This window comes from Ruegeria sp. CH2 (genome assembly GCF_056537065.1).
This window is the reverse complement of the sequence record NZ_JBQFQV010000015.1, coordinates 1-57671: the sequence shown is the minus strand read 5'-3', so window position 1 is coordinate 57671 and position 57671 is coordinate 1. Positions and strand designations below refer to the sequence as shown.

The window sequence follows — 57671 nt, the reverse complement described above, 5'->3', positions numbered from 1 at the left end:
GGGAAATGCGAAACAGCTTGACCCAACCAGCCAGTACAACATGTACGGCCTTGGCCTCTTCCTCTTGCAGAAAGATCGTCTCGCCCCGGTCGTATTGCCGCCAGACGGCCTGACGCAGCAGAGTATCGACATGTTGCTCTGGCAGGCTTCGCAAGAGCAGTGACTGCCGCGCAATTATCTTTTGTGCCTCGTGTGACAAGAAGGCAGCCCCTTATTCGTCCGCTCCGGGAACACCCCCGGATGATCAACCCCGAGACATGCTATGCCAAAGCCAGCGCGGGGGTGCCACCCTTTTCTCGGTCTCCAACTTGACTATTGTCATGTAAGGGCGGGCGCCACTGGCATAGGTTCAACGAAATTTCAGTTATCCGGGGAGCACGCCAGATGGACTTCGAGCAATTTTTCAGCCAGAGCCTCGACACTTTGAAAGACGAAGGCAACTACCGGATTTTCATCGACCTGCAACGCCGTCGTGGCGCGTTTCCGAACGCGCGTCAAACCGACGGGCCGGTTCAGCGGGATGTGCGGATCTGGTGCTCAAATGACTATCTGGGCATGGGTCAGCACCCTTCGGTGATCTCTGCCATGCACGACGCACTGGATCGCTGCGGAGCAGGCGCTGGCGGCACGCGCAATATCTCGGGCACCACGCATGATCACGTTCTGCTTGAGGCTGAGCTGGCTGATCTGCATGGGAAAGAAGCCGCGTTGCTGTTCACCTCGGGATATGTGTCGAACTGGGCTGCTTTGGGGACATTGGCCGCGCGAATTCCCGGGCTGATCGTGTTTTCTGATGCACTCAACCACGCCTCGATGATCGAAGGTATCCGGCATTCGCGTGCCCAGAAGGTGATTTGGAAACATAACGACTTGGCGGATTTGGACGCCAAATTGGCCGCAGCGGATCCCGACGCACCCAAAATGATCGCATTTGAATCGGTTTACTCCATGGATGGCGATATCGCCCCCATCAAGGAAATCTGCGATCTGGCTGACAAATACGGCGCGATGACCTATCTGGACGAGGTTCATGCCGTCGGCCTTTACGGCCCGCGTGGTGGCGGGATTGCTGAACGCGATGGATTGATGGATCGCCTGACGGTCATCGAAGGTACATTGGGCAAAGCGTTCGGCGTGGTTGGTGGGTATATCGCGGCCTCAGCCGCGCTGTGTGATTTTGTCCGCAGCTTTGCCAGTGGCTTCATCTTCACGACTGCCCTACCCCCATCGATTGCAGCCGGCGCTGCCGCATCGATCCGGCATTTGAAGCATTCAAGTGCAGAGCGTGACTTGCAAAAGACCCGCGTGGCGCAGGTACGCGCCCGATTGGATGCCGAGGGCATTCCGCATTTGCCCAACCCCAGCCATATCATCCCGGTGATGGTTGGCGACCCTGTGAAGTGTAAATTCATTTCGGACACCCTGCTTGAGGAGTTTGGCATCTACATTCAGCCGATCAACTATCCCACGGTTCCAAAAGGAACCGAGCGCCTGCGGATCACGCCGTCACCCGTTCATACGGATGAGGATATCGATCATCTGGTGGGCGCCCTGTCGGCGCTGTGGCAGCGCTGTCAGATCGCGCGGATGCCAATGGCCGCACAATAACCTAAGCGTCCCTTTGCTTGGTAACCTGCCGTCCCTTTTAGGGGCGGCTTTTTTCAGATCAGGTAAAGTGCGAAGATCACAGCAGAGAAGCCCGTCAGAACCAAGGTGAAGCCACGCAGCCAGCCCGGGCTTTCAGCCAGGTCCAGATATCGGGCCAGAATCACACGGGTTTTGATCAGGGCAAGGAGCAGGATACCGCCTGCAATGAGTGCGTCAGGCGTTTTCATCAGGGTCAAAAGCGTTGAAGCCAGACTGAGCGCCAAAAGCGCCAGCCACGCGCCGGTGAGTGAGTTCGGACGCCTCCGGCGGGAGTATTTAGCAAAAGATGAAGTTGCCGGCATATTGTTTATCCCAGAAGATAAATCACGGGAAACAGCACGATCCAAACCAGATCGACCATGTGCCAGAACTGTGCGCCCGCCTCGATGTTACGAGGATCATCGCGCCACGCGACCAGCAACAGGATACACACCCCGGCCAGAACATGCGCCGCGTGAAATCCTGTCAGCAGGTAGTAGAACATGAAAAACGGGTGGGTTTCATAGGTAATGCCCTGCCCCGCCTTTCCAGCATATTCCACGCTTTTGACAACCAGGAATGCGATCCCAAGTACGGCCGCCCCTGTCAGGGCAAGTCTGGCCTTGAACCGGAATGCTGCGCGGCGCCAGTTCAGGGCCTGCGCGGCCAGGTAGCCAGATGTGACCAGTATTGCAGTGTTAAAGGCTGCACCTGTTCGATAAAGATGCGATTGCGCCTCGGCAAAGCCTGCAGGGTCGGTCAGGCGAACGCCCATGAACGCGATCAGCCCCGCACCAAAAACCAGCAGCTCACTAATAATCAGAACCCACATCAGCAATTCGCCCGGAAGCTCGTCGATGAAGGAGGTTTCGCTCATGCACCGACCAATTGGCGATATATTTGCGGCAACGCCATGGTCAGGCGATGCGGATCTGGGATAACAGCGAAACCGCCCTGTCCGAACATGCGGGGGAACCAGCTTTTGCCGGTTTTATCGATGGTGACGCCAAAAACCGATTGCCCGGCGCGGCGTGCCTCACGCACGGCCATGCAGGTGTCTTCAATACCGTGACGCCCTTCGTAATGGTCAAGGTCATTGGGTTTGCCATCGGTGATCACCAGCAACAGGCGGCGTTTGCGGGTCTGACTTGCCAGATCCTTTGAACAGTGGCGGATCGCGGCCCCAAGCCGCGTGTAGTGACCGGGTCGCAGTGACGCGATACGTTGTTCAACTTTGGCGTCCATCGGCTCATCAAACCGTTTGCATCGCTGGATATAGACGCGCTGACGTTTCAGCGAACTGAAGGCATGAATGGCGAAATCGTCACCGCAGGCGTTCAGGCCCCAGGCCAAAGCAGCCAGGGCTTCACGTTCAATGTCGATCACGGCGCGACCGGTTACGGCACTTTCAGTGGACCGGCTGACATCCAGCAGGATCGAGACTGCCAGATCGCGCGCCTCGGGGCGGGATTGTTGCCAAATGCGGTCGTTGCTTTCGCCACTGGCCATGCGGTCAGTTTCGGCGCGCACGGCGGCTTCGATATCCAACTGGTCACCGTCCAGATGGCCGCGTGTCATCACGCGTCCAGGGCGCAGCGCCTCGAACTGGCGTTTGACCGCGCGGATACGGCGGGCGGTGGCAGGGTCCTTGCCAAACGCGGCAGCATCGTCGCGGATATCCGCATCCGACAGCAGGACGTTGACGTGATCTGCTAGATATCGGCCCGAACGCACGTCCCATTCGGGATAAAGGATGCGACCGGACAGACGCTCCCGGTTCACATCCTCGGGTGCCAGATCAAGGTGCAGTTTCAGCCGCGTTGGCGGGGCTTTTGATATCTGACCCAGGCCAATCTCTTCCTGGTCATCGGCCGCTTTCTTGGCATTGTCGGGATCATCATCGTCGATGCGGCGGTTGATGTTCAGGAACTCGGCCCAGCTGAGGATGGCTTCGAACTTATGCAGAATGAAACTGTCGCTGCGCTCGGCCTGATCCGATTTGCGACGACGGGCGCGGTGGGTTTTCTCACCGGATTCCTCGGGTGGACCTTCAGTTTCGGGGTTTTCCACCTCGTTATGTTCGGAAAAGCCAACTGCGCGCAGTTCGGGCCACAGGGGAACCGGGCGCATAGGCTGATAGCCGCGAGGGGCGATCAGGTCCTCGTCCAGTGTCAGAAGCTGCTCGGCTTTCGCCGACAGCGGTTGAGGGTCACCCAACTTATGGCGGATCAGCTCTTCAACTGCGTCTTCAATCGGTGGCAGGTTGGGGATATCGCGCTGATGCAGCACGCCCTTGCAAAGTTCGGTGTAAAGCGGGCGCAGGCCGGGGGCGTCGTCCAGCGTCGTATCAACCATTCTCTGCGCAGCGATCAACGCGCGCAGGTCGGCGCGCAGCGGATCGTCTTCATCAATTCGCGTTCCCGCATGGGCAGCCGCAGCGGCCAGCCAGACATACAGCGCGCCATTGGCTTCGCGCGCAGGAAAAACCGCCAACCGGTCCGGCAAGCGCAAGACTTCGCCATCAAACGAAGCGCGCGGCATCAGCTCCACTTCGGTCGCCAGACGCCGACGCCAACTTAGGCGGTGATGTGAAACCTCGGGCGAGACCGGGCGCAATTCTACGCCCGGACCACCGCCCAGCCCTCGAAAGAGGACGGCCAGCCGCCCCGCGACCTCAGAGAGGTCGACCGCGGCTCCATCGTGCACCTGGGGTGCATCGAGGCGGCTGGCAAGGGTGTGCCACAGTTTCCCGATCGTTTCTTCGGGTTCCCATGGCTCAAAATCGATCTTGACCATCGGCCGGCCTCACCCAAAGACAGCCGTAACAAGATCGAGGAGCCCGCGTTTGATATCCTCGTCATCTGTCAGAGGTTCGATCATGGCGGCAAGGATGGCGCGGTCGGTGGACATTCCTTGTGCGATCAGTGTCGCGGCATAAACAACCAGTCGGGTGGAAACGCCTTCCTCAAGATCCTGACCCTTGAGCCCGCGCAGCTTACCCGCCAGCCGCACCAGCGGCTTGCAACGTTCCAGCGGCAGACCGCTTTCCTGTGCAACCACTTCGGCTTCCATCTGCGCGGACGGGAAATCAAACTCCAAAGAGATGAAGCGTTGCCGAGTCGAAGGTTTCAGGGTTTTCAGGATATTCTGGTAACCGGGGTTGTACGACGCCACCAGCATGAAGCCATGTGCGGCCTCAAGCTCTTCGCCGGTGCGGTCGATTGGCAGGATGCGCCGGTCATCGGTCAGCGGGTGCAGAACGACAGTCACATCCTTACGGGCCTCGACCACCTCGTCGAGGTAGCAGATCGCGCCTTCGCGCACTGCGCGGGTCAGGGGGCCATCGACCCAGACGGTTTCCCCGCCTTTCAGCAGATAACGGCCAATCAGGTCAGCAGCCGCCAGATCATCATGGCAGGCTACGGTATAAAGCGGGCGGCCAAGTTTTGCGGCCATGTGGGCCACAAAGCGGGTCTTGCCGCAGCCCGTCGGACCTTTCAGCAGAACTGGCAAGTCGTTGTTATAAGCCGCGGTGAACACATCGCATTCATCGCCTTGGGGCAGGTAGAAGGGGGCGTTTGCCGCCCCCTCATTCAGTTTTATGGAGCCATCCATATCCATCATCACTCCGCAGGGGTTTCGGCGGCGCCGGGTTCAATAACTTCTTTCCGGGGAACCCAGATCGAGTAGATGAACAGCAGCGCGCCAAGGACCACGACGATACCGGAACCCAGACGCATCCAGTAGAAGATTGCGATCTGGTCTTGTACGTCCATGAAGTAATCTCCGACCACACGTTGCATGTGCGTCTGCACGGTTCCGCCGAAGGTCAGCACGAAGGTCATAAAGACCATACCGCTGGTCATCAGCCAGAACGATCCCATGTTCAGCACCTGATTGTAAGGATCACGGTTCTTGAGGATCGGCATCGCATAGCTGAAGATCGCCAGGTTGAGGCAAACATAGGCTCCGTAGAAGGCCAGGTGACCGTGGGCCGCAGTGATCTGTGTGCCGTGGGTATAGTAGTTTACCCCGTGCAGCGTATGCAGGAAGCCCCAGACACCAGCACCGAAGAAGGCAAGCGTTGCGCAGCCCAGCGACCACAGCAAAGCGGCCTTGTTGGGATGGTCACGACGGCCTTTCCAGACCATGACGAAGGCAAAGGCCATCATCGCGAAGAACGGGATCACCTCGAGGCTTGAGAAGATCGACCCAATCCACTGCCAGTAACCGGGGGTGCCGATCCAATAGTAGTGGTGACCTGTTCCAAGAATTCCCGAGAACAGCGCAGCGGCCACGATGACATAAAGCCATTTTTCGACCACCTCACGGTCCACACCGGTCAGCTTCAGCATCAGGTAGGCCAGGATCGACGCCATGATCAGTTCCCACACACCTTCGACCCACAGGTGGACAACATACCACCAGTATTGCTTGTCCAGCGACAGGTTGCCCGGGTTGTAGAAGGCAAACAGGAACAGCAGCGCCAAACCCCACAGACCCAACAACAGGATGTTGGTGATGGCAGTCTTCTTGCCTTTCAGAACGGTCATCGACACGTTGTAAAGGAAGATCAGCGCGGCAACGACGATACCGGCCTTGACCCATTTGGGTTGCTCAAGGAACTCGCGCCCCTCTTTGCCCAGCAGCCAGTTGCCTTCGAACAGGTTGAAGACATAGGTCAAAACCACGCCCAACGTACCGACCACAAGAATGATCAGCTGCAAATAGGCCAGCTTGGGCGAATGGATTTCACGCTCGGCCTCTTCCGGGATCAGGAAATAGGCCGCCCCGAAGAAGCCCAGTATCAGCCAGACAATCAGCGAGTTGGTGTGCAGCATCCGCACGATATTGAACGGCAGAAGCTCGCTCAGGAAGTTAGGCGACACATAGATCAGACCGGCCAGCAGGCCGCCGATCACCTGGATCGCGAACAACGCCATGGCTACCGCAAAGTAGGCATAGGCGATTTTTTGGGATTCATATTTCATTGCTCCATTCCCCTTCTCAGCCAGCCTCGTTGGGCGGCCAGTCCTGAGCATCGATATTGTCCGTCCAGATCAGGAAGTTGGTCAGATCCCGGATCTCTTCGTCGCTGAGGTTGAATTGCGGCATCTGCCGACGACCGGGAATGCCGGTGGGTTGTGCCTCCATCCAGCCCTTGAGGGATTCAAAGGCCGATTCCGGGTCGTCCAACACGCCCCAACGTGTCATCACATTGCCGACTTCAGGGGCAAAGTACGCCCCTTCGCCAAGGATCGTGTGGCAGTTGATACAGGCGTGTTTTTCCCAAACATGTTTGCCCCGAACCACACTTTCGTCGAGCTTCGCGGCATTTTCGGAATTGACGATATACAGGTGTGAATGGGCTGATAGAGCCAGAAAGATGAGGATGAAGAACAGTGACCCGCCATAGAATATGTTGCGAGCCATGCTCTTTGTCATGACTTCTCGCATCGCGCTCTCCTTTGCGCAGATTAGCTAGTACAGGCAACATGACGTGCGGGTCACAGGGCTGCCTTAACGAAAGTCAAGACTTCTAAAGTATCCTCAGGAACGAGATCAGAGATCCGCAAACACCGAGAATAACGAAATGACCTTAGGGTCGCCTTGAAATCTGAGGCAATTGTGAACACTTTCGCGTCGACTTCTTGATATACCGGACGTAATCAACCACCTGAGAAAAGGTGAAAATTCCGCTTCAAAGATTGATGGGCAAAAATGGCGAACTATTCCTATATCGGTTATACACCCGGTGTCATCACGGTGAATACGATTGGGCCGGACACGGTTACGTTGGATGTCAATTTTGATCCCGACACGGATCGTCGTTTGTTCAGCGTGACTGACGCAGCCGGTGGTTTTATTCAAAACGGCGGCGGACCACCTATCCCCGATACAGGGGATGTTTTCAACGGTGACCGCTTTGACAACGAAGACGGTGATGACCTGACGCAGACCGGTACTATCACCACCCTCGATGGTTCGACCACCTTTCTAAGCGGCCCAATATACCTGGAAGAATCCTACGTTCTGTCCAAACCAGGCGGGGGCACAATTACTGTATATCGCGTCGAAGTTGACGGCGTATTGGGCGGCTATATTACCTCTGAACCTCTTGTGCCCGGTACGACCTACTCGATGAACATCGTGAACGTCACGCCGACCAATGCGCCCGACACAACTGACCCGGCTGCCATCATTGACGTGCCGTGCTTTACTGCCGGAACACTTATCATGACGCCAGAAGGTCCGATGCCCATCGAGGATCTGAAGGTGGGTGACATGGTCGTGACTGCCGACAATGGACCGCAACATATACGTTGGATCGGAAAGCGAAATCTATCGCATGAGGAGCTGGTGAAAAAACCCAAGCTGCTTCCAATCCTCATCAAAGCCGGGGCCTTGGGGTGTGACTTGCCAAAACGCGACCTGCTTGTTTCGCCACAGCACCGGATGCTGGTTCGATCCCGGATCGCCGTCAGAATGTTTGACGCAGAGGAAATCCTAGTCCCCGCGCGCATTCTTACTGCCAGCCCCGGTATCAGCGTTGCAGAAGACACTGTGTCAGTCACGTATTACCATCTTTTGTTCGACCGCCATGAAATCATCTTCGCAGAAGGTGCCCCGTCGGAAAGCCTTTTTGTCGGCGCACAGGCTCTGTCCAGCGTTCCCCCAGAAGCAAGGGCAGAAATCTTCGACCTGTTTCCGGAACTAGAGACCCCTTGGCACGTTCCTCAGTCTGTGCGGCACATACCTGAAAACGGAAGACGCGCTCGTGCGCTCGTGTCCCGCCACGTAAAGAACGAACGCCCCTTAATATTCTGAACTGCAATCCGCGCTTAAGGTTCCGTGTCAGCCGTGCTTTGCTGCGCGCGGACCCGTCAGCGCTGGCCACATGGAAAACAGATACAACCCGATTGCGGCAATCCATAACCCGTCAGCCGTCAGCATGGCGGTCATATATCCACCTGCTAGCCCGGACCCCAGCCAGCGGACCAAAGCCGCCGCCGCCATAAGCCCGTATCCGACCGCCATGGGCGACGGAGCAACAAGGGGCCGGCCACTGTGGCCAAGGGCGGCGCGGCTCATGACGGCAAGGGTCATGCCACCAACGCACCCGATCCCCAAAATGTGCAGCGCGCCGATCTCATTGCCATATCCGGTGACGGCAGACCCCCACAGCAACAACCCAAGGGCCAGCATCATCAGGCCCAGGTGCAAAGCAATCAGGATCGGCTGCCGCAACGCCCAACCCGCTCTCCACCGTGCCATGCGCATCAGCTGGGCGCCGCCCAGCAACAACGCGCAGATACCCGCCAAGAAAACACTGCCCAAGGTCAGAACCAACAACGGCAGCACAAGGGCAAGCGCCATCACGGCCTTTTCCAGCGCCGCGTTTGAAACCGGCCACAGGGCTTCGGGAACACCGTCGCGTTTCATTGCATTGCGCGTAAAGGCCGGAGTAATACGTCCCCCCAGTATCGCTATCATTGAACACAAGGTCAGCAGCCCTGCTCGCACGCCGGTATTCAACGTGTCTGCGGCGACACCTATCCATTCCAGATGAACCATCAGGTTGGCCACCCACACCAAACTCAGAAGATACAGAAATATCATGTTCTGTGGCTTGGGCCTTCGTACCAGCTGGCTGGCAATTTTCAGGACAAGAATCGGAACAAAGCTCAGGTCAACAATCGCGACGGTAATCGGAGAGAGCGATCCTGAAAACCACACCGCCAACCGCCCCGCCATCCAGATCAGCGCTACGATCGTGACAAAGCGCGCCCGCACTTCGGGCGTGCCGGTCCAGTTCGGAACCGCGGTCAGAAAGAACCCACCCAGTGCTGCCGTTGCATAACCAAAAATCATCTCATGGGCATGCCACATGACCGGGGGCATTCCATAACTTTGCTCGGCATAGGGTAAGAGCCCATCCAGTGAGGCCAGCCAAACACCCCAGGCGACACCAGCAAACACACCATAAAGACCGGCAGAAAGGAAAAATACCCGAAAGCCTTCGCTGAAAATGCGCGATATTGCAGATGACATGCCTGCTCTCCATGGCCCATCTCGTCCTTCAACAAGCAGTACTGTCCGACGGGATTCGGGCACTTAACCGAAATCAAGACGACAAAAACATGTGCGAAAAAAACAGGTTTTATTGCTGAAATCTGCGTCTGGTTTTTGCCCAAAGAACGAAGTTAGCGCCGCGCCCGTTGACTTTGGTCAAGGATGACAATCCCGTGATGGATCAGTCTCCGCATTGCCTCACCACGCAAATGGAGAGTGATCATGTCACTTGGAATCAGCTACAACAAGACCGGCCGCGCTTTTGGGGTCGGATTGGCAATGTTGTTGGGCAGCGTCGCTGCTCCAGCTTTTGCCGACGAGCCAACGCTTAGCGACGAAGCCTTTGAAGCTTCGAAACAACTGTACTTTGAACAATGTGCAGGCTGCCACGGGGTTTTGCGCAAAGGCGCTACCGGAAAAAACCTGGAACCACATTGGAAGAAGACCGCAGCCGACGGCACCGTAACCGAAGGCGGCACCCTGAAACTGGGTCAGGAACGCCTAGAGAAAATTATCGCCTGGGGAACTGAAGGCGGGATGAACAACTTCTCGGACATCATGTCCGAGCAGGAAATCAAGGATATGGCGACCTACATCATGATGGAGGCCCCAAAGCCGCCTGAAATGTCGCTGGAGCAGATGAAGGCAACCCGCAAGGTTTATGTCGAAGAAGCGGATTATCCGACCGAGCCGCTGCACGGCCGCAACTGGGAAAACTTCTTTGTCGTCATCGAACGCGATGTGGGCAAGGTTGCCGTCATCGACGGTGACACGAAAGAAGTGCTGACGCATATTCCGACCGGCTATGCCGTGCACGTCCTGAAGGCTTCGGAACATCACAACATCACCGAACCCGAAACACCTGGACGTTTCTGGTACACAATGGGCCGTGACGGCAAGATGACCAAGATCGACCTCTGGCAAACGCCGGACAAGATGCTGGTATCGGAAGTCAAGATCGCCTATGACGCGCGCGATGTCGCCGTGTCCGGTGACGGCAAATACGTCATCGGTGGTGGGTACTGGCCGCCTCACTTTGCGATCGTTGATGCGCAGACCATGGAGCCGGTCAAAGTCGTTTCGACCCGTGGCACAAACGTAGATGGTGAGTATGTGGAAGAAGCCCGTGTGGCCGCTATCTACACCACGCCGAACGAACCCACCTGGATCGTTGCCGTGAAAGAGCTGGGTCAGCTTTGGCAGGTTGACTACACCGACCTCGACAACTTGCGGATTGACAAGATCAACTCGGCCAAGTTCCTGCATGACGGGTTCTTCGACCCGACAGGCCGGTACTTCCAGATCGCGGCAAACGCATCGAACAAGATGGTCGTTGTCGATACCGAAACGCACAAGCTTGAGGCTATGATCGACACCGCTGCCCTGCCGCACCCCGGCCCGGGCGCGAACTGGATTGACCCGAACTGCGGACCTGTGGCGGGCACAACCCACCTGGGTGTCGGTACCGTGACAGTCTGGGGCAACGACCCAGAAGGCCACCCGGATCAGGCGTGGAAAACCTGTTACGAGGTGGAAACCGACGGCCCCGGCCTGTTTGTCCGCACCCACCCGAACTCGGATTACATCTGGGCTGATCAGACCAAACACCCCGAGCCGGAAATTCAACAATCGGTTCAGGTCATCTCGAAAGAGACAGGCGAGATCGTGAAAACCATTCAGATCACCGAAGACGAAGGCAGCGCCGCTGTTCACTTCGAATTCAACGCCGATGGTACCGAGGTTTGGGTTTCCAAGTGGAACCTGTCGGACTCGAAGGAACCCAACGGTCAGATTGTGATCTTCGACGCCAAGACATTGGAAGAGATCGGTCGGATTGACGGACTTTACGCGCCAACCGGCAAGTTCAATGTCCACAACCGGTCGAACCACGTCACCTGAGGGGTTCGCAACCTAAACCGGAAAGGGCGGGCCCCTCGCCCGCCCTTTCCTCGTTTGACAGATCCGCCAAACTCACCGGCCTGCCACCCAAGGCCAGACAAGACAGCCAAAACGGAGCCCGGATATGACTTCCGAACCGGATAAGAAAAAACCGATCTGGCGCCGGTATTTCCTGTGGGGAATGCCCGTGGCCGGCATTGCTGCGGCCTTTGCCGCCGGCATCATCTTCTGGGGTGGGTTCAACACCGCCATGGAAGCCACAAATACCAAGGAATTCTGTGTCTCGTGCCACGAGATGCGGGATTTTGTTTATGCGGAATACCAGGGCACGATCCACGACGTGAACCGTTCGGGCGTTGGTGCGGTCTGCTCGGACTGTCACGTACCCAAGGACTGGACCCACAAGATCATCCGCAAAATAAAAGCCTCGAAAGAGCTTTATGGAAAGGTGGTCGGTACCATCAACACCCGAGAGAAATTCGAAGCCAAGCGCATTCATCTTGCCATGAATGAGTGGGAGCGGATGAAATCAACGGACTCGCGTGAATGTCGAAACTGCCATGACTTTGAATCGATGATGCCTGAATTCCAGCGTCCGCGTGCACGTCAGCAGCACCTGAACGCAATGGAAACCGGTCAGACATGTATCGACTGCCACAAGGGCATTGCACACTCGAACATCCGAGACCGCGCATCCGACGAATATCTGGAAGAGCTTGAAGCGCCAAATCCGGCCTTCATTCGACCAATTCCGCCAGAATACCTTGCCAGCCTTGAACGGATCGAAGCCAAGGAAGCTGCCGAGGCCGAGGCTGAGAAAGCTGCAAAGAAAGCCCAGCAGGAGGCCGTTCAGGCCCAGATTGCGGCAGCAGTTGACGCCGCTGTCGCGGAAGAGCGGGCAGCGGCTGCAACCGATGGTTCGGCAACACCTGCCAGCAGTGAAAGCGGCGATGTCGGTGCCAACATCGACTGGAATGCGGTGGCCAGTGCGGACTTGAAACTGTTCTATCCAGGCCAGGCGTCGTTTGAATGGGTGCAGAACGGAAAAACCCATGGCGGGGCCCGTCCGCTGACCAAAGGTGGCGATCAATGTTCGACCTGTCATGCCAAGGAACTGGATGCGATTGGTAACAAGATCGTTGCCGGTGGCGAGTTGGAACCCACTCCGATCCCCGGCAAACGCGGTGTGATCGACGCAACCGTTCAGGCGGCACATGATGACGAAAACCTGTACATCCGTCTGCAATGGCCGGATGTGGGGCACAACCCTGCTCCGTTTGTCGATGGCGGCAAAATGGATCCTGAAAACCAGATCAAGGTCGCTATGATGATCACTGGAACCGGTATCGAACTGGGCGATCAGGTCGGGTGCTGGGCGTCGTGCCACGCCGACAACACCTATATGCCCTTTGCGCCTGAGGCCGATGCAATTGCCGCAATCGGGGATGTTTCCGGTCGCCTGACCGCTCAGGACACCGTGACCAAGTACCTCAGCGAAAGCCGCACCGAGATCGAGATCAAAGGTCGAGGCGGCAAGGCTTTGGGCGGTTGGGACAAGTTGCAGGCCGCCGAACAAATCGAGCAGTATCTGGCTGACGGTACCTATCTTGACCTGATGCGTGTCTACGCGGACGGCAGTGCCACAAATGGTTATCTGCTGGAACAGCGGGTGGTCAATGATGGTGAGATTGCAGCCTCGGCAAACCTGTCTGGTGGCATGTGGACGGTTGTTTTCACACGTCCGCTGAACTCAGGCGCACCCGGCGATGTTCCGCTGGAGGCCGGTCAAACCTATACGGTCGGTTTTGCCATCCATGATGACTTTGCCGCCGCACGGTTCCACCACGTAACGCTGGATACCAGCCTAGCGCTCGACGACGACAGCGCGTTTATCAACGTGGTCAAGCAATAACAGTTTGGGGCCGGTTCTCCCGGCCCCAATTACTTTGGAAAGGAGACATGGACCATGAAACCCCACCGCCTTCTTCCCGCGCTGCTGCTTCTTGCCGCGCCAGCCTGGTCAGATGAAACCGCCGAGATCTGCGCCGAAGCCGAAGAACGTTATGTCGAGCTGTTCGGCCACCCCTCGGCCTCGGTCGAGGACGCCAAAGTGGTTTTGATGTACAACTACAATTTCTGCCCGTTCGAACTGACCGTAAAGGCAGGTACAACTGTCCGATGGGTGAATGTCGACAAGCGCACCAGCCACAGTGTGTTGCTGAAAGATGGCAGCGAACCCGAAAGCGACCGGTTGTTCCCGGAAGAAACGGTTGAAATGACCTTCCTGACACCCGGCCCTCAGGATTATCTCTGCGGGCCCCATTGGGAGACACAGAACATGATCGGGGTGATCACTGTCGAGCCCTGATCCCGGGTGTTTTCATAGGCTGAACAGAGGGGCGCGGGCGCAAATCCCGCGCTCCTTAACTTATGTCAAGGAGGTTGGTTTTCGATTGCGCCAATCTGCCCTCATGACACGCCCGGCCTACCCAGCAACGTCCCGCAAAAGCATTGGATTCGCGCAGGAAACCCCGGGTTTCGAAGACATTCAGACCCAGCGAGTTTGAACATGAGCGGTAAGGTTTTTCTGATTGGTGCAGGCCCCGGCGACCCCGAACTGATGACGCTGCGTGCCCTGCGAATGCTGCAGGAAGCAGATGTGGTGGTCTATGACAGGCTGGTGTCTGCTGATATCCTGAATCTGCACGCCGAAGGCGCGCGGCTGATCCCTGTTGGGAAAGCGCCCAAATGCCACACCGTCCCACAGGACCGGATCAACGAAATCCTTCTGGAAGAGGCCAGCGCAGGTCACACGGTCGCCCGTCTGAAAGGTGGCGATCCGATGATCTTTGGCCGCGGCTCGGAAGAAGCCGCTTATCTGATGGCCCATGGCGTGGCAGTCGAATACGCACCGGGGATCACGGCGGCGCAGGGCGCGTCCTGCTCGACCGGCGTGCCACTGACCCATCGCGGTCTGGCCACCTCGGTTCAATATGTTACCGGACACCGGCAGGCAGACAAAGTGCTGGACCTGGACTGGAAACGCCTGGCCGACCCGGACACGACACTGGTGGTCTATATGGGTGTGGCCAATATCGGCCAGATCGCCATGGGGCTGATGACCGAAAACCTGCCAGGATCGACGCCGGTTCTGGCCATCGGAAATGCGACGACACCTGATGAACGCCGGCTGGTGTCACGGCTGGACCAATTGGCCAACGACGTGCGCACCTCCGGGTTGAAGGCACCAACGCTTTTCATCATCGGCAAAGTTGTCTCACTCTACGCCGAACAGCCCGTGGCGAACATTCTGGAACGGGCTCATGGCTAAGCTAGGGTGCAGAAATCGTGTGCCGTGTCCCGCGCCGAACAGAAATGTGCCCGGCCACAAGGGGTGGGTCGCCCGAACCTTTCTGACAACTGCGGTTCTGGCCGCAACGTCCGCCTTTGCTGCCGATGTCATTGATCCCAACGCACTGAAAAGACTTGTGCATCAGGATTGCGGCTCGTGCCACGGGTTATCGCTGAAAGGCGGCCTGGGGCCTGATCTGCGCTCGAAAACACTGGAGCATTATGACGCCGAGGTTTTGACCGGCGTCATCCTTGACGGCATCCCCGATACGGCGATGCCCCCGTGGCGGCCCCTGATCAGCGAAGAAGAGGCCGAATGGATTGCCCGATACCTGCTGGAACAGGAGGCACAATGAAACACCTTATCCTCAGCCTTGCGGCGACATTGATGATGACCACGGCCCAGGCCGAGCCGATGGCGACAGGAGACCTTGGGCTGGTGATCGAACGTGCCAGCGGATCGGTCCTGTTGGTGGACCAGTCCGACCGTGCAGCTCTGGCCCGGATAGAAGGATTGGGCGATCTGTCCCACGCCTCGTTGGTCTATTCACCGGATGAACGTTTTGCCTATGTCTTTGGCCGTGACGGAGGCCTGACCAAGGTTGACATTGTCACCCGCCAGATCGTGAACCGTGTTGTGCAGTCCGGAAACGCCATTGGCGGCGCAATCTCGGACGATGGCGCCCTTGTAGCGGTATCGAATTACGAACCCGGCGGTGTGCGCGTGTTTGATGCGCAAACGCTGGAGATGGTGGCTGACATTCCCACCGGCAGCAAAACGATTGGTCTGGTCGACGCGCCGGGTCGCCGTTTCGTTTTCACAATGTGGGACACGGGTGAGACATGGATCGCGGATTTCGCACAAGGCGCGCCCGAGATCACCAAGATCCCCGATATCGGCAAGAACCCTTATGACGCGCTGATCACTGCCAATGGCCGCACCTATATCACCGGCCTGTTTGGCGAGGATGGTCTGACCGCGCTTGATCTGTGGTCCGACAACCCGGAACCGATCCGCGTTCTACCCGGCTATGGCCGTGGTCAGGAGGAAATGCCGGTCTACAAGATGCCCCATCTGGAAGGTTGGGCGCTGACAGGGTCCGAATTTGCCTTGCCCGCCGTTGGCCACCACGAGGTTTTGTGGATCGACTCCACCACCCTGACCGAGACCGGACGCACGCAAACCTACGGACAGCCGGTCTTTGCCATGGCCCGCCCGGACGGGCGGCAGGTCTGGGTTAACTTTGCCCACCCGCTGAACGATACCATTCAGGTCATCGATACCGTCAGCAAACAGATCATCCACGAATTCAAGCCCGGCCCTGCCGTTTTGCACATGGAATTCACACCGCGCGGGCACGAGGTCTGGATCAGTGTGCGCGATGCGAACAAGGTCATGGTTTATGACACGCGTAGCTTCGAAAAACTACGTGAGATCGAGGCCGAAAGCCCGTCGGGTATCTTCTTTACTGCGCGTGCGCACAAAACGGGTCTGTAAGTTATGCAACACATTACAGACCCGATCGACCGCCGCTTGCTGGATGAATTTCAGCGTGATTTCCCGGTGACCGAACGCCCGTTTCAGGTTCTTGGAACCGCTCTTGAACTGGACGAAAGCGAAGTCATCCACCGCCTGACCAGAATGCGCACCACAGGCCGCATCACGCGGGTTGGCGCAACCATCACACCCGGCGTGGTGACGGCCAGTACGCTGGCAGCAGTGTCCGTCCCGGAGGAGCGGCTGGAAGAGGTTGCCGCCCTGATCGACGCCGAGCCGGGTGTAAACCACAATTATCAGCGCGAGGACGCTTGGAACCTCTGGTTCGTCGCTACCGGCCCGGATCGGGCGCATGTGGATGCTACCCTCGCACGGATCAGCCGGGTCACCGGGCTGCTGGTACTGGATTTGCGGCTGGTGCGCCCTTTCAACGTTGATCTTGGGTTCCGCATGATCGGAGGGATCAAAAATGTGCCCACAGCGCGTCAGGTGGATGCATCCGCCATGCGCGACGGCGATCGATGTCTACTGCAAACGCTCAGCTCGGGACTGTCTCTGGTCGCTGAACCCTATGCAGAATTGGCACATTCACTGAACCGGGACGTTGATGATGTGATGGCGCGAGTCATCGCGTTGCATTCGGCCGGTATCATCTCGCGGCTGGGCGTCATCGTACGTCACCGGGCGCTTGGCTGGTCGGCCAATGCGATGGTTGTCTGGGACCTGCCAGCGGAGCAGGTCGATACAGCCGGCCCCGCTTTGGCGGCTTTCCCCGGTGTGACCTTGTGTTACGAGCGCAACCCGGTGCCCGGTGTGTGGCCATATCGCCTGTATTCCATGATCCACGCGCGATCCCGCAGCGAGGCTTTGGACGTGCTGACCCGTGCGACGGCCCTGCCAGAACTGACGGGTGCACGGAACAAGGTTCTGTTCTCAACCCGCTGCTTCAAGCAGACCGGCGCGCTGATTCAAACCAAGGAGGTCGCCGCATGACGCTGGACCAAACTGACCGTGCGATCCTGAACCGGATGCAAGACGATCTGCCACTGGTTTCACATCCTTACGCAACAGTCGCCAAAGAACTTGGCCTGTCCGAGGCCGAATTGCTGGCGAGCCTGACGCGCATGAAAGAGACCCGCGTCATCACACGTTTTGGGCCGTTTTTCGATGCCGCGGCGATGGGCGGTGCTTTTTGCCTCTGTGCGATGGCCGTTCCGGTCGGGGAATTTGAAGCCGTCCTGACCAAAGTCAATACACACCCCGAGGTCGCCCATAATTATGAACGCACGCACCGGCTGAACATGTGGTTCGTACTGGCCACGGAAACGCCCGAAGGGATCGAGGCCGCGGCCGATGCAATCGAACGGGAAACGGGGATCGAGGTTCTTTGTTTCCCCAAACTTCAGGAATTTTATATCGGCTTTCGGGTGGCGGCATGATCGACGCAACAGACAGACAGATTATCCAAGCACTACAGGGCGGATTGCCTCTGGTTTCTGCCCCATATGCTCAGGTTGCTGATGATCTGGGGATGCAGGAAGCCGATCTGCTTGAGAGGCTGTCAGCCCTCAAAGCGCGTGGCGTAATCCGCCGCATCGCGGCCGCCCCCAACCACTACAAGCTGGGCATGACCTCGAACGGCATGACTGTCTGGGATGTCGAAGATGACCGCATCGCCGAATTGGGCGCTCAGATCGGTGCTCTACCCTTTGTCACCCATTGCTATGAACGCCCGCGCGCCCTGCCCGACTGGCCCTACAATCTGTTTGCCATGGTTCACGGATCGGATCGGGATGAAGTCGAGGAAAAACGCGCCCAGATCACTACGATCCTGGGTGACGCCTGCCGGGCCAAGGATATCCTCTATTCCACGCGCATTCTGAAAAAGACCGGGCTGCGCCTGAAAAAGAAAGGCTGAGACGATGTTCCGCCTGACCGAATACATGCACCAGCTGGTCAAACCGACCCCGGTGCGAAAACGCCGCCCCGGTCCTGTGAAACCGGTTGTAATCTGGAACCTAACGCGGCGCTGCAATCTGAAGTGCCGTCATTGCTACACCGTCTCGGCGGATGTTGCGTTCCCGGGCGAACTCAGCCACGAGCAAGCCATGGTAACCCTTGAGGATCTGGGCCAGTTTCGCGTCCCGGCCCTGATCCTCTCGGGCGGGGAACCGCTGGACCGATTTGATTTCTTCGACATTGCCAAACGTGCCCGCGACCTTGTGCCGATGCTGGCGCTGTCGACCAACGGGACACGCATTCATGATGAGACCGCCGACATGATTGCCGATGTCGGATTCAACTACGTTGGTATCTCGTTGGATGGGATCGGGGCCACGAATGACTGGTTCCGCGGCGTTGAAGGGGCTTTTGCCGACGCCCTGCGCGGTGTGCGCGAATGCAAGAGGCGCGGCATCAAGGTTGGCTTGCGGTTCTGCCTGACCGAAGGCACGCAGCATCACCTGCCGGACCTGCTTCAGCTATGCGATGACGAGGGCGTCGACAAGTTTTACCTGTCGCACCTGGTTTATGCCGGGCGCGGCGACAAGAACCGCGGCGAGGATGCTGAGCATCAGCGCACCCGCAAGGGAATGGATCTGCTGTTGGAGCGCGCGTGGGAGGCTGCCTCGGGCGGTCGCCCGCTGGATATCGTGACCGGCAACAATGATGCAGACGCGGGGTATTTTCTGAACTGGATTCGTGCGCATTTCGACGCTGACAAGGCTGCGCATGTCCGCGAGCATCTGGCCGCTTGGGGAGGAAATTCCAGCGGTTTGGGTGTGGCCAATATCGACAATCTGGGCCGGGTCCATCCTGACACCTACTGGTCCGATTATACAGTAGGCAACGTTAAGACTAATCCGTTTTCCGAGCTTTGGACCAGCGACGATCCGATGCTGGCCATGCTGCGCACGCGTCCGCGCCCGCTTAGGGGTCGATGTAGGGCCTGCGAGCTAAAGGACGTCTGCGGTGGCAACACCCGCATCCGGGCCCTGCAACTGACCGGTGATCCCTGGGCCGAAGATCCGGCCTGTTACCTGACAAACGAAGAAATCGGTGTTGACGACGCAGGCGAGCGTCTGCGGGTTACGCCGTTCCGGGGGAAAAGCCATGATCCGGCGCATCAATTCTTTTAATCCCGTCTGCTCTGAGCCTTCGACATGGGTGCCAGAGACACCCAAGGGAGCCTCCGGCGGGAGTATTTTTGAAAAGATGAAGCTCGTGGTGATGTGTTCCGTGCTGACCGCAGGTGCAGCCTGGGCAGACGCACCAACGGATTATGCTGAACATTGTGCGTCCTGCCACGGTGAAAACCGTCTGGGCGGCGTCGGCCCGGCCTTGATCCCAGAGACGCTCCAGCGCATGCGCGGGCCCCGCATCGCAGCGGTGATAGCCGAAGGGCGCGCGGCGACGCAGATGCCTGCTTTCTCGCACGAACTTGACGCTTTGCAGATTGAAGAGCTGGCTGGCTGGCTAAAATCACCGCTGGAAACCGACCCCGAATGGGGCGAGGCCCATATCATGGACAGCCGCACGCTGGATGACGGTTACATCCCCGTTGAGGCGCCAGTGTGGTCAAGTGACCCGATGAACATCACTCTGGTGGTCGAAACCGGGGACCATCACGTCAGTGTGCTGGATGGTGACACGTTTGAGGTTCTGGACAGGTTCGAGACACCTTTTGCGGTTCACGGCGGGCCGAAGTTCAGCCCGGATGGGCGTTTCGTTTTCATCATGTCCCGGGATGGCTGGGTTCAGAAATACGACATCTGGGCCCTGCAACAGGTGGGGCGCGTACGGGCGGGGCTTAACAGCCGTAACATCGCAATGTCCGGCGACGGCAAGTGGCTGGCTGTTGCGAATTATTTGCCCAACAGTCTGACCTTGCTGTCGACCGAAGACTTGTCGGTGGCAAAAGTCATTGCGATCAAAGGAAAAGCGGGAAAATCCAGCCGCGTATCCGCGGTGTATCAGGCCCCCCCGCGTGAGAGCTTTGTTCTGGCGCTCAAGGATGTTCCCGAGATCTGGGAGGTCTTCTACGGAGCCAACCCGCCGCAATCCGGGCTGGGTCACGACTTTCGCATCGAAGGGCAGTTCAAGAACCCCGATCCTTTCCCGGTGCGCAAGATCACAACGCCCGACTATCTGGACGATTTCTTTTTCGATCAGAGCTATGAATACGTCATGGGTGCCGCGCGCGATGGCAAGGGCGGACAGGTGATCGACCTTGTTATTGGGCACAAGGTGGCCGATCTGGACTTGCCGGGGATGCCGCATCTAGGCTCGGGGATTACGTGGAAACATGGCGATACGACCGTTATGGCCACGCCGCATCTGACTGACGGCACGGTGTCGGTGATCGACATGGGGACTTGGGAAACCGTCAAGCGGATCAAGACCGAAGGGCCGGGATTCTTCATGCGGAGCCACGAGAATTCGCCTTTCGTCTGGGCCGATGTCTTCTTTGGTCCCAACAAGGATGCCATGCATGTGATCGACAAGCAAAGCCTTGAAATCGTAAAGACTTTGCGCCCTGCCCCGGGCAAGACCGTGGCACATGTAGAGTTCACAAAGGATGGCCGCCACGCGCTTGTGTCGATCTGGGAAGATGACGGCGCGGTGATCGTTTATGACGCGCAGACGCTGGAAGAAGTGCGCCGCCTGCCGATGCGTAAACCATCTGGGAAGTACAATGTCTGGAACAAAATCACCTTCTCGGAAGGCACCAGCCACTGAGGGCAAATGGCCGGTCTGGAAACTGGCCATTCTGCTTTATCCAGCCACCATGTTGACCGTGGCCATCAACCTGTTTCTGGCCGGGCTGATCCTGCATAGCGCCGGTTTCGGGGTGATTGGACCGGTTCCGGCAATCCTTTGGTCAATACCTTTAGGCATACCCGCGTCCTGGTTGGCGGGGCGATGGGTGCGTGGGTTGATGGACGAAGCGGACGGCTGAAGGGAAATTCCAAAGGCCTGACGAAAGTCAAGTATCGGACAGGGAAAACCGCCTACGACTCGGGAAAGAATACCGAGTTGGATTCTCCATGCCTGCCTTTAACTCTTTCCACACCCTCCCTGTTCGCGCATTACGCGCGGCGTGTGGACTGGCAGGTATTTTCCTTCTGTTGTTGCAAATGCTTGGCCCGGTTCTGGCGAGTCCCGGTGAGAGCATGTGGGTGGAGATCTGCTCGGAGGCGGGCGCGGTCTGGGTTCAAGTTGACCTTGAAGAAGAAGGCGACAACGATCCAACCGCGCCCTGCCCGAAATGCGCGGACTGTGCGCTTTGTGCGGTGACGGTGTCAGCACCGATGCCGGGCGCTTTGCAGCCCGCAAGCGTCGTAAATGTTCAAAATGTACGCTTTGAACATGGGGGGCAGTGCATTTTGTACAGCCCCAAACACCTGTGGCCCGAAACCCGGGGGCCCCCGTTCACGACCCAAGAAGAATCTGAACGCGCCCCGCGCGCGTCCATGGCGTCTACCCAATTGATCGGAGGTGCGCCGTGGTTATAAGTCGCGCAATCCATTTCCTTCTGGCCCTCGTTCTGTCCTGCGGTGTTGCAATCAGTGCACGCGCCGACAGTCTTGCCAGCTTTCTTCCTGACATTGATCCGGCTGACCTGGCCCCGGGTGCCGACGCGTTTGGCCCGGTACGCAGCGACGTGAAGGTTGCCCCGGTCCTTCGGGGTGCCGAGACCATCGCGTGGGCTTTTCTGACTTCGGACTTTGTCGGAACGACCGGCTATTCCGGCAAACCCATTCACGTGGTTGCTGCCATCGACGCAGACGCTGTTCTGACCGGTGTTCAGCTGGTCAAGCATTCCGAACCCATCGTACTGATCGGTATTCCCAATTCCCGGATGGTGGAACTGACCGAAGGCTATGCGGGCCTTGACCTGAAACGAGAGGCCGAGACCGGGGGTGAGGGGCATGACCTAGACATTATCTCGGGTGCGACCGTGACGATCATGGTGATCGATGACAGCCTTGTGCGCGGAGGGATCAAAGTGGCCCGCGCGCTGGGGCTGGGCGGATTGTCTCCGGTACAGGCTGGCGGGCCGAAGCGCGAAGTCGATATGGCGCAGGATGCCATTTACGACTGGACCACATTGTCTGGAGACGGCTCGGTCCGGCGGATGACGCTGGATGTCGGGCAGGTCAATGCTGCCTTTGAAGCCACCGGGGATCAGCGCGCGATCAAGCGCCCCGAACCGGGCGAGCCGGATGACACCTTCATCGACATGCACATGGCGCTTGTTTCGGTCCCGTCCATCGGCAAGTCGCTGCTGGGTGAGGCCGAATATCAGAACCTGACCAACTGGCTGGACGAGGGCGAACAGGCCATTCTGGTACTGGGGCGCGGGGCCTATAGTTTCAAGGGCTCGGGCTATGTCCGGGGTGGGATCTTTGACCGGATTCAGCTGATCCAGGGCGACAGCTCGGTTCGGTTCTTCGACAGGCAGCAGCGCCGTCTGGGTGAGGTTGCCGCGCCAGATGCCCCCAGCTTTACCGAACTGGATATCTTCAAGATCCCCGCTGATGCCGAGTTTGACCCGGCCGAGCCGTTCCGCCTGCAATTGCTGGTGCAGCGTGCCGTCGGGGCGGTTGAAAAGACCTTTCTGACCTTCGATCTGGGATACAAACTGCCGGAACAGTACCTGTTGCCCGTCACCGCGCCATCGGTCGTAGATGATGCAACAGGCGAAGCGGCCGCCAAGGCGGCCCTGTGGCAGCGCATCTGGAAGGATCGCACTGTCGAGATCGCCGGGCTTGGTGTCATGCTGCTGGTGCTGACGGCGACGTTCTTCTTCCAGTTCCACGCCACGATGAATGCGCGCGTCTTCTACTGGTTCCGCATCGGGTACCTGACGATAACCCTGTTCTTCATCGGCTGGTATGCCAATGCACAGCTGAGCGTGGTGAACCTGATGGCGCTGGCGGGCAGTCTGCGAACCGGGTTCTCGTGGGATGCGTTCCTGCTGGACCCGCTGGTCTTCATCCAGTGGTTTGCCGTGGCCGCCGCCCTGTTGTTCTGGGGTCGTGGGGCCTATTGCGGCTGGCTGTGCCCGTTTGGCGCGCTTCAGGAGCTGACCAACAAGATCGCGCGGGCGCTGAAAGTGCCGCAATGGAGTTTGCCCTGGGGTCTGAACGAGCGTCTCTGGCCTGCGAAATACATGATCTTTCTGGGTCTTTTTGGCCTGAGTTTCGTGTCGATCCCGCTGGCCGAGCAATATGCCGAGATCGAACCGTTCAAGACCGCGATCATTCTGAAATTCATGCGCGACTGGCCGTTTGTGGTCTTTGCGCTGGTCCTGCTGGGGATCGGGCTGTTCGTTGAGCGGTTCTATTGCCGCTATCTTTGCCCGCTGGGCGGAGCGCTGGCGATCCCTGCCCGTATCCGCATGTTCGACTGGCTGCGCCGCTATAACGATTGTGGCACGCCCTGTCAGACCTGCGCCAATGAATGCCCCGTTCAGGCGATCCACCCCACCGGTGAGATCAATCCGAACGAGTGCGTCACCTGCCTGCATTGTCAGGTGCTCTATCAGTCCGAGGACAAATGTCCCGTCGTTATCCGCCAACTGAAACGGCGGGCCAAGACCGGGTCGGTCACACCTAAGACCCCCCTCGGGCAACCACCGGCGAACCATCCGAACGCCAAACCGAAAACCGTTTCCTAAAAAGGAGGAACGACCATGTCGGACCAAGAAAATAAACTGAACATCACGCGCCGCGGTATGCTGGGGGCCACTGCCACCGGTGCCGTCATCGCCGGGACCGGTCTGGGATCGACCCTGATGACCGCGAAAGAGGCCAGCGCTGCCGCCAAGCAGCATCTGGAGCCGGGCGAGCTGGACGAATATTACGGCTTCTGGTCGTCGGGCCAGACCGGCGAACTGCGCATTCTGGGCGTGCCGTCCATGCGCGAGCTGATGCGGGTGCCTGTGTTCAACCGCTGCTCGGCCACGGGCTGGGGCCAAACCAACGAGTCGCTGAAGGTTCTGACCGAGGGCCTGCTGCCTGAAACCAAGGAGTTCCTGGCTGCAAACGGCAAGGTCACCTATGACAACGGCGACCTGCACCACCCGCATATGTCGTTCACCGACGGCACCTATGATGGCCGTTATCTGTTCATGAACGACAAGGCCAACACCCGCGTGGCCCGTGTGCGCTGTGACGTGATGAAATGCGACAAGATCATCGAGATCCCGAACGCGCATGACATCCACGGCCTGCGTCCGCAGAAATTCCCGCGCACCGGCTATGTCTTTGCCAACGGTGAGCACGAGGCCCCGCTGGTCAATGACGGCCAGATCCTTGATGATCCGTCACAATATGTGAACATCTTTACTGCCATCGACGGCGACACCATGGAAGTTGCATGGCAGGTGATGGTGTCGGGTAACCTCGATAACACCGACTGCGACTATCAGGGCAAATACGCCTTCTCGACCTCGTATAACTCGGAAATGGGTATGAACCTGGCCGAGATGACCGAGAACGAGCTGGACCATGTGGTCGTGTTCAACCTCAAAGGTATCGAAGAGGCCGTAGCGGCCGGGAACTATCAGGAACTGAACGGCGTCAAGGTCGTGGACGGGCGTAAAGAGGCGGGTGGAAACCTGACCCGGTACATCCCGATCCCGAACTCGCCACACGGTGTGAACGCAGCGCCTGACAAGAAACACATCATGATCAACGGCAAGCTGTCGCCGACCGTGTCCGTGATCGATGTGGAAAAGGTCGATGCGCTGTTCAGCGAAAACGCCGATCCGCGTTCCGCTGTTGTCGCCGAGCCGCAGCTGGGCCTTGGCCCGCTTCACACGGCATTCGACGGCAAGGGCAACGCCTATACCACCCTGTTCCTGGACAGCCAGGTGGTGAAGTGGGACATCGCCAAGGCGATCGAGGCCTATGCGGGTGCCGATGTTGACCCGATCGTCGACAAGGTCGACGTGCATTACCAGCCGGGCCACAACTCGACCTCGATGGGTGAAACTGCCGAAGCTGATGGCAAGTGGCTGATTTCGATGAACAAGTTCTCGAAAGACCGCTTCCTGAACGTGGGTCCTCTGAAGCCCGAGAATGAGCAGCTGATCGATATTTCCGGCGACAAGATGAAGGTGGTCCATGACGGCCCGACCTTTGCCGAGCCGCATGACTCGATCATTGTTCACCGGTCCAAGGTGAACCCGGTCAATGTCTGGGACCGCAACGACCCGATGTGGGAAGAGGCGCGTGCGCAGGCTGCCGCTGACGGTGTCGATCTGGACGAAGGTGCCGAGGAACCGATCCGGGATGGCAACAAGGTGCGGGTCTACATGACCTCGACCGCGCCCGTGTTCAGCATGGAGAAGTTCACCGTCAAGCAGGGTGACGAGGTGACCGTTTATGTCACCAACCTGGACGACGTGGATGATGTGACCCACGGCTTCTGCCTGTCGAACTTCGGTATCGCGATGGAAGTTGCACCGCAGGCCACCGCCTCGGTCACGTTCATTGCAGACCGTCCGGGCGTGCACTGGTTCTATTGCCAGTGGTTCTGTCACGCGCTGCACATGGAGATGCGCGGCCGGATGTTTGTTGAGCCGCGGAGCGCATAAACATGCGTTGGCCCCTGCTCATACCGCTCCTGCTCGGCTCGCCCCTTTGGGCGGCGGACTGGGATGTGCCCAACCGGGCGGGGGCCATCAACGAGATACTGGCGCAGGCGGCGGATGGGGACACCCTTCGCCTGAGCCCCGGCGTTTACGTCGAGCAGTTGGTTCTGGACCGGCCCGTGACCCTCGACGGGCTGGGACAGGCCACCATCGACGGCCAAGGCCAAGGCAGCGTGATCACAGTGACCGGGCCGGGCGTGACCCTGCGCGGGCTGACTGTGATCGGATCAGGCTCGGACCATGACGGGATCGACAGCGGCATCCAGCTGACCAAGACGGCGCGCGCGCCGGTGGTCGAGGATAACGTGCTGCTGGGCAATCTTTACGGCATCGACATCCACGGTGCGAAGGACAGCATCGTGCGCGGCAACCGGATTGAAGGGCGGCAGGATCGCCATATGAACGCGCGCGGCAATGGTGTCTATGTCTGGAACGCGCCGGGTGCGGTGGTTGAAGGCAATGACATCCGCTATGGGCGCGACGGGATCTTTGTGAACTCGTCCAAGAAGAACACCTTTACCGGCAACCTGTTCCGCGATCTGCGGTTTGCCGTTCACTACATGTATGCCGACGACTCGGTTGTCAGCGACAATGTCTCGATCGGCAACGATCTGGGCTATGCGGTGATGTTCACGACCAATGTGCGGGTCGCCAACAATGTCTCGATCGGAGACCGCGAACATGGCGTGATGCTGAACTATGCCAACAAGAGCGTCATCACCGGCAATGTGGTGAAAGGTGCCAAGGAAAAATGCACCTTCCTGTATAACTCGAACAAGAACGAATTCACCGACAACTGGTTTGAGGGATGCGGCATCGGCATCCATTTTACCGCTGGCAGTGAACGCAACCGCATCGTCGGCAATTCATTCATCGGCAACCGGACGCAGGTGAAATATGTCTCGACCAAGTGGGTCGAGTGGTCCGAAGACGGGCGCGGCAACTACTGGTCCGATTTTGCCGCCTATGATGTGGATGGCAACGGCATCGCCGATGTCCCCTATCGACCCAATGACAGTATGGACCATGTGCTGTGGACCCAACCCGCAGCCAAATTGCTGCTCGGCTCGCCTGCCGTGCAGCTGGTACGCTGGTCGCAATCAGCCTTCCCGGCACTGTTGCCGGGGGGTGTGATGGACAGCAACCCATTGATGCAAGCCCCTGAACCCCCAGCTATGAAAAAGGTGCCTCATGACGGATAAGGCCCTGTCAATTGACCATGTCAGCAAGAACCGGGGGAAAACCCGCGTTCTTGACGATATCACCCTGTCCCTTGCCCCCGGTCAGCGCGTGGCGCTGCTGGGCCATAACGGCGCGGGAAAGTCGACCCTGATCAAATCCATCCTTGGCCTGACGCCCATTCGGGACGGAGCCATTCGGATCGGGGGTGCCACCCCCGGCAGCGCGCAGGCGCGACGGGATACGGCCTATCTGCCCGAGGCGGTCTCGTTTCACCCGGCGTTGACCGGGCGCGAGCAGCTGACGCTGTTTGCAAAACTGTCCGGGTCAAAAGCCGATGTTCCCGGCCTGCTGGAGCGCGTTGGCCTGAGCGACGCATTGGACCGCCGGATCGGTGCCTATTCCAAGGGGATGCGGCAACGACTGGGGCTGGCGCAGGTGCTGCTGGGACAGCCGAAAGTGGCGCTGCTGGATGAGCCGACATCGGGCCTGGACCCGATCTCGCGGCAGGACCTCTATGCCATTATTGACGAATTGGCCGCGCAGGGTACCGCCGTGCTGATTGCCAGCCATGCCTTGACCGAGGTTGAGGCGCGCACCGACCGGATCGCCATCATGCGCAAGGGTCGGATGGTGGCCGATGACACGCTGAACAACCTGTCGGCGCTGGCCGGGCTGCCGATCCGCCTGAAGGTGCGCGCCAGCGCCAATGCAGATGCCCTGGCCGCTGAACTGGGCGGCAACCGGATCAACGGCGCATCGGTCGAGCTGCTGTGCACACCCGAAGACAAGATGGAGGCCCTGCGCCGGATCGCCGGATTGGGCGATGCGGTGGCGGATGTGGAAATGACACCACCCAAGCTGGAGGACCTTTATCGCCACTACGCACAGGAGGAGAGGACATGACCCGCTTCCTTGCCATCACCCGAACTGAAATGCTGATCCTGCGCCGCAACCGCTGGCTGTTGGTTGCCACGCTGATCATGGTGCTGTTTGCTTTGGCGCTGACCTTTGCGGGCAGCGCGCCCACCGGCACATTGGGTGTTGATATGCTGACCGTCTCGGTCGCGTCGATGACTACGTTGTCGGTTTACCTTGCGCCTTTGCTGGCGCTGATGATTTCCTTCGATGCCATCGCGGGCGATGTGGACCGGGGCAGCCTGTCGCTGCTGCTGTCTTATCCGGCTGGACGCGGGGAAATCCTGTTGGGCAAGTTCTGCGCCCATCTGGCCGCGCTGGCCTTTGCCATGACCGTGGGTTTTGGCACCGCAGGCGCGGTAGCCGCGTTCTTTGGTGGTGCGGGGCCGGAAAGCCTGATGGCGCTGGTGCGACTTATCCTGACATCAATCCTACTGGGCGCCGTGTTTCTGGCGCTTGGATACCTGCTGTCCGCTTTGGCGAGGGGCGCCACCGCGGCGGCGGGTCTGTCGGCCGGGCTTTGGCTGGTTTTTGTCGTCCTTTATGATCTGGGCCTGTTGGGGGCCGTCGTCATGGACAAGGGCGGCGCATTCACCCAATCCGTCTTTCCATGGGTGATGGTGGCCAACCCGGCCGACGCGTTCCGTTTGTGGAACATCGCCGCGACGGAAGGCGTGGCCATGGCCTCGGGCATGACCGGGGCCGCACAGGCCCTGCCGGTCTGGGCTGCGCCCGCGTCGCTGCTGATCTGGCCGGTGCTGGGCTTTGCCCTTGCCCGGCTGGCTTTCCGGAGGGTCGAGCCATGAGACGTCTTGCCCTGATCGCATTGCTTGCACTGGTGGCCTGCAAGGAAGAGCTGGCCGAGGCCCCCGATCCGGTCGATCTGACACCGGATGCGCTGAGCTATTTCTGTCAGATGAATGTCGCCGAGCATGGCGGGCCCAAGGGGCAGATTCATCTGAAAGGCTATCCGGCCCCGCTGTTCTTTGCACAGGTGCGGGACATGGTGGCCTATCTGAAAAGCCCCGAGCGCGATGCGGATATCACTGCCATCTATGTCAGCGATATGGGCGTCGCGCCAAGCTGGCGGCAGCCGGGGATTTCGAACTGGATCGCTGCGGATGATGCGACTTTTGTGGTTGGTGCCGATGTGGCTGGCGGCATGGGTGCGCGCGAAGTGGTGCCCTTTGCTGATCCAGCGGATGCCCAGATTTTCGCGGAGACCTATGGCGGGACCGCGATGCGCCTGCCCGACATTCCCGATGCCGAAGTGCTTGGCCCTGTCGATCTTGATCTGACATTGGAGACCCCCGTATGACCGCCCTGTCCCGTCGCCGTTTTCTGATCATTTCCGCCGCCTGTGCGGCCACTCCGGCCATGGCTTCGGACGCGTACTGGCGCGGAACCGCCCTTGGGGCTGCGGCCAGCCTGCGGCTGGTCGGGCTGACGGATGCCGAGGCCGCACCGATCATTGCCGCCGTTGAGGGTGAGGTGACCCGGCTGGAGGATATCTTCAGCCTGTACCGTCCGCAGTCACAGCTGAGCCGCCTGAACCGCGACGGTGTTTTGACCGCACCCGCGCCTGAGCTGTTGGAGGTATTGAGCCTGAGCAGCGCCCTGCATCAGGCATCCGGCGGCGCTTTCGATCCCAGCATTCAGCCCCTGTGGGATGCTTTGGCAACAGGCGCAGGCCCCGGAGATCTGGCTGCCGCCCGCGCTGCTGTGGGTTGGGAACGGGTGTCTTTCGATGCTGCGTCGGTGCGGCTGCCGGTGCCGGGCCAGTCGGCCCTGACGCTGAACGGTATCGCCCAAGGCGCGATCACGGATCGGATCGCCGCGCTGCTGCGTGGCTTTGGTTTGCGTGATGTTCTGGTCGATATGGGAGAGGTTGCCGCCTTGGGTGCGCGAGGCGACGGCGCCCCCTGGAAAGTCGGGTTGGTCGCGCCGGACCAGCGGGTTTTGAAACGGGTCGCGCTGCGTGACCGCGCGGTCGCGACATCATCGTCGCTGGGGACGCAGCTGGGACAGGGTTTGGGCCACATCATCACCCCGGACGGGCCTGCAAACCGGGACAGAACGGTTTCGGTTTCTGCCCCTGACGCGGTGATCGCAGATGGGCTGTCTACTGCGATATGCGCGGCGCCCGAAAGCCAAGTAGCTGAAATCTTGAGATATTTTATCGGAGCCCGTGTCGAGCTGAATGTATGACGCATGGTCGCAAATCTCAGGTGGGTCAGGAAAATTCACCAAGAACATGATATTCGCGAAAAACATGATATAGGTCAATTCGTGCGCTGCTTCGCGCAGTTAGGAAGTAAGGACGCGAACCAATCTATCCACACTCGAGTCGCCAGCCATGAGCCAGTTGACCAGCAGACGCGCTTTTCTGAGCGCACGTATCCTACGGGAGGATCCTGATGCGATCCGACCGCCGGGTGCGGGCGTGACAGGCTTTGCCGATCTGTGCACAGGCTGCGAAGACTGCGCCGGGGCCTGCCCGGAAGAGATCATCACATTCGACAACAGCGGCTTTCCGGTTCTGGATCTTTCCGCAGGCGGCTGCACCTTATGCGGTGCATGTGCCGAGGTTTGCCCGACCCCGGCGTTGTTGCCCGAGCGTGTGACCGAGTGGCCGTGGCGCGCACGGATCGAGGCTGCAAGCTGCCTGTCGATGAACGGGGTAAGCTGCCGCCTGTGTCAGGACACTTGCGAACAGGAAGCCATCCGCTTTCGCCTGCAACTGGGCGGGCGGGCTGAACCAGCGCTTGAAACCGAAACCTGCATCGGATGCGGCACATGTTCTGCCGCCTGCCCCGCCGGGGCCATCACGATGCACCGCCCCGCCCCTTTGCACCCGGAGGTGACCCAATGAATATCTGTGGCTGTCTTGTCCACATCGCCCCCGATCACACCGACGCCGCACGCGCGGCGATGACCGGCACCGATGGCGTCGAGCTTCATGCCGAGGCCGAGGATGGCCGGTTCGTCGTGGTTGTCGAGGATACAGCCGACCGGCTGGCCTCGGAAACCATCATGGATCTGCACCAGATCCCCGGCGTGATCTCGCTATCGCTGACCTATCACCATTTCGAAGATCCCGCGGAGGCTGCTCCGCGTCCTGATGCTCCAAGCCAACCGTCCAGCAGGAGGCCCATGCAATGACCATCTCTGAATCCCGTCGTACATTTCTGAAAGCGTCCGCAGCGGCTGCCACGGCCTCGGCTGCCGGCATTCCAATGGCCGCTGGTTCGGCCAGCGCCCAGGCCGCCGCGCCCGATATCCGCTGGGACAAGGCCGCCTGCCGGTTCTGCGGCACGGGCTGTTCGGTTCTGGTGGGCACCAAGGATGGCCGCGTAGTCGCCACGCAGGGCGACCCGGATGCGCCGGTCAACCGGGGTCTGAACTGTATCAAGGGCTATTTCCTGTCCAAGATCATGTATGGCAAGGACCGCCTGACCACGCCGCTTTTGCGCAAAACCAACGGCGAATATGACAAGAATGGCGAGTTTGAGCCGGTCAGCTGGGACGAAGCCTTTGACGTCATGGCTGCCAAGTGGAAAGAGGCGCTGGCCAAGAAAGGCCCGACCAGCGTGGGTATGTTCGGTTCCGGTCAGTGGACCGTCTGGGAAGGTTATGCGGCGGCCAAGATGATGAAGGCCGGGTTCCGGTCGAACAACATCGACCCCAACGCGCGTCACTGCATGGCGTCGGCCGTGGTCGGCTTTATCCGTACCTTCGGCATCGACGAGCCGATGGGCTGCTATGACGACCTTGAGCACGCAGATACGTTTGTTCTGTGGGGGTCGAACATGGCCGAGATGCACCCGATCCTGTGGTCGCGTCTGACCGATACGCGCCTGACCAAGCCGGGATGCGAAGTGCATGTTCTGTCGACCTTCGAGCACCGTTCGTTCGAGCTGGCCGACAATGGCATGGTGTTCAACCCGCAGACCGATCTGGCGATCCTGAACTACATTGCCAATTACATCATCCAGAATGGCGCGGTGAACGAAGAGTTCGTCAAGAACCACGTCAACATCACCAAGACCGCCACCGATATCGGTTATGGCCTGCGCGACAATCATCCGCTGCAACAAGAGGCCGCGAACCCCAATGTCGGCAAGATGGAGCCGATCAGCTTTGAGGAATATGCCGAGGCGGTATCGGCATACACGCTGGAATACACCTCGGAGCTGTCCGGCGTTCCGGCGGACAAGCTGGAGCGTCTGGCCCAGCAATATGCCGACCCGAACCGCAAGGTCATGAGCCTGTGGACCATGGGGTTCAACCAGCATACCCGCGGGTCGTGGGTGAATTCGCTGATGTATAACGTGCACTTGCTGGTGGGCAAGATTTCCGAGCCCGGAAACTCGCCCTTCTCGCTGACCGGTCAGCCGTCGGCCTGCGGAACCGCGCGTGAGGTCGGCACTTTTGCCCACCGTCTGCCTGCCGACATGGTTGTCATGAATGACGAGCACCGCAAGATTTGCGAAACCGCCTGGAATGTGCCTGCGGGTACCATTCCGGCCAAGCCCGGCTTTCACGCCGTGCTGCAACACCGCAAGCTGAAGGATGGTGATCTGAACGCCTATTGGGTGCAGTGCAACAACAACATGCAGGCCGCACCGAATATCAACGAAGAAGGCTATCCCGGGTATCGCAACCCCGAGAACTTCATCACCGTATCAGACCCCTACCCGACCGTCACGGCCGTATCCGCCGACCTGATCCTGCCCACCGCCATGTGGGTCGAGAAGGAAGGCGCCTATGGCAACGCCGAGCGCCGCACCCAGTTCTGGCGGCAGCAGGTCAAGGCTCCGGGCGAGGCCAAGTCGGACGTGTGGCAGGTGATGGAATTCTCGAAACGCTTCACCGTTGAGGAGGTCTGGGGCGAAGAGTTGCTGGCCACCATGCCGGAACATCGCGGCAAGACCATGTACGAGGTTCTGTTTGCCAATGGCAGCGTCGACAAGTTCCCGCTGTCGGAAACCGCCGAGGGCTTTGACAACGACGAATCCGAGCATTTCGGGTTCTACGTTCAGAAGGGTCTGTTCGAGGAATATGCCAATTTCGGACGCGGCCACGCGCACGATCTGGCACCGTTTGAAACCTATCACCAAGCCCGTGGCCTGCGCTGGCCGGTCGTGGATGGCAAGGAAACGCTGTATCGTTTCCGCGAAGGCTATGACCCTTATGTGCCCGAAGGCGCGGGCGTGAAGTTCTATGGCAAGAAGGATGGCAAGGCGAGCATCATCTTTGCGCCTTACGAGCCTGCGGCCGAGGAACCGGATGCGGAATATGATCTGTGGCTGTGCACCGGTCGTGTGCTGGAACACTGGCATTCGGGGTCGATGACGCGCCGTGTCCCAGAGCTGCACCGCGCCTACCCAGCGGCTGTGGTTTACATGCATCCGCAGGACGCCAAGGATCGGGACCTGCGCCGGGGTCAGGAGATTGTTCTGTCTACCCGTCGGGGCGAGGTCACCAGCCGGGTCGAGACCCGTGGGCGCAACAAGGTGCCGCGCGGTCTGGTGTTCATGCCGTGGTTCGACGAAGGCCAGTTGACCAACAAGCTGACGCTGGACGCGACCTGCCCGCTGTCGAAAGAGACCGACTTCAAGAAATGCGCCTGCAAGGTCGAGCGCGCATAGGCAACAAGGATCGTACGGGTAAATCCTCATGTCTTTTGCCGACAAACCCCTTTCGCCGCAGCGGCGCCGGTTCCTGCAGGATTCGGCGCGGGCGGCGGGCGGCTGCGTGGTCGCCGGGACGGTGCTGGCCTATCTGGCCCGCGACGCCCGCGCCCTGCCAGCCGAGGCTTTGCGCCCGCCCGGCGCGCTGCCGGAAAAGGAGTTTCTGTCGGCCTGCATCCGCTGCGGATTATGCGTGCGGGATTGCCCATACGATACCCTGAAACTGGCCGAGTTGGGCTCGGACGCGGTGGCGACGGGAACACCCTTTTTCACCGCGCGGGATATTCCCTGCGAGATGTGCGACGACATCCCATGTGTCGCCGCATGTCCGACCGGGGCACTGGATCCCGCGTTGGACAATATCGACGATGCGAAGATGGGGGTCGCGGTTCTGGTCGATCAGGAGAACTGCCTGAACTTCCTCGGGTTGCGCTGCGATGTCTGTTACCGCGTCTGCCCCGTCATCGACGAGGCGATCACGCTGGACACCACGCACAACACGCGGTCGGGCCATCACGCGATGTTCATCCCGACCGTCCACGCCGACCGCTGCACCGGCTGCGGCATGTGCGAGAAAAGCTGTGTTCTGCCCGAGGCCGCCATCAAGGTGCTGCCTGCCCGGCTGGCGCGGGGCAGTTCGGCAGAGCATTACCGCAAGGGCTGGGAAGAAAAGGCCGCGAAAGGCGCGCCGGTGGTCGAGGGGATCATCGACCTGCCGGACCGTTTGCCCGGACCGGGCACGGACAATCTGGCCACGCCCGGCGGATTTGCACCGGGATATGATCTGCCGGGGGTGGGACAATGAGCGCCCGCACAGATATGCCCACAGGTCACGAGGCCATCGCCAGCAAGGGCTGGATCGGCGCGCATCGCTATCTGCTGCTGCGCCGGGCAAGCCAGCTGTTCTTTCTGGTTCTGTTTCTGCTGGGCCCATGGTTCGGTATCTGGATTGTTCAGGGAACGCTGGCCGGGTCGCTGACGCTGGGCGTGCTGCCTTTGACCGATCCGTTCATCCTGTTGCAGAGCATGGTTGCAGGCCACTGGCCCGAAATGACCGCGCTGATCGGTGGGCTGATCGTTCTGGTGGTCTATGCCCTGATTGGTGGCCGTGTCTATTGTTCCTGGGTCTGCCCGATCAATCCGGTGACGGATGCGGCCAACTGGTTGCACCGCAAGCTGGAGCTGCCGAAAGGCTGGCAACCCAAGCGCGGCACACGCCTGTGGATTCTGGCAACCGTCCTGCTTGTTTCGGGTCTGAGCGGCATGATCGCGTGGGAGTTGATCAACCCGATCACCATGCTGCATCGCGGGCTGGTCTTTGGAACGGGCTTTGTCTGGGCCCTGATCGCCGCCATCTTTGTCTTTGACGTTTTTGTCTCGCGCCACGGATGGTGCGGACACCTGTGCCCGGTGGGCGCGTTCTATGGCCTGATCGGAGCAAAAAGCCTGCTGCGGATCAGCGCCACAAACCGCGCCGCCTGCGACGACTGCATGGATTGTTACGCGGTCTGCCCGGAAAATCAGGTGATCTCGCCCGCGCTGAAGGGCAAACCGGGAAGTACCCCGCTGATCCTGTCACCCGACTGCACGAATTGTGGCCGCTGCATCGATGTCTGCGCGGTCGACGTCTTTACCTTTACTCACCGGTTTGACGACCACGTCGTCCAACCTTCCGATCCAGTTGCCGCGCCCGAGCCGCGCGCCGCCAGACCTATCTAGGGGAGTGCCAAGATGAAAAAATCGATCGTTACAGGCGGAATTGCCCTTCTACCCGTATTATTGCTGAGCGGTTGGGCCGTCGCGCAATCTGCTCAGGTTGAATCCCTGCGTGGTGCGGACGTGGATGAGCCGGTGCCGCTGGACCAGATTCACCGCAATGTCGAAGGGCGGCAGCAGCGCAATTACCGGCAGCAACCGCCATTGATCCCGCATTCGGTCGAACAGTACCAGATCGACATCCGTACCAACCAGTGCCTGTCCTGCCATGACTGGACCAAAGCCGGTGACCGCAACGCACCAACGCTGTCGATGACCCATTATCTGGACCGCGAAGGCCGCGAACTGGATCGGATCGCCGGAACGCGGTATTTCTGCAACCAGTGCCACGTACCGCAGGCCGACGCCCCGCCGCTGGTCGACAACGTGTTCCAGCCCTCCGCCGGCAATTGATCCAACGCAAGACTGAAAGGAGCACCGACATGGCCGACTCCCCTGAAAACCGCGGCTTGCTTGGTCGCCTCTGGAACGCGATCTGGACGCCGACGGTGTTGTTCAGTTCAGGCTTTCTGGTCCTGGCCGGATTTCTGGCCGGTATCCTGTTCTGGGGTGGATTTCACTGGACCCTTGAGCTGACGAATACCGAAGAATTCTGTACTTCGTGCCACACGATGGAAACGAACCTGGGCGAATATCGCGAAACGGTCCATTACAACAACCATTCCGGCGTTCGTGCGATCTGTTCCGACTGCCACGTGCCGGATGAATGGAGCCACAAGATCAAAGCCAAGATCATGGCCGTCAAAGACGTCTATCATGAGCTGGCCGGAACCATCAGCACACCCGAGCAATACGAGGCGCATCGCCTGAGCATGGCTTCGGCCGTGTGGAAGAAGATGAAGGAATCGGACAGCCGCGAATGCCGCAACTGTCATAACTTTGACTACATGGACTTTACCATTCAGGAAACCCGCGCCGCGTCGGAACACCAGCGCGCCATCGACACCGGCATGACATGCATCGACTGCCATCAGGGCATCGCGCATAATCTGCCCGCGAACTATCTGGAACAATACCAGAAGATAAGCGAGGCCGTGGAGGGCGTGGTTCTTCAGGAACATGCATCCGCCTCGGGCAGCGACATCCGCGCGTTTCTGAACAACAGCTCGAATTAGGGTGGGGGCAGACATGTTAGACTTACTTGGAACAATCGGTGCCAATGTCCTGGGCCTGCCCGGCATACTGGGACTGGCGCTTGGAATGATGACCCGCAAGCTGTGGTTGGGCGCGGCACTGGGGGCCGTTGTCGGCATTCTGGAAACGCTGGTTTTTGCGGGCTTTCAGTTTGCCCATGTGGAAGCGCTGGAACTTGGTATCTCGGTTCTGGTCGGGCTTTGCGCGGGCAGCCTTGGCACTGCCATCCGCCTGAAAGGCGCAACCGTCTGAAGAAGAAACCGGTTCTGCCCGTTTGGTGGAGCCGGTATCCTGCCGGGTCACGTTTCCCGCGCCAAAGCAGATGCTTGTGCCGCGCGCGACGCGTCTATTGACGCTAGGGAAGCGTTTAAGGCGCGCGGTGGCGCCAAAAATCGGCAGGGTGTGATTTTCGCATTTCCACAACTTCGATGAAAGCGCACCAGGCCCTAGAGCCTAGGGAGAAACACCCATTCCCATTCCGTGCGGCAAGGCAGCAGGCCCGGCCCAGATTTGCGCGTGAAAAATCAATATGAAACCGAAAGCCAATGATTTGACAAGAAAAATTCAAAGTGGAGTGGAAATTCGAAACGACATCTGTCACAGCAGATAACAAGTTAATAATGGTGTCCCTGCGTCATGTGGATAGAACGTAAATTCCTCTCTATTTTTGCTTATACAAATACAATATGTTTTGAGGGGAGTAAGGGGGGAAGGAAAATGGGCGGGGGCGCAGAACGATGACGGGGGTCCTTGAGGCATCGCCGCGTATCTCAAAAGTTCTTCAACTGGCTGATCTGGAAAACCATGCCACGCTGTTTCGGCAGGAAGGCGTGGATGATGATATTCTGGACGAGCTGACAGATCCCGAACTGCGCGATCTGGGGCTGACGGTTGGTGAAAGAAAGCGGTTTCGCAAGGCGCAGGCGCGTCTGAAATCTGAGGAAGCTTCGACCCGGCAGGAGCTTAGGTCGGAAGCCGAACGGCGGCAGCTTACGCTGGTTTTCTGCGATCTCGTAGGGTCCACGCAGCTGGCCCAGCGGTATGACCCGGAAGACCTGATGCAGATCATGAATCTGTATCTGGATACGGCGATCGGCACCCTGAAACAGCATGGCTGTCATCTGGCCTACAGGCAGGGCGACGGAATCATGGTCTATTTCGGATATCCCAAAGCCATGGAGGACGATGCCGAGCGCGCCGTTCGCGCCGTGCTGGAGACCATCGAAGCCGTACAAAACCTTGAAAACAGGTTTGGCGAAAAACTGGATCTGCGCGCGGGAATTGCCACCGGTATGGTTGTTGTGGGAGTGGTCTCGTCAACAAGTCTTGGTTCGCAGGACTTTCTGGTCGGTGAAACCGCGAACCTTGCATCCCGCCTGCAAGGTCTGGCCGAGCCGGGCGAGGTGATCGTTTCCGCAGAGACGTGGCGATTGACACAGGGCGCATTCGAGTTCGAGCCCCGTGGCAGCCAGAACCTGAAAGGGTTTGACAATCAGCGCACCGTCTATCGCGCAATTTCCGAAAGCGTCGCGACCAGCCGGTTCGATGCGCGTGTCGGACAGTCAGCCGTTGATCTTGTCGCCCGTGGCGACGATCTTTCGGTCCTGACCCAGCTTTGGAAAGACGCACAGGCGGGGTCCGGCAAGTTTGCGTTTGTCGGTGGCGCCGCAGGCATTGGCAAGTCGCGGCTGATCAAGTCCCTGTCTGAAACAATTGGCGTCAAACCCTTTACCTTGCAGTGCATTCCGCATCTGGCCAGCCTTCCGCTTCACCCGATCGTGGGAGAGTTGAGGCGTGTTTCAGGCGACAAATCCGATGACAGCATCAGGGCCGCGATTTCCGATTTTGTTCAGGCCGCCTCTCGTCTGAGCGACGCGGATTTGCCTGTTCTGCTGGATATGGCCGGGGTCGAAACGGGCGCAGCGCCGGATCCCGATCCCCTGAAGAAGGCCCGCAAATCGCTGGACGTGTTGTTGCGCAGCCTTGGCAGCCTGTGTGACAGGCGCGGCACCTTGTTGCTGGTGGTGGAAGACGTGCACTGGGCTGACGCAACCACGCTGGACGTGCTGGAGGCGCTGGCATCAGGACTGGACGGGTTCCCGATACTTGTGGTCCTGTCGCATCGCCCTGAATATGAGCCGCCAGAGCATTACGAGGGCCGCGCGGCGCGCATCGATCTGACGCCTCTGGCCGGCAGTGAAGCCTCGGAACTGGTCCGGCGCGTGGCCGAGCCATACAGTTTGCCGGTCATCCTGATCAGGCAGATTGTCGAGAAAGCCGATGGCGTGCCGCTTTACATCGAAGAGATGACAAAGGCGGTTCTGGATCAGCTGCCGCAAGATGCGCCGATCAACGCCGAGGTTTTGGATGCCCTGAGTATCCCCGCGACCCTTCAGGATTCGTTGATGTCGCGTCTTGACCGGATGGAAAACGCAAAGCCCATCGCGCAGCTTGGGTCTGTTATCGGGCGCAGTTTCACCTCGGCGATGATCCAGGCGGTGGCGCAGGAAGACATGGATGTGGAAAGCGCGCTGATGCAGCTGATGGCGGCTGGCGTTGTGCTGATCACGGGCGAAGCCGGAACGGCCACCTACACGTTCAACCACGCGCTGGTTCAGGATACGGCCTATAACTCGCTGCTGCGCGAAGACCGGCAGAAGGTTCATCTTAAAATCGCACGGGCCTTGCTGGCCGGACATAACGCATTCGGAAACCCTGCCCCCGATACCGTGGCGCATCACTGCGACCATGGCGGGTTGAAGGATGAGGCGGTGTCCAACTGGTTTACGGCAGGCGAACAAGCCCTGACGCGGTTGGCGAACCTGCCTGCAATCTCGGCATTTCGCGCGGCACTGCGCAATATCGGAACGATGCCCGCCAATGCCGAGCGTGACGGGTTCGAGCTTCGGGTGCAGATGAATATCCTTCCGGCTTACATGGCGATCTATGGATGGTCCTCCGATCAGGTCGGAGAGACAGCCGCCCGCGCGATGGAGCTTGCCCATGCATTGGGCGATGGCGAAACCCTTTTCGCGGCCACCTTCTGCCGCTGGACCAATTTCTTTGTGGCAGGCCAGATGAACCGGGCAATGGAGATGGGACAGGCTCTGGACGCGATGGCCGGTATGAGTGGCGATCCTGTCGCCAACGTGCTGGCAGCCCGCGCGCTGAGTTTCACGCATTACTTCCGCGGGGAGTTCGCGGATTGCGAGCAGCAGCTTGACCGTGCCTTTGCGCTGATCACGCCTGAGCTGGACATGGCCATGATGCCGATGACCCAGTCCTCGACCACGGCGTCGTTGCTGGCCATTCAGGGGTGCCTTCTGTGGCAGCAGGGCAAGTTTGATGAGGCGGAGGCCGCACGTCTGAAAGCCATCGACGTCAGCCGGGCACTGAACCACGCACCCAATCTTGTCTATGTCATGGGCGCGTGCAGCATGTTCCTGCCCTACGCGGGCGAATGGGACCGGCTGGACGTCACTATGAAAGAAGCGCGCAAGATCGCCGATGAGGAAGGGTTCCTGTATCTTCACGCCATGCAGGATATCTACATGGGTCTTGCGCAGGCGGGAAAAGGTGACATCGAGGGCGTCCCGGCCCATATCGAGGCCTGCATGAACCTGATCTCAAAGTCTGGTGGAAACTTTACTTTTCCGCAGAATCAGATTGTTCTGTCTGAGTTGATGATCGATCACGGGGATATTGATCAGGCCCTGGACCGGCTTGAAACCGTGTGTACCCCCGGTTGGGAACGAGGAGAAACGCTGAACAAACCGGAATATCACCGCGTGCGGGCCAAAGCCTTTGCTGCCAAGGGTGATCGGGATAGCGCGATTGCCGAGGGTGAACTGGCATTGGCGCTTGCCCGCGAATGTGGTGCCGTTGTTCAGGAACAACGCGCCGAGGCACTTCTGGACAGTTTGACGAAAGCCGAATGAACGAGACGGACTGCCCGGCCAAACAGGGCAGCATCACCAAGAGGGATTTACAATGACCGACGCATTGGATTGGAACACCGAACAGTGGAATGCCGTTAACAAGGCCGTCCATGATGAAGCGCTGCGTGCGCGGGTGGCTGCGAGTTTTCTGCCGCTTTATGGGCCGCTGCCGGCGGACACGCAATCTATTCCCCTGAACAAGCTGGGTCTGGTCGACAACGCATCAGGCGCGGCCAAGCGTCTGGAAGTGAATGATTATGACACCCTGCGGCTGACGACGGTTTCCGTCAACGTCTACCTGAAAGGCGCGCAGGTGGCTGATCCGGAACTGGCCGCGGCCATGATCATGTTCCGCCGGGCCGCCGCCGTCGTGGCCAAGGTCGAGGATGACATCGTTTTCAACGGCCAGCCAGGCAGCAGCGAAGCGCCCAAACATGCCGGTGGCGCACCTGCGGATCTACCGCCGATCTATACCGTCAGCGGTGGCGGCAAATATCCGGGGCTGCTGGAGGCTGGCGAAGGTCAATCCATATCGATCAACGGGAAGAAAAAGCCCTGTTCCGGCCCCGAGGTTTTCGAGGCCGTGGTCGCGGGCATCAACAAGCTGGAAGCGCATGGATACCTTGGGCCTTTTGCCTGTGTGATGGGCAATGGGCTGTTTCAGGCCGTGACCACGCCGATCGAAAACTCGATGGTGCTGCCGCGTGACAGTATTCTTCCGTTCCTTGACGGCCCGCTGCTGCGATCGGGCACCCTGCCCGCAAACAAGGCAGCACTTGTATCGCTGCAAGGTGCGCCGGTCGAGATTGTCGTGCCTTCGGATATCGCGGTGAAGTATCTGCAAACCTCGTCTGACGGTGAGCACATCTTCCGCGTGCAGCAGAAGTTCCACCTGAGGATCAAGGAAGCACAGGCGATCTGCACCATTACGTGCTGACCGGAGATCTGGTCATGGGGGAGTTTACAGACCGGGGCGTGACATTGCGTTGGTCGGAGCTGATCAACGAAAATGGGCTTAATCGGGTGCTGATCGAAGCCGGACCCGCTGTGTCTTCGCATGACGTGGTCCGCGTGATCTGTTCCGAAGATGGCGGCCCCGAACGCGCCATTCGCGGCTGGCCCTTGCAATGCGACCCGATGACGGGGTTTCAGCAGTTTGCAGCCATGCTGCCATCTGTGACCCAGGAAAAGACATTGACCTGGCGACCGGTGCTGACGACCGGTGGTCGCGAATATGATCCCGGCCCCGGAAAGGCCCCCGAGCCTGCGCCGCCAAGCCCGGCAAAGCCTGTCACGCAAATGCCCGCGCTTGAACACGTTGGCAGGTTTGTGGTGCCGTTCACCGACGAGTTCTATCCGTCGGGGGAAACACCGGACGGCATCTGGCTGCATTTCGGGATCAAAGAGGGCGGAACGGTTGAAGGGCCTCATCTGAAGGGGACGATCGATCCGCTGGGGGGCGACTGGATGCGCGTGCGATCCGACGGAGTTGGGCTTTTGCACGCCCGAGCGCTTATCCAACCCGTTGAAGGGGGTGCGCCGATCCTGTTTGAAGATACCGGCGTGTGTGATTTTGGCCCGGATGGGTATGCCGGGCTGGCGAAGGGCACTCTGCCCGCCTCGGCCCCGGTCCGGCTGGCACCGCGATACCTGACGTCAAACCCGAATTATGCCTGGATGAACAGGTTGCAGGGGTTCGGCATCGGCGAAGCCAGCCTGTCCGATATCACCCTGCGCTTTGACGTCTATTCCGCGAAAGGAACATCCGATGGCTGAAAAGGTTGTCATACTGGGCGGTGGCGTGGCCGGAATGAGCGCCGCGCATGAGCTGATCGAGCGCGGGTACGAGGTCGAGATTCACGAGCGCCAGCTGATCCCCGGCGGTAAGGCACGCAGCATCCCCGTGATGAAGGGCGAAGGCGATCACGGGTCTAAGGCGAAACACATCAAGGCGCTTGAACAATGGGCCGAGATGGACGGTGCCAGTTATCCTCCCGGTGTGAAACGCCCCTGGCTGCCCGGCGAGCATGGGTTCCGGTTCTTTCCGAATTTCTACCGCCATATCACCGATACGATGGCGCGCACGCCCTATTACGGCAAAGGCACCTGTTACGATAATCTGGTGTCCACCACTCAGGTTCTGGTCAGCCAGTTCGACGACCCAGGCATCATTGTTCCCGAAAGGTTTCCCCGCACGCTGAAAGACGTGGCCGACGTGCTCAAGACGGTTGCATTCACGCTCTCGCCCCGGGACCAGATCGCCTATGAGGATGTCGAACATTTCATCGCCTGCATGTGGCGCATCGCGACATCCTGCAAGGAACGCCGGTTCGATGAATATGAGCGCATCGGGTGGTGGGATTTCATCGGTGCCGAACAACGCTCGGAAGCGTATCAGAAGTTTCTGGCCATTGGCCTGACCCGTTCGCTGGTGGCCGCGAAGGCGACAACTGCCAGTACAAAGACCGTGGGCGACATTGCGGTTCAGCTTCAGCTGGGTATCGCGACGCCCGAGCCGCATGGCAACCGGCTGTTGAACGGTCCCACCAACCTTGTCTGGATACAGCCGTGGCTGGATTACCTCAAAAGCAAGGGGGTCGTGTACAAGTTCAACTCAAAGGTCACGGGCATCGACTGCGAGGATGGCCGCATCGTCAGCGCGACGGTTGAACAGGATGGCGAAGAAAAGCAGGTCACCGGGGACTGGTTCATCAGTGCGATGCCGATCGAACGGATCGCTCCGCTGATCACCCCTGCGATGACGGCAATCGACCCGTCTCTGGCCAAGCTGCCCCTGCTGGCCGAAGATGTGCAATGGATGAACGGAATTCAGTTCTATCTGACAAAGGATGTTGAACTGACGCACGGCCATGTCATTTTCATTGACAGCCCATGGGCCCTGACCGCGGTTTCGCAAAAACAGTTCTGGTCGGCCATCAACTTTGAAAACTGGGCAGAAGGCAAGACCAAGGGTTTGCTTTCAATAGATATTTCGGAATGGGACAAGCCGGGCCTGAACGGAAAAACCGCGCGTGATTGCAGCCGCGAGGAGATTGCGCAAGAGGTTTGGGAACAGCTCAAGCGGAGCGTCAACGTGGATGGCCAGACCGTCCTGCGCGACGAGGACATGCATTACTGGTTCCTTGATCCGGATATTGTGCAGGATCCCAACGACCCCAAGCGCCAAACCAATGTGGAGCCGCTGTTGGTCAATCGCATCAACAGCTGGCGGTTGCGCCCTGAGGCGGCCACATTAATCCCGAACTTCATGCTGGCGTCGGATTATGTGCGCACCTACACCGATCTTGCCACCATGGAAGGGGCGAACGAAGCGGCGCGCCGGGCGGTCAATGCCATCCTGCAACGCGGTGGATCAAAAGCTGAGCCCTGCCAGATCTGGGACCTGCACGAGCCGGATATCCTGAAACCGCTGCGCGCCTATGATTTTGCCCGTTATCAGGCCGGCCTGCCCTGGGACAACCGGTTTGCGGTTGCGGTCGAAGCCGCGCTGAGGATGGGACAGGATTCCGTGGGTGTTGAGCGTGGCGGCGAAGGGCCGCTTGCCGTCATTGCGAAACCGGCTACGGAATATTCAAAACCCGGCGGGATTACCGAAGACCCTGCGATTGCGGACGCGTTGCGCATGATCTGCCCTCCGAAAGAGCTGTTTGACCTGATGGTGGCCTACGAGCCGACCGCTGATCTTCCGATCCCCGGAGAGGAGATTGCAGAGGATGTTGCCTTTGATCTGGGCCGGGACAGCGGCCAGACGGGGGTGTTGTCCAAAGCCTTGCCGCTGACGGATTCACCTTTTTCCGCAACCGGACCAAACCTTGCCGAGACGGGCAGGAACGAGACCAAAACCCGTGTGATCATCACCCAGAAGGGATGACCCTGTGGCCACTGGCACAGCACATCTGGATCCTGCGGTACAGCAGGATTTTCTGAAAACGCTGACCTCATACGGGGATCGGGCCCGTGAGACGCTTTTGCAACTGCTGCCGACGGGCGAGCCGCAGGCCTATCTGTACGGGCCGATGCGGGATTACATCGAAACCTCGGGCAAGGGGTTGCGGCCCGCGCTGTTGCTGGCCACCTGCGAGGCTTTCGGTGGTGACAGCGAGACCGCGCGAGTGTCAGCCGCCGTTCTTGAACTGCTGCATAACGCGTTTCTGATCCATGACGATATCGAGGATCAAAGCGATTTCAGGCGCGGGCGCGAATGTATGCATAAGCGTCTTGGGGTCCCTTTGGCGATCAATACCGGTGACGGGATGCAATCGCTGGCCCTGCGCCTGTTGCGCCAGAACCTTGGGCCGCTGGGCCCTGAAACCGGCATGCGCGTGTTGGACGAGTTCGATCATCTGTTGCAGCAGTCCATTGAAGGTCAGGCGCTGGAGCTTGGCTGGATACGGGACAACCGGCTAAACGTGGATGCATCGGATTATCTGACGATGTGTCTGAAAAAGACCTGCTGGTACAGCTTCATTCACCCCATGCGCATCGGGGCGCTGATAGCCCGGCCACATGATGTGGCGTCTGGCGCGTTGAACCTGGACGATTTCAACGCGTTTGGGTTTTTTCTGGGGGCCGCGTTTCAGATACAGGATGATGTTCTGAACCTCGTCGGCTCGCAGGACAAATATGGCAAAGAGATCGGCGGGGACATTTACGAAGGCAAACGCACGCTGATGCTGGGGCGGCTTAGCTTGCAGGCGGACGAGCCCGAAAAAGCGCGCCTGTCGGAGATGTTGTCAAACCCGCGCGACAGCCGCTCGACGCAGGATGTCAGCTGGGTTCTGGATCGCATGGATCACTATGGCTGCATCAGATATGCACAGGACGCGGCCAATGACTTGCTGGCCTCGGCCCGTCAGGAGTTTGCGCAGGTTTTTGCAGCCACTGAAGAGGTGCCGCGCGCGTTTCTGGGCCATTTCATGGACTATCTCGTAACCCGTCAGGTTTGAGCGCCCGCCACCTCATACATCACGACGATCGAGGTTTGCACTGTGCCCGTGCAGGCAATCCGACCGTGATATTCGCCGGGATCGGCGAGGTCCGGCACGGTTACAATGACGGCAACATCTGTTGACTCGCCGGGGTTTAGCTGGATTTGCGGGGGGACAACACTGACCCGGTTTGCCGGAAGAGTGTCGCCGTTCCGGTTGATCAGGTCGCCCGGTTCGAACTGTAGTGCGACAGGCCCGCCACCACTTGGCGCATCAAAGGACAGCAATATGGTTGCGGTGCCGCCGGGGTGGCAGGTTTTGCGGCACGCAAATGGCCCTTCAAGCGGCTGTTGCGCGCCCCGTTCAGCCCCAAGCACGCGGCGGGCAATGTCCGAGATCGGTTGCGCATCCGGCTGCGGCGCGATCGGGCTGACCGGAAGTGGCGTGCTAACGTATGGTTTTCGTTCGAAATAAGGCATGCCTAACTGTGCACCTGTGGCGCGGATCAGTAAATGGGAAATTTGCCGGATCCGCGCGACAAACACACCGCGTTATTATTTGCCTTTCCAGACCGGATCACGTTTTTCGGCAAATGCACGCGCGCCTTCAAGCTGGTCCTCACTGGAATAGAGGACATCCACGCTGCGCAGTTGCCGTTTGGTGATGCGGTTCATGGCGTCCTGAAACTTGGCGTCTTCGGCATCGCGCACGATCTCCTTGATGGCCGCGTAGACCAGCGGCGGCCCTGACGCCAGCAGTCGGGCGAGGTCCCACGCGCGGTCCATCAGCTGATCAGCGGCGACGATCTCGTTCACCAGACCCCAGCGGTTGGCTTCTTCGGCATCAAACCAGCGGCCTGTCAGAAGCAGCTCCATCGCGATGTGATAGGGGATGCGCTTGGGCAGTTTGACGCTGGCGGCATCCGCAACGGTGCCCGAGCGGATTTCCGGCAAGGCAAAAGTGGCGTGGTCAGCGGCAAGGATCATGTCTGCGGACAAGGCCAGCTCTAGCCCGCCGCCGCAGGCGATACCGTTGACGGCGGCAATCACGGGTTTGTTCAGGTCGCGCAGCTCTTGCAGGCCTCCGAACCCGCCGACGCCGTAATCTCCGTCCACCGCGTCGCCGTCGGCGGCAGCTTTCAGATCCCAGCCGGGGCAAAAGAATTTTTCGCCCGCGCCGGTCAGGATGGCCACGCGCAGGTCCGGGTCGTCGCGGAATTCAGCAAAGACCTCGCCCATTCTGCGGCTGGTGATCAGATCAATCGCGTTTGCCTTGGGGCGGTCCAGCGTAACCTCGAGGATCGAGCCATCGCGGCGGGTTTTGATCGGGTCCATATCTCAGGCCTTTCTTATCAGGGCGTCCACGGCAACGGCCTTGTTCGGCGTGCACAGGAGCGGGTTAATCTCGACCTCGCCAAGCGTGTCGGCATTTTGCATGACATAGGTCTGAACGGCCTCGACCGCGGCAACAACCGCATCCATATCAGCCGCCGGTTGACCGCGATAGCCCGCCAGCAGCGGGGCGATCTTCAATTGGCTAAGGGCGGAGCGGATGTCTTCGGGCGGGCTGGGCACCAGCACGGATACCGTATCGCGCAGCAGTTCGGTCAGCACGCCCCCTGCCCCAAGGGTCAGAACAAACCCATGGGCGGGATCACGCACCACGCCAATCAGAAGTTCGGCAACGGGTCCGGTGACCATCTCCTCGATCAGGATGTCTTCGGTGCCGATATCTGCCGCGACAGCCGCGACGTCCTGGGCCCGGATGCCCAGCCGAACGGCGCTGTGTTCGGATTTATGCGCAAGCCCGACACCTTTGACGGCAAAGGGGCCTTCCATCTGGTCCGCTGCGGCACGGGCAGCTTCCGCGCCCCGCACCGTCCGGTTCTGCGGGATACGCAGGCCGCATTCCGCCAGCGCCGCCTTCGAGGCGCCTTCGGTCAGGGTTTGGGTTGGTTCCATCATACCCGGTTGCAAAACGGGCGCAGCGGATGGGGCCTTGACCTGCCCTGCGGCGCGGGTCGCAGACAGCGCCTCGCGCAGGCCCATGAAGGGGACAACACCCCCGGCCATCAGCTGTTGTGCGATGTCTTCCGGCAAAAGTTCCGGCAAGGTGGCGACAATCGCAAACCGGGCGCCGGTTTCTGCCCGAACGTTCAGCGCTGCCTGCGTTGCGCAGGCCCAATCGGTGGAGTCGGTGGTCGGGTAGTCGACGATCGAGAATGTCATGTCGATATCGTCACCCGTCATGCCCGACCAGGCCCGCGTCATCGCCTGCTCGTCACGCCAGATATAGGTGTGATAATCCAGCGGGTTGTTCAGCGCGACCATTGGCCCGAGCGCGCCGCGCAGGCGGGTCAGCTTTTCACCGCTCAGCCGTGGAAATTGCAACCCCGTGCCGACGGCCATATCGGCAATCAGGCTCGCCTCGCCCCCCGAACAGCTGATCGAGGAAATGTTGCCCCCCGGCAGCGGCCCGTAGCAATGCAACAGTTTGAGCGTTTCAAGGAAGTCAGGCAGTGCCGAAACGCGCGGAATGCCAAGCCGGTCAAGCAGCGCCTGCGCCCCGGCATCGCTGCCCGCCAGAGATGCGGTATGGGAAACGGTTGCCGCTTGCGCCTGTTCCGATGCGCCGACCTTGAGGGCGACCAGAGGGATGCCTTTTGCGTGGGCCTTGGCGGCCAGCGCCTCCCACTCGCGGATGTTCTTGAAGCCTTCGATATGCAGGCCCACTGCGGTCACGCGCGGGTCATCGATCAGGGCCGAGGCGATTTGCGCCTGACTGGTCTGAGCCATATTTCCGCAGGTGACCATATAGGCAATCGGCAGCCCGCGTTTCTGCATGGTCAGGTTGATCGAGATGTTCGAGCTTTGCGTCAGGATCGCCACGCCCTTGTCGACGGGCACAACCCCGTGCTGATCCGGCCACAGCAATGCCCCGTCCAGCGCGTTGATGAACCCATAGCAGTTCGGGCCCAGAATGGGCATGTCACCGGCCGCTGCGATCAGTTGATCCTGCAAATCCCCGCCGGTGTCGTCCTCGGCCACGGCCTCGGAAAAGCCCGAGGCGAAGCAGACAGCGCCACCCGCACCCATACTGGACAGGACTTGAACCGCTTCAATCGTGGCATGGCGGTTGATGCCGATAAAAACCGCGTCAGGTGCGTTGGGCAGGTCTTCGATCCGGCCATAAACCTTGTGGCCCGCAATGTCCGAAGCTTTAGGGTGGACCGGCCAGATCTGACCGGCATATCCCATGCGTTCGGATTGCAGGATAACCTGTTGGCACCATGCACCGCCGCCAATGACAGCGATGGATTTCGGGCGCAGCAGCCGGGTCAGGTCTTTGGTCATGGTCAGGCGCCCAGCGGACGCAGAAGATCGCGGCTGATGATGTGGCGCTGAATCTCGCTGGTGCCGTCCCAGATCCGTTCGACCCGGGCGTCGCGCCAAAACCGTTCGATCGGGAAATCATCCATCAGGCCCATGCCGCCGAAGATTTGCAGCGTCGTGTCGGTGACCCGCGCCAATGCCTCGGAGGCATAGAGCTTGGCCGAGGCGATCTCGCGGTTTGCGGGCAGGTTCTGATCCAGACGCCAAGCGGCGGCAAGGGTCAGCCAATCGGCGGCGTCAATCTCGGTGATCATGTCAGCAATCTGGAAGCCAACGCCCTGAAACTTGCCGATGGGCTGGCCGAATTGCTTGCGCTCGGCGGCGTAGTTCAGCGCATAGTCAAAGCAGCGCCGCGCACGACCGACCGAGAAGGCCGCAACCGTCAGGCGGGTCGCGTAGAGCCATTCGTTCATCACCGCAAAACCGCCATCGACCTCGCCCAGAACTTGGGCATCGGACAGGCGGCAATTGTCGAAATACAGGATACAGTTTTTATAACCCCTGTGGCTGACGGATCTGTAGCCGTCGCGCACTTCAAAGCCCGGTGTGCCGCGATCCACCAGGAAGGTGGTGATGCGTTTTTTGGGGCCTTTCGGGGTCTCATCCACGCCGGTGGCAACGAAGACAATGAAGAAATCCGCGTGTTCCGCGCCCGAGATGAAATGTTTCGAACCGTTGACGACCCAGTCGCCACCGTCGCGCACCGCCTGACATTTCATGCCGCGCACGTCCGATCCGGCATCCGGTTCGGTCATCGCCAGCGCGTCCATCTTTTCCCCGCGCACTGCGGGCAGCAGATAGCGTTCGCGCTGTTCGTCGTTGCAGGCCATGAGGATGTTTTGCGGGCGGCCAAAGAAATGCGTCAGCGCCATCGACCCACGGCCCAGTTCACGCTCGACCAGTGTAAAATCCAGATGCGACAGGCCCGCGCCGCCCACTTCTTCGGGGAAGTTGCAGGCATAGAACCCCAGATCGATACATTTCTGCTTGATCTCGTTGCCAAGCTCCGGCGGGACCGTTCCGCTGCGTTCGACCGCGTCTTCATGCGGGTAGATTTCTTTTTCTACAAAGCTGCGGACCGTCGAGACGATCATGTCCTGTTCTTCTGTCAGACCAAACTGCATGGCGCGTGTTCCCTGGATCGGTGGTTGACCAACCAAACGCCATCGCTCATGGTCGCGGCATGCAGAGATAGATCATTTTCATGCCGAGTTCGAAAATATTATCGCAGCAATACAATGTCCTGCTGTTCAACGGGTTCTCGAACCATTGCCTTGCGAACATGGTCGAACCGTTGCGGGCGGCGAACACCCTGTCACGGCAGGCATTATATGCATGGCGCTTCTGTTCGCTTGACGGCAACCCTGTTCAAAGCTCCAGCGGCCTTGTCGTCACCCCGAACGGGGCCATCGGCGATCAACAGGGGGATTTTCTTGTTGTCATGCCGTCATATGGATACCTGAAGCTGGATATGCGGCCGACCATACGTGCCGTGCTGGCTGCGGCCAAGCAACACAAGCACCTGGCCGGGCTGGACACGGGAAGCTGGCTGCTTGCCAGTGCCGGATTGCTGGATGACCACAGGGCGACCATTCATTGGGACGAGTTTTCGCGGTTCGAGGAAAGGTTTCCGGCGGTAGAGGCCGTGCAGGAACGGTTTGTCATCGATGGCAACCGGCTGACCTGTTCCGGGGCCATGGCAGCCTTCGATCTGGCTCTGACCTTGATCCGCCGGGATCACGGCCCGCTGCTGGCGATGGAGGTCGAGCACCTGTTCATGAGCCGGAACGGGCGTGGCCATTATGACCTGCCTCTGAAATCCGAGGACACGCTGGTCAATCGCGCGCTGACTGTCATGCAGGCGCATCTTGAAGCACCGCTTTCGGTCCGGAGTGTGGCCCGGAAAATCGGATGTTCGCAAAAACGGCTTGAAACACGTGTTCAGGCGGAACTGAAAACAACTCCGCAAGCGCTGTACCGGCGTCTGCGCCTGAACCGCGCGCGCAATCTGGCCGAGGATACAGAACAATCCATCGCCGAGATCGCGGGGCGCTGTGGATATGAAAACGCCAGCGCCATGACCCGCGCGTTCAAGGCCGAATTCGGTCAAACGCCGACCGCATTTCGGAATGGAAACCTGTCGGGGCGATGAGCCCGGACTGGCGGGAAGCCGTTTGTTGCTTTTCACAACCTGCAATAAAGCATGCGGTTTTCTGATGTCACTCCAGCGAAACCCACAGAATTTTGGCGTCTTCGTCGCTGGTCGAGATACAGCCGTGGCCCATTCCACTGTCGTAATACAGTGAATCCCCCGCCTTCATGGGCAGGGGTCGGTAATGTTCGGAAAGGAAAATCAGCTCGCCGCTGAGTACATACATGAATTCTTCGCCAGAGTGCCGAATCCAGGTGTCGAACTCGGATACATCCCGCGCCTTGATCGTTGCGATATAGGGTAGCATCCGCTTGCTGGTCAGTTCGGAACACAGCAGTTCGTGATGATAGGTGGGCGTGGTCTTGAATTCCCCTTCGCCTTTTGGGGTGAAATCGCGGCGACCCGAGATGCCCGACTGACCCGATTGCAGGAACAGCTGTGGCGTGCTCATGTCGAGCGCCTGCGTCAGGCGCCGCACGATTTCAAAACTGGGCCGTGTCTGGTTGTTTTCGATCTTGGACAGAGTGGACCGACCAATACCCGCAGCACGGCCAGCCTCTTCCAAAGTCCAGCCTTTTGATCGTCGCGCATCGCGAATGGAGCGGCCCAAAGCCTCGCCTTCATCCGGTTCTTCCAACCCGGAAACATCGTTTTGGCTTTCATCGACCATGGATTTCCCCCTGTTTTTCAAAGGCTACAGGTTTTCCCATACATACGCAACTTCTTGAATAAGAGATTTATGTTGCCTTGTTGGATCATTTTCCACTATTGGAAACAAAGTTTCGTACTGAGGATTCGGAACCAGAGGAGGGGATAATGTTCAAAACGTCGCTGAATGAGGCTGACCCGGTAATCGCCGCGTCGATCGCGCGCGAAGGAATACGGCAGGCGGAACAGATCGAATTGATCGCGTCCGAGAACATCGTCTCGAAAGCTGTGATCGAGGCTCAGGGCTCGGTCCTGACCAATAAATACGCCGAAGGTTATCCTGCGCGCCGCTATTATGGCGGGTGCGAATATGTCGACGAGGTCGAAGTCGAGGCCATCGAAAGGCTGAAACAGCTGTTCGGTTGTGAATACGCCAACGTTCAACCCCATTCCGGCGCTCAGGCGAACGGGGCGGTCAAACTGGCGTTGCTGAGCCCCGGTGACACCATCCTGGGCATGTCGCTGGATGCGGGCGGACACCTGACACACGGTGCAAAACCTGCCCAATCCGGCAAGTGGTTCCGGCCGGTACAATACGGTCTGACCCAAGCCGGCCTGATCGATTACGACCAGGTGGCCGAGCTGGCCCGGGCGGAAAAGCCCAAGCTGATCATCGCAGGCGCATCGGCCTATTCCCAGAAGATCGACTTTGTCCGTTTCCGCGAGATCGCAGATGAAGTTGGTGCGTGGTTGCTGGCGGACATGGCGCATATCGCGGGTCTGGTCGCAACTGGCCTGCACCCTTCGCCCATTGGGCACGCGCATATCGTCACCTCAACCACCCACAAGACACTGCGCGGCCCGCGGGGCGGGATCATTCTGACCAATGACGAAGCGCTGGCGAAAAAGATCAACTCTGCCGTATTCCCGGGCTTGCAAGGTGGCCCGCTGATGCATGTGATCGCCGGCAAGGCGGTTGCATTCGGAGAGGCGCTGAAGCCGGAGTTCAAAGAATACATGCAGCGCGTTGTCGACAGTGCATCGGCTTTGGCCAATGTCATGATGGCGCGCGGATGTGACATCGTTTCGGGTGGCACCGAAAACCACCTGATGCTGGTCGATCTGCGCCCGATCGGTGTGACCGGCAAGGATGCCGAGGCCGCGCTGGAACGTGCCGGGTTCACCTGTAACAAGAACAGCGTTCCGGGCGATCCCCAGAAACCCACCATCACCAGCGGTATCCGTCTGGGCACTGCCGCCGGGTGCAGCCGGGGTTTTGGCCCTGAAGAGTTCAAACAGATCGGCCATCTGATCGGCGATGTTCTGGACGCGTTGGCGCAGTCGCCCGAAGGCGACGCGGCCATCGAAAAAGAAACCCGCGAAAAGGTTCGCGCGCTTTGCGCAAGCCACCCGATCTACTGAAAGTGCGCGAAATGAACACCTACGATCTGATTGTCATCGGAGGCGGACCGGGCGGCTATGTTGCCGCGATCCGCGCGGCTCAGCTGGGACTGAAAGTTGCCTGCGTCGAAGGGCGCGGCGCTCTTGGCGGCACCTGTCTGAACGTGGGGTGCATCCCCTCCAAAGCGTTGCTGACCTCCTCGGCCAAATATGCCGAGCTTGCACATCTCTCCTCCCACGGTGTTGCGGTCGAGGGGGCCAGCATCAATGTCGGCGCGATGATGGAGCGCAAGGACAAGATCGTGGGCGACCTGACCAAAGGCATCGCATTCCTGTTCAAGAAGAACGGCGTTGACCTGATCGAAGGTTGGGCCAGCATCCCTTCAGTCGGGCAGATCAAGGTTGGCGCTGACATCTATGAGGCAAAGAACATTCTGATCGCGACCGGGTCGGAACCTACCACGCTACCGGGGATCGAGATTGATGAGCAGGACGTCCTGAGTTCGACCGGCGCGATTGCGATGGAAAGCGTGCCGGATCATCTGGTGGTGGTCGGCGCAGGTGTGATCGGTCTGGAACTTGGTCAGGTCTGGGCGCGTCTGGGCGCGAAAGTCACCGTCGTCGAGTATCTGGACCGTGTGCTGCCCGGCATAGATGGCGAGATTGCAAAACTGGCGCAGCGGGCGCTGGCCAAGCGCGGCCTGAAGTTCCAGCTTGGTCGGGCATTGAAATCCGTCAACAAGACCGCGGCCGGACTGACGCTTGCTCTGGATCGGGTTGGCAAAGACAAGGAAGAGGTGATCGAGGCCGACAAGGTTCTGATCGCCGTCGGACGCCGACCGGTAACGCGCGGGTTGGGGCTGGAAGAACTGGGGATAGCCTGCGACCCGCGCGGCTTTATTCAGGTGGATGACACATTCTGTACCTCTGTTCCCGGTATCTATGCCATTGGCGACTGCGTTCCAGGGCCGATGCTGGCGCACAAAGCCGAAGAGGATGGCGTTGCCTGTGTCGAGATGCTGGCAGACGAAGCGGGGCATGTTGACTACAATACCGTGCCCGGCGTGGTTTACACCGACCCCGAGGTCGCCTCGGTCGGGCTGACCGAAGAAGCCTTGCAAGAAACGGGCATTGAATACGTGGTCGGGAAGTTTGCCTTCATGGCCAATTCGCGGGCGCGTTCGACCGGCGAGACCGACGGGGCCGTCAAGGTGCTGGCCAGTTCCGAAGGCAAGATCCTGGGCGCGCATATTTGCGGTGCGCATGGGGGAGATCTGATTGCCGAGCTGGTTCTGGCCATGGCCAAGGGCATCACGGTCGCCGAGGTCGCAGCCACCTGCCATGCCCACCCGGCGATGGGCGAGGCTGTGAAAGAAGCCTGCCTTGACGCCATGGGCCGGGCAATTCACGCGTAGCGGGGACCAGCCAGATGACCATCCAGCTAAGACCACGTCACCCGGAAAAAGCCAAAAAGGCCGACAGCGTCATTCCGCGCAAACCCAAGTGGATACGCAAGAAAAAAGGCGACAGCTCCGCCTATTACGAAACCCGGCGCCTGATGCGGGATCACAATCTGGCGACGGTCTGCGAAGAGGCGGCCTGCCCCAATATCGGCGAGTGTTGGTCCAAGCGCCACGCAACCATGATGATTATGGGCGAGGTCTGCACACGCGGATGCTCGTTCTGCAACGTATCGACTGGCCGCCCCGACGCGCTGGACGCTTTCGAACCCGGTCGCGTTGCAGCGGCGGTCAGGAAGCTGGGCCTGCGCCATGTCGTCATCACCTCGGTCGATCGCGACGATCTGGCCGATGGCGGGGCCGAGCATATTGCCCAGACCATCCGGGCGGTACGCCACCAAAACCCCGGCACCACGGTCGAAGTTCTGACCCCCGATTTTCTGGGCAAGGGCGACGCCGCCAAGGCAGTCTTTGACGCCGCACCGGACGTGTTCAACCACAATCTGGAAACCGTGCCGCACCTATATCCGACCGTCCGTCCTGGCGCGCGGTATTACACGTCGCTGCGGCTGCTGGATGATGCCAAGCGCGCCAATCCGGAACTATTCACCAAATCCGGCCTGATGGTGGGCCTGGGGGAAACACTCGCGGATGTGCGTCAGGTCATGGATGATCTGCGTGCAGCGCAGGTCGATTTCCTGACCGTTGGCCAATATCTGCAACCAACCCCGAAACACCATCCAATCGACCGGTTCTGGACACCGGAAGAGTTCGCCCAGCTGGAACAGATTGCCCGGTCCAAGGGCTTTTTGCACGTGTCAGCAACCCCGCTGACCCGGTCGTCGTTCCATGCGGACGAAGATTTCGCTGCTCTCAGGCAGGCTCGCCAGCGGGCTATCGCCAAAGGGGCATAAACCAAACGCAAATGGGAGGGAATCCATGGAAGCGTTAAATTCAATCGTAGGGGCCATCAATGGCGTCGTGTGGGGGCCGCTGATGCTGGTTCTCATCCTTGGCGTCGGCTTCTTCCTGCAGGTCGGACTGAAGTTCATGCCGATCCTGCGCATTGGCACGGGCTTCAGCCTGCTGTTCAAAGGCCGTGAAGGTCAGGGCGAAGGGCAGATCAGCCCGTTCAACGCGTTGATGACTTCGCTGTCGGCCACCATCGGTACGGGGAACATCGCCGGTGTTGCCACTGCTGTCTTCCTGGGCGGTCCGGGCGCATTGTTCTGGATGTGGATGACCGCCCTGGTGGGCATGGCCACCAAATATGCCGAGGCTGTCTGCGCGGTGAAATACCGCGAAAAGGACGAGCTGGGCAACTTCGTCGGCGGCCCGATGTACTACATCAAGAACGGTCTGGGCGCGAAATGGGCGTGGCTGGGTGTTGCCTTTGCCCTGTTTGGCGCAGTTGCGGCCTTTGGCATTGGTAACGGTGTGCAGGCCAATGGTGTTGCACAGGTTCTGGAATCGAATTTCGGAGTAAACACCTCGGTCACCGGTGTCGCTCTGATGGTTCTGACCGCCGCTGTTATTCTGGGTGGTATCACCCGTATCGGTGCGGTCGCCGGTAAACTGGTTCCGTTCATGGCGATTGCCTATATCGTTGCCGGACTGCTGGTCCTGATCATCAACATCGGCAACATCGGTCATGCGCTGTCGCTGGTCTTCACCTACGCCTTCACCCCATCAGCCGCCGAAGGTGGTTTCGCAGGTGCAGCCGTCTGGGCCGCCATCCGCTTTGGTGTTGCGCGCGGTGTTTTCTCGAACGAAGCGGGTCTGGGTTCCGCTCCGATCGCGCACGCGGCAGCCGAGACCAAAGGCCCGGTCAATCAGGGCCTGATCGCGATGCTGGGAACGTTCATCGACACTATCATCGTCTGTTCGATTACCGGTCTGGCGATCATCTCGTCAGGTGCTTGGACATCGGGGGAATCCGGTGCGGCGCTGACCTCGCTGGCGTTCGAGACCACTCTGCCGGGTATCGGCGGGTCGATCATCGCCATCGCTCTGTCGATCTTTGCCTTTACCACCATCCTCGGCTGGTCCTTCTATGGCGAGAAATGCGTCGAGTTCCTGCTGGGCGTGAAATCCCTGCTTCCCTACCGCATCCTGTGGATCATCGCGATCTACTTCGGTGCAACCGCGGATCTGGGCTTTGTCTGGCTGCTGGCCGACACGCTGAACGCCATGATGGCCATTCCGAACCTGATCGCCCTGGCCCTGCTGAGCCCGATCGTCTTCAAGCTGACGAAAGAGTTCTTCGCCTCGGGCGGCAAGTCCGAAGAGCCGGGCGGCGCGCCTGCCGAATAAGCTTGGTCTGACTTGAAACCGGGGGGCCATTCCGGCCCCCCGCCTTTGAAACAGAATTCCATATCTCGAGGAGAGACGTGATGGCCACGAAAATCCTGCTGCCCATTGATCACACCGACGACCGTTCGTGGAAAAATGCCCTGCCAGTTGCCTTGGAACAGGCGAAATTCTACGGGGCTGAGCTGCATGCGGTTGCCGTTATCCCCGAGATCATCCAGCTGCCGAACCTGCCCGCCAACTACGGCGCCGGCGCCAAAGATCACGTGCGAAATGCGGTTCAGGCCATTCTGGATCATGGCAACGCATCGGACGTGCCTGTCCATATTGAAGAAGGCAGCGTTTACCGTGAAATCCTCAAGCGCGCCTACAAGGACGGCTTTGACCTGATCGTCATGGCCTCGACCAAGGGTGATTTTCCGAATTATGAAATCGGTCCGAACCTGGCCCGTGTCGTGCGCAACGCGCATTGCACCGTCATGGTTGTTCGCGACCAGTCCCGTTGAGTGAAAGGTTGGATCAATGACCGAGATTAGACGCACGCCGCTTTTTGGGCTTCACGTTGAGTTGGGCGGCAAGATGGTTGATTTTGCCGGGTGGGAGATGCCGGTTC

The 57671-nt window shown here is 59.5% G+C and carries 53 protein-coding genes (1 of these 53 running past the window's edge); 40 read left to right on the top strand and 13 right to left on the bottom strand.

What is annotated here, in order from left to right:
• A protein-coding gene (locus tag ACR0M9_RS17500) for a Crp/Fnr family transcriptional regulator (protein ID WP_267365173.1) crosses the window boundary here: on the bottom strand, positions 1 to 199 show its beginning. 494 nt of this gene lie to the left of the window's left edge; the window shows 199 of its 693 coding nt (coding positions 1–199); its start codon is at positions 197 to 199; its stop codon lies off the left edge, out of view.
• A 185-nt stretch (positions 200 to 384) separates the two neighbouring features.
• On the opposite strand from ACR0M9_RS17500, the gene hemA reads away from it, so the two are divergent.
• Positions 385 to 1608 (top strand): 5-aminolevulinate synthase, encoded by a 1224-nt coding sequence (gene hemA, locus ACR0M9_RS17495; protein WP_480488712.1) that lies wholly within the window; start codon positions 385 to 387, stop codon positions 1606 to 1608.
• A gap of 53 nt (positions 1609 to 1661) precedes the next feature.
• Here the strand turns inward: hemA and ACR0M9_RS17490 are convergent, their stop codons facing one another.
• Genes ACR0M9_RS17490 through ACR0M9_RS17465 form a run of 6 tightly spaced genes read right to left on the bottom strand, consistent with a single transcriptional unit; the run spans position 1662 to position 7083 of the window.
• Positions 1662 to 1949: a cytochrome C oxidase subunit IV family protein gene (locus tag ACR0M9_RS17490; RefSeq protein WP_267365170.1), complete on the bottom strand. Its 288-nt coding sequence runs from the start codon at positions 1947 to 1949 to the stop codon at positions 1662 to 1664.
• Positions 1950 to 1954: 5 nt separating this feature from the next.
• Entirely contained in the window at positions 1955 to 2503 is a 549-nt protein-coding gene (locus ACR0M9_RS17485; protein ID WP_480488714.1) for a cytochrome c oxidase subunit 3, read from the bottom strand.
• Positions 2500 to 4422 (bottom strand): nitric oxide reductase activation protein NorD, encoded by a 1923-nt coding sequence (locus tag ACR0M9_RS17480; RefSeq protein WP_480616782.1) that lies wholly within the window; start codon positions 4420 to 4422, stop codon positions 2500 to 2502. The genes ACR0M9_RS17485 and ACR0M9_RS17480 overlap by 4 nt, the downstream gene beginning before the upstream one ends.
• Before the next feature lie 9 nt (positions 4423 to 4431).
• Positions 4432 to 5241, bottom strand: coding sequence for an AAA family ATPase (locus tag ACR0M9_RS17475; protein ID WP_480774218.1), 810 nt, complete (start codon positions 5239 to 5241; stop codon positions 4432 to 4434).
• Positions 5242 to 5249: 8 nt separating this feature from the next.
• On the bottom strand, positions 5250 to 6617 hold the full coding sequence (locus tag ACR0M9_RS17470; RefSeq protein ID WP_209507056.1) for a cbb3-type cytochrome c oxidase subunit I: 1368 nt from the start codon (positions 6615 to 6617) through the stop codon (positions 5250 to 5252).
• Between the two features lie 16 nt (positions 6618 to 6633).
• The gene (locus ACR0M9_RS17465; RefSeq protein WP_209597154.1) at positions 6634 to 7083 is read right to left on the bottom strand and encodes a c-type cytochrome; all 450 of its coding nucleotides are present in this window, start codon (positions 7081 to 7083) and stop codon (positions 6634 to 6636) included.
• Between the two features lie 264 nt (positions 7084 to 7347).
• Between ACR0M9_RS17465 and ACR0M9_RS17460 the strand changes: the two genes are divergently transcribed.
• A complete protein-coding gene (locus ACR0M9_RS17460) occupies positions 7348 to 8454 on the top strand; it encodes a Hint domain-containing protein (protein WP_480488719.1) in 1107 nt (368 codons plus the stop codon).
• A 27-nt stretch (positions 8455 to 8481) separates the two neighbouring features.
• On the opposite strand, the gene ACR0M9_RS17455 is transcribed toward ACR0M9_RS17460, so the two are convergent.
• The gene (locus ACR0M9_RS17455; protein ID WP_480507911.1) at positions 8482 to 9678 is read right to left on the bottom strand and encodes an NnrS family protein; all 1197 of its coding nucleotides are present in this window, start codon (positions 9676 to 9678) and stop codon (positions 8482 to 8484) included.
• 243 nt (positions 9679 to 9921) lie between these two features.
• Here ACR0M9_RS17455 and ACR0M9_RS17450 point away from each other — a divergent pair, with 243 nt between their 5' ends.
• The 32 genes from ACR0M9_RS17450 to ACR0M9_RS17295 all read left to right on the top strand — a co-directional run bounded on the left by ACR0M9_RS17450 (position 9922) and on the right by ACR0M9_RS17295 (position 45713).
• Positions 9922 to 11598 (top strand): cytochrome D1 domain-containing protein, encoded by a 1677-nt coding sequence (locus ACR0M9_RS17450; protein WP_480484314.1) that lies wholly within the window; start codon positions 9922 to 9924, stop codon positions 11596 to 11598.
• A gap of 124 nt (positions 11599 to 11722) precedes the next feature.
• Positions 11723 to 13510, top strand: coding sequence for a NapC/NirT family cytochrome c (locus ACR0M9_RS17445; RefSeq protein ID WP_480774217.1), 1788 nt, complete (start codon positions 11723 to 11725; stop codon positions 13508 to 13510).
• A 54-nt stretch (positions 13511 to 13564) separates the two neighbouring features.
• Complete coding sequence (locus ACR0M9_RS17440) at positions 13565 to 13966, top strand: cupredoxin domain-containing protein (RefSeq protein WP_480488725.1); 402 nt, start codon at positions 13565 to 13567, stop codon at positions 13964 to 13966.
• A 201-nt stretch (positions 13967 to 14167) separates the two neighbouring features.
• Positions 14168 to 14929, top strand: a complete 762-nt coding sequence (gene cobA, locus ACR0M9_RS17435; RefSeq protein WP_480484311.1) for a uroporphyrinogen-III C-methyltransferase — start codon at positions 14168 to 14170, stop codon at positions 14927 to 14929.
• A 46-nt stretch (positions 14930 to 14975) separates the two neighbouring features.
• Positions 14976 to 15305, top strand: a complete 330-nt coding sequence (locus ACR0M9_RS17430) for a c-type cytochrome (protein ID WP_480488726.1) — start codon at positions 14976 to 14978, stop codon at positions 15303 to 15305.
• Positions 15302 to 16447, top strand: coding sequence for a cytochrome D1 domain-containing protein (locus ACR0M9_RS17425; RefSeq protein ID WP_480774216.1), 1146 nt, complete (start codon positions 15302 to 15304; stop codon positions 16445 to 16447). The genes ACR0M9_RS17430 and ACR0M9_RS17425 overlap by 4 nt, the downstream gene beginning before the upstream one ends.
• Positions 16448 to 16450: 3 nt before the next feature.
• Positions 16451 to 17440 carry a siroheme decarboxylase subunit beta gene (ahbB, locus tag ACR0M9_RS17420; RefSeq protein ID WP_480559910.1) on the top strand — a complete coding sequence of 330 codons (990 nt, stop codon included), beginning with the start codon at positions 16451 to 16453 and terminating at the stop codon, positions 17438 to 17440.
• The gene (locus ACR0M9_RS17415; RefSeq protein WP_480774215.1) at positions 17437 to 17886 is read left to right on the top strand and encodes an Lrp/AsnC family transcriptional regulator; all 450 of its coding nucleotides are present in this window, start codon (positions 17437 to 17439) and stop codon (positions 17884 to 17886) included. Before ahbB (ACR0M9_RS17420) ends, ACR0M9_RS17415 begins: the two co-directional genes overlap by 4 nt.
• Positions 17883 to 18365, top strand: coding sequence for a siroheme decarboxylase subunit beta (gene ahbB / locus ACR0M9_RS17410; RefSeq protein WP_480774214.1), 483 nt, complete (start codon positions 17883 to 17885; stop codon positions 18363 to 18365). The genes ACR0M9_RS17415 and ahbB (ACR0M9_RS17410) overlap by 4 nt, the downstream gene beginning before the upstream one ends.
• Before the next feature lie 4 nt (positions 18366 to 18369).
• Positions 18370 to 19584 carry a heme d1 biosynthesis radical SAM protein NirJ gene (gene nirJ / locus ACR0M9_RS17405; protein ID WP_480774213.1) on the top strand — a complete coding sequence of 405 codons (1215 nt, stop codon included), beginning with the start codon at positions 18370 to 18372 and terminating at the stop codon, positions 19582 to 19584.
• Between the two features lie 76 nt (positions 19585 to 19660).
• A complete protein-coding gene (locus tag ACR0M9_RS17400; protein WP_480774212.1) occupies positions 19661 to 21184 on the top strand; it encodes a cytochrome D1 domain-containing protein in 1524 nt (507 codons plus the stop codon).
• Complete coding sequence (locus ACR0M9_RS17395) at positions 21141 to 21404, top strand: hypothetical protein (protein ID WP_209507042.1); 264 nt, start codon at positions 21141 to 21143, stop codon at positions 21402 to 21404. Before ACR0M9_RS17400 ends, ACR0M9_RS17395 begins: the two co-directional genes overlap by 44 nt.
• A 546-nt stretch (positions 21405 to 21950) precedes the next feature.
• Positions 21951 to 24128 (top strand): 4Fe-4S binding protein, encoded by a 2178-nt coding sequence (locus ACR0M9_RS17390; protein WP_480774211.1) that lies wholly within the window; start codon positions 21951 to 21953, stop codon positions 24126 to 24128.
• A gap of 15 nt (positions 24129 to 24143) precedes the next feature.
• Positions 24144 to 26051: a TAT-dependent nitrous-oxide reductase gene (gene nosZ / locus ACR0M9_RS17385; protein ID WP_480484303.1), complete on the top strand. Its 1908-nt coding sequence runs from the start codon at positions 24144 to 24146 to the stop codon at positions 26049 to 26051.
• A 2-nt stretch (positions 26052 to 26053) separates the two neighbouring features.
• Complete coding sequence (locus ACR0M9_RS17380; RefSeq protein ID WP_480539705.1) at positions 26054 to 27310, top strand: nitrous oxide reductase family maturation protein NosD; 1257 nt, start codon at positions 26054 to 26056, stop codon at positions 27308 to 27310.
• The gene (locus ACR0M9_RS17375; RefSeq protein WP_480539707.1) at positions 27300 to 28193 is read left to right on the top strand and encodes an ABC transporter ATP-binding protein; all 894 of its coding nucleotides are present in this window, start codon (positions 27300 to 27302) and stop codon (positions 28191 to 28193) included. Before ACR0M9_RS17380 ends, ACR0M9_RS17375 begins: the two co-directional genes overlap by 11 nt.
• Complete coding sequence (locus tag ACR0M9_RS17370; RefSeq protein ID WP_209507037.1) at positions 28190 to 29011, top strand: ABC transporter permease; 822 nt, start codon at positions 28190 to 28192, stop codon at positions 29009 to 29011. Before ACR0M9_RS17375 ends, ACR0M9_RS17370 begins: the two co-directional genes overlap by 4 nt.
• The gene (locus tag ACR0M9_RS17365) at positions 29008 to 29523 is read left to right on the top strand and encodes a nitrous oxide reductase accessory protein NosL (protein ID WP_480774210.1); all 516 of its coding nucleotides are present in this window, start codon (positions 29008 to 29010) and stop codon (positions 29521 to 29523) included. The genes ACR0M9_RS17370 and ACR0M9_RS17365 overlap by 4 nt, the downstream gene beginning before the upstream one ends.
• Positions 29520 to 30413 carry an FAD:protein FMN transferase gene (locus ACR0M9_RS17360; RefSeq protein WP_480774209.1) on the top strand — a complete coding sequence of 298 codons (894 nt, stop codon included), beginning with the start codon at positions 29520 to 29522 and terminating at the stop codon, positions 30411 to 30413. Before ACR0M9_RS17365 ends, ACR0M9_RS17360 begins: the two co-directional genes overlap by 4 nt.
• A gap of 148 nt (positions 30414 to 30561) precedes the next feature.
• Positions 30562 to 31077, top strand: coding sequence for a ferredoxin-type protein NapF (gene napF, locus ACR0M9_RS17355; RefSeq protein ID WP_480484297.1), 516 nt, complete (start codon positions 30562 to 30564; stop codon positions 31075 to 31077).
• Positions 31074 to 31367 (top strand): chaperone NapD, encoded by a 294-nt coding sequence (locus ACR0M9_RS17350; RefSeq protein ID WP_267363554.1) that lies wholly within the window; start codon positions 31074 to 31076, stop codon positions 31365 to 31367. Before napF ends, ACR0M9_RS17350 begins: the two co-directional genes overlap by 4 nt.
• The gene (napA, locus tag ACR0M9_RS17345) at positions 31364 to 33856 is read left to right on the top strand and encodes a nitrate reductase catalytic subunit NapA (protein ID WP_480484296.1); all 2493 of its coding nucleotides are present in this window, start codon (positions 31364 to 31366) and stop codon (positions 33854 to 33856) included. Before ACR0M9_RS17350 ends, napA begins: the two co-directional genes overlap by 4 nt.
• A gap of 28 nt (positions 33857 to 33884) precedes the next feature.
• Positions 33885 to 34703 (top strand): ferredoxin-type protein NapG, encoded by an 819-nt coding sequence (gene napG / locus ACR0M9_RS17340; protein WP_267363552.1) that lies wholly within the window; start codon positions 33885 to 33887, stop codon positions 34701 to 34703.
• Positions 34700 to 35617 (top strand): quinol dehydrogenase ferredoxin subunit NapH, encoded by a 918-nt coding sequence (gene napH / locus ACR0M9_RS17335; protein WP_480774208.1) that lies wholly within the window; start codon positions 34700 to 34702, stop codon positions 35615 to 35617. The genes napG and napH overlap by 4 nt, the downstream gene beginning before the upstream one ends.
• Positions 35618 to 35629: 12 nt before the next feature.
• A complete protein-coding gene (locus ACR0M9_RS17330) occupies positions 35630 to 36067 on the top strand; it encodes a nitrate reductase cytochrome c-type subunit (RefSeq protein WP_480477413.1) in 438 nt (145 codons plus the stop codon).
• A gap of 29 nt (positions 36068 to 36096) precedes the next feature.
• Positions 36097 to 36789 (top strand): NapC/NirT family cytochrome c, encoded by a 693-nt coding sequence (locus ACR0M9_RS17325; RefSeq protein ID WP_267363548.1) that lies wholly within the window; start codon positions 36097 to 36099, stop codon positions 36787 to 36789.
• A gap of 13 nt (positions 36790 to 36802) precedes the next feature.
• A complete protein-coding gene (locus ACR0M9_RS17320) occupies positions 36803 to 37060 on the top strand; it encodes a hypothetical protein (RefSeq protein WP_480507876.1) in 258 nt (85 codons plus the stop codon).
• Between the two features lie 485 nt (positions 37061 to 37545).
• Entirely contained in the window at positions 37546 to 40746 is a 3201-nt protein-coding gene (locus ACR0M9_RS17315; protein ID WP_480774207.1) for an adenylate/guanylate cyclase domain-containing protein, read from the top strand.
• A 52-nt stretch (positions 40747 to 40798) separates the two neighbouring features.
• Positions 40799 to 41683, top strand: a complete 885-nt coding sequence (locus ACR0M9_RS17310) for an encapsulin (protein WP_480507872.1) — start codon at positions 40799 to 40801, stop codon at positions 41681 to 41683.
• A gap of 14 nt (positions 41684 to 41697) precedes the next feature.
• The gene (locus tag ACR0M9_RS17305; protein ID WP_480507870.1) at positions 41698 to 42522 is read left to right on the top strand and encodes a DUF3237 domain-containing protein; all 825 of its coding nucleotides are present in this window, start codon (positions 41698 to 41700) and stop codon (positions 42520 to 42522) included.
• Entirely contained in the window at positions 42515 to 44638 is a 2124-nt protein-coding gene (locus tag ACR0M9_RS17300) for a hydroxysqualene dehydroxylase (protein WP_480774206.1), read from the top strand. The genes ACR0M9_RS17305 and ACR0M9_RS17300 overlap by 8 nt, the downstream gene beginning before the upstream one ends.
• Positions 44639 to 44642: 4 nt before the next feature.
• Positions 44643 to 45713, top strand: coding sequence for a polyprenyl synthetase family protein (locus ACR0M9_RS17295; RefSeq protein ID WP_480774205.1), 1071 nt, complete (start codon positions 44643 to 44645; stop codon positions 45711 to 45713).
• Here the strand turns inward: ACR0M9_RS17295 and ACR0M9_RS17290 are convergent.
• The 4 genes from ACR0M9_RS17290 to ACR0M9_RS17275 all read right to left on the bottom strand — a co-directional run bounded on the left by ACR0M9_RS17290 (position 45704) and on the right by ACR0M9_RS17275 (position 50211).
• Positions 45704 to 46174: a hypothetical protein gene (locus tag ACR0M9_RS17290; RefSeq protein ID WP_480774204.1), complete on the bottom strand. Its 471-nt coding sequence runs from the start codon at positions 46172 to 46174 to the stop codon at positions 45704 to 45706. The genes ACR0M9_RS17295 and ACR0M9_RS17290 overlap by 10 nt on opposite strands.
• A 75-nt stretch (positions 46175 to 46249) precedes the next feature.
• Positions 46250 to 47029 carry a carnitinyl-CoA dehydratase gene (locus ACR0M9_RS17285; protein WP_209597100.1) on the bottom strand — a complete coding sequence of 260 codons (780 nt, stop codon included), beginning with the start codon at positions 47027 to 47029 and terminating at the stop codon, positions 46250 to 46252.
• 3 nt (positions 47030 to 47032) lie between these two features.
• A complete protein-coding gene (locus ACR0M9_RS17280) occupies positions 47033 to 49048 on the bottom strand; it encodes an acetate--CoA ligase family protein (RefSeq protein WP_480774203.1) in 2016 nt (671 codons plus the stop codon).
• A gap of 2 nt (positions 49049 to 49050) precedes the next feature.
• Entirely contained in the window at positions 49051 to 50211 is a 1161-nt protein-coding gene (locus ACR0M9_RS17275) for an acyl-CoA dehydrogenase family protein (protein ID WP_209507018.1), read from the bottom strand.
• 80 nt (positions 50212 to 50291) lie between these two features.
• On the opposite strand from ACR0M9_RS17275, the gene ACR0M9_RS17270 reads away from it, so the two are divergent.
• The gene (locus ACR0M9_RS17270; protein WP_480774202.1) at positions 50292 to 51239 is read left to right on the top strand and encodes a GlxA family transcriptional regulator; all 948 of its coding nucleotides are present in this window, start codon (positions 50292 to 50294) and stop codon (positions 51237 to 51239) included.
• Between the two features lie 67 nt (positions 51240 to 51306).
• Here ACR0M9_RS17270 and ACR0M9_RS17265 read toward each other — a convergent pair whose 3' ends face one another.
• On the bottom strand, positions 51307 to 51909 hold the full coding sequence (locus ACR0M9_RS17265; RefSeq protein ID WP_480588523.1) for a helix-turn-helix domain-containing protein: 603 nt from the start codon (positions 51907 to 51909) through the stop codon (positions 51307 to 51309).
• Between the two features lie 146 nt (positions 51910 to 52055).
• Between ACR0M9_RS17265 and glyA the strand changes: the two genes are divergently transcribed.
• The 5 genes from glyA to ACR0M9_RS17240 all read left to right on the top strand — a co-directional run bounded on the left by glyA (position 52056) and on the right by ACR0M9_RS17240 (position 57564).
• The gene (gene glyA / locus ACR0M9_RS17260; RefSeq protein WP_480484282.1) at positions 52056 to 53309 is read left to right on the top strand and encodes a serine hydroxymethyltransferase; all 1254 of its coding nucleotides are present in this window, start codon (positions 52056 to 52058) and stop codon (positions 53307 to 53309) included.
• Positions 53310 to 53320: 11 nt separating this feature from the next.
• On the top strand, positions 53321 to 54703 hold the full coding sequence (lpdA, locus tag ACR0M9_RS17255) for a dihydrolipoyl dehydrogenase (protein ID WP_480539725.1): 1383 nt from the start codon (positions 53321 to 53323) through the stop codon (positions 54701 to 54703).
• Positions 54704 to 54717: 14 nt separating this feature from the next.
• Entirely contained in the window at positions 54718 to 55662 is a 945-nt protein-coding gene (gene lipA / locus ACR0M9_RS17250; protein WP_480488769.1) for a lipoyl synthase, read from the top strand.
• Positions 55663 to 55687: 25 nt separating this feature from the next.
• Complete coding sequence (locus tag ACR0M9_RS17245) at positions 55688 to 57061, top strand: alanine/glycine:cation symporter family protein (protein WP_480488771.1); 1374 nt, start codon at positions 55688 to 55690, stop codon at positions 57059 to 57061.
• Between the two features lie 80 nt (positions 57062 to 57141).
• The gene (locus ACR0M9_RS17240; protein WP_480539726.1) at positions 57142 to 57564 is read left to right on the top strand and encodes a universal stress protein; all 423 of its coding nucleotides are present in this window, start codon (positions 57142 to 57144) and stop codon (positions 57562 to 57564) included.
• The last annotated feature ends 107 nt before the right edge of the window (positions 57565 to 57671 follow it).

Bases quoted from the DNA above. Each gene is read 5' to 3' on its own strand.
- hemA (WP_480488712.1), top strand. From the start codon at position 385: ATGGACTTCGAGCAATTTTTCAGCCAGAGCCTCGACACTTTGAAAGAC.
- ACR0M9_RS17490 (WP_267365170.1), bottom strand. From the start codon at position 1,949: ATGCCGGCAACTTCATCTTTTGCTAAATACTCCCGCCGGAGGCGTCCG.
- ACR0M9_RS17485 (WP_480488714.1), bottom strand. From the start codon at position 2,503: ATGAGCGAAACCTCCTTCATCGACGAGCTTCCGGGCGAATTGCTGATG.
- ACR0M9_RS17480 (WP_480616782.1), bottom strand. From the start codon at position 4,422: ATGGTCAAGATCGATTTTGAGCCATGGGAACCCGAAGAAACGATCGGG.
- ACR0M9_RS17475 (WP_480774218.1), bottom strand. From the start codon at position 5,241: ATGGATGGCTCCATAAAACTGAATGAGGGGGCGGCAAACGCCCCCTTC.
- ACR0M9_RS17470 (WP_209507056.1), bottom strand. From the start codon at position 6,617: ATGAAATATGAATCCCAAAAAATCGCCTATGCCTACTTTGCGGTAGCC.
- ACR0M9_RS17465 (WP_209597154.1), bottom strand. From the start codon at position 7,083: ATGCGAGAAGTCATGACAAAGAGCATGGCTCGCAACATATTCTATGGC.
- ACR0M9_RS17460 (WP_480488719.1), top strand. From the start codon at position 7,348: ATGGCGAACTATTCCTATATCGGTTATACACCCGGTGTCATCACGGTG.
- ACR0M9_RS17455 (WP_480507911.1), bottom strand. From the start codon at position 9,678: ATGTCATCTGCAATATCGCGCATTTTCAGCGAAGGCTTTCGGGTATTT.
- ACR0M9_RS17450 (WP_480484314.1), top strand. From the start codon at position 9,922: ATGTCACTTGGAATCAGCTACAACAAGACCGGCCGCGCTTTTGGGGTC.
- ACR0M9_RS17445 (WP_480774217.1), top strand. From the start codon at position 11,723: ATGACTTCCGAACCGGATAAGAAAAAACCGATCTGGCGCCGGTATTTC.
- ACR0M9_RS17440 (WP_480488725.1), top strand. From the start codon at position 13,565: ATGAAACCCCACCGCCTTCTTCCCGCGCTGCTGCTTCTTGCCGCGCCA.
- cobA (WP_480484311.1), top strand. From the start codon at position 14,168: ATGAGCGGTAAGGTTTTTCTGATTGGTGCAGGCCCCGGCGACCCCGAA.
- ACR0M9_RS17425 (WP_480774216.1), top strand. From the start codon at position 15,302: ATGAAACACCTTATCCTCAGCCTTGCGGCGACATTGATGATGACCACG.
- ahbB (WP_480559910.1), top strand. From the start codon at position 16,451: ATGCAACACATTACAGACCCGATCGACCGCCGCTTGCTGGATGAATTT.
- ACR0M9_RS17415 (WP_480774215.1), top strand. From the start codon at position 17,437: ATGACGCTGGACCAAACTGACCGTGCGATCCTGAACCGGATGCAAGAC.
- ahbB (WP_480774214.1), top strand. From the start codon at position 17,883: ATGATCGACGCAACAGACAGACAGATTATCCAAGCACTACAGGGCGGA.
- nirJ (WP_480774213.1), top strand. From the start codon at position 18,370: ATGTTCCGCCTGACCGAATACATGCACCAGCTGGTCAAACCGACCCCG.
- ACR0M9_RS17400 (WP_480774212.1), top strand. From the start codon at position 19,661: ATGAAGCTCGTGGTGATGTGTTCCGTGCTGACCGCAGGTGCAGCCTGG.
- ACR0M9_RS17395 (WP_209507042.1), top strand. From the start codon at position 21,141: ATGTCTGGAACAAAATCACCTTCTCGGAAGGCACCAGCCACTGAGGGC.
- nosZ (WP_480484303.1), top strand. From the start codon at position 24,144: ATGTCGGACCAAGAAAATAAACTGAACATCACGCGCCGCGGTATGCTG.
- ACR0M9_RS17380 (WP_480539705.1), top strand. From the start codon at position 26,054: ATGCGTTGGCCCCTGCTCATACCGCTCCTGCTCGGCTCGCCCCTTTGG.
- ACR0M9_RS17375 (WP_480539707.1), top strand. From the start codon at position 27,300: ATGACGGATAAGGCCCTGTCAATTGACCATGTCAGCAAGAACCGGGGG.
- ACR0M9_RS17370 (WP_209507037.1), top strand. From the start codon at position 28,190: ATGACCCGCTTCCTTGCCATCACCCGAACTGAAATGCTGATCCTGCGC.
- ACR0M9_RS17365 (WP_480774210.1), top strand. From the start codon at position 29,008: ATGAGACGTCTTGCCCTGATCGCATTGCTTGCACTGGTGGCCTGCAAG.
- ACR0M9_RS17360 (WP_480774209.1), top strand. From the start codon at position 29,520: ATGACCGCCCTGTCCCGTCGCCGTTTTCTGATCATTTCCGCCGCCTGT.
- napF (WP_480484297.1), top strand. From the start codon at position 30,562: ATGAGCCAGTTGACCAGCAGACGCGCTTTTCTGAGCGCACGTATCCTA.
- ACR0M9_RS17350 (WP_267363554.1), top strand. From the start codon at position 31,074: ATGAATATCTGTGGCTGTCTTGTCCACATCGCCCCCGATCACACCGAC.
- napA (WP_480484296.1), top strand. From the start codon at position 31,364: ATGACCATCTCTGAATCCCGTCGTACATTTCTGAAAGCGTCCGCAGCG.
- napG (WP_267363552.1), top strand. From the start codon at position 33,885: ATGTCTTTTGCCGACAAACCCCTTTCGCCGCAGCGGCGCCGGTTCCTG.
- napH (WP_480774208.1), top strand. From the start codon at position 34,700: ATGAGCGCCCGCACAGATATGCCCACAGGTCACGAGGCCATCGCCAGC.
- ACR0M9_RS17330 (WP_480477413.1), top strand. From the start codon at position 35,630: ATGAAAAAATCGATCGTTACAGGCGGAATTGCCCTTCTACCCGTATTA.
- ACR0M9_RS17325 (WP_267363548.1), top strand. From the start codon at position 36,097: ATGGCCGACTCCCCTGAAAACCGCGGCTTGCTTGGTCGCCTCTGGAAC.
- ACR0M9_RS17320 (WP_480507876.1), top strand. From the start codon at position 36,803: ATGTTAGACTTACTTGGAACAATCGGTGCCAATGTCCTGGGCCTGCCC.
- ACR0M9_RS17315 (WP_480774207.1), top strand. From the start codon at position 37,546: ATGACGGGGGTCCTTGAGGCATCGCCGCGTATCTCAAAAGTTCTTCAA.
- ACR0M9_RS17310 (WP_480507872.1), top strand. From the start codon at position 40,799: ATGACCGACGCATTGGATTGGAACACCGAACAGTGGAATGCCGTTAAC.
- ACR0M9_RS17305 (WP_480507870.1), top strand. From the start codon at position 41,698: ATGGGGGAGTTTACAGACCGGGGCGTGACATTGCGTTGGTCGGAGCTG.
- ACR0M9_RS17300 (WP_480774206.1), top strand. From the start codon at position 42,515: ATGGCTGAAAAGGTTGTCATACTGGGCGGTGGCGTGGCCGGAATGAGC.
- ACR0M9_RS17290 (WP_480774204.1), bottom strand. From the start codon at position 46,174: ATGCCTTATTTCGAACGAAAACCATACGTTAGCACGCCACTTCCGGTC.
- ACR0M9_RS17285 (WP_209597100.1), bottom strand. From the start codon at position 47,029: ATGGACCCGATCAAAACCCGCCGCGATGGCTCGATCCTCGAGGTTACG.
- ACR0M9_RS17280 (WP_480774203.1), bottom strand. From the start codon at position 49,048: ATGACCAAAGACCTGACCCGGCTGCTGCGCCCGAAATCCATCGCTGTC.
- ACR0M9_RS17275 (WP_209507018.1), bottom strand. From the start codon at position 50,211: ATGCAGTTTGGTCTGACAGAAGAACAGGACATGATCGTCTCGACGGTC.
- ACR0M9_RS17270 (WP_480774202.1), top strand. From the start codon at position 50,292: ATGCCGAGTTCGAAAATATTATCGCAGCAATACAATGTCCTGCTGTTC.
- ACR0M9_RS17265 (WP_480588523.1), bottom strand. From the start codon at position 51,909: ATGGTCGATGAAAGCCAAAACGATGTTTCCGGGTTGGAAGAACCGGAT.
- glyA (WP_480484282.1), top strand. From the start codon at position 52,056: ATGTTCAAAACGTCGCTGAATGAGGCTGACCCGGTAATCGCCGCGTCG.
- lpdA (WP_480539725.1), top strand. From the start codon at position 53,321: ATGAACACCTACGATCTGATTGTCATCGGAGGCGGACCGGGCGGCTAT.
- lipA (WP_480488769.1), top strand. From the start codon at position 54,718: ATGACCATCCAGCTAAGACCACGTCACCCGGAAAAAGCCAAAAAGGCC.
- ACR0M9_RS17245 (WP_480488771.1), top strand. From the start codon at position 55,688: ATGGAAGCGTTAAATTCAATCGTAGGGGCCATCAATGGCGTCGTGTGG.
- ACR0M9_RS17240 (WP_480539726.1), top strand. From the start codon at position 57,142: ATGGCCACGAAAATCCTGCTGCCCATTGATCACACCGACGACCGTTCG.